The 53,539-nt window shown below is 72.9% G+C and carries 59 protein-coding genes and 4 tRNA genes (1 of these 63 running past the window's edge); 30 read left to right on the top strand and 33 right to left on the bottom strand.

Annotated features, from left to right (window positions below; genetic code table 11):
- The 9 genes from A6A27_RS01100 to A6A27_RS01060 form a co-directional block, all read right to left on the bottom strand.
- Nucleotides 1–926, bottom strand: partial view of an ADP-ribosylglycohydrolase family protein gene (locus A6A27_RS01100; RefSeq protein WP_073832433.1) — the 5' portion only. It extends 88 nt beyond the left edge of the window; 926 of the gene's 1,014 nt are visible here — the first part of the coding sequence; its start codon is at nucleotides 924–926; the stop codon falls past the left edge of the window.
- Between the two features lie 31 nt (nucleotides 927–957).
- The gene (locus A6A27_RS01095; protein ID WP_198940144.1) at nucleotides 958–1,326 is read right to left on the bottom strand and encodes a VOC family protein; all 369 of its coding nucleotides are present in this window, start codon (nucleotides 1,324–1,326) and stop codon (nucleotides 958–960) included.
- Between the two features lie 36 nt (nucleotides 1,327–1,362).
- Nucleotides 1,363–2,367 carry a methionine synthase gene (locus A6A27_RS01090; RefSeq protein WP_073832431.1) on the bottom strand — a complete coding sequence of 335 codons (1,005 nt, stop codon included), beginning with the start codon at nucleotides 2,365–2,367 and terminating at the stop codon, nucleotides 1,363–1,365.
- Nucleotides 2,368–2,965: 598 nt separating this feature from the next.
- Complete coding sequence (gene mnmA, locus A6A27_RS01085) at nucleotides 2,966–4,039, bottom strand: tRNA 2-thiouridine(34) synthase MnmA (protein WP_073832430.1); 1,074 nt, start codon at nucleotides 4,037–4,039, stop codon at nucleotides 2,966–2,968.
- 37 nt (nucleotides 4,040–4,076) lie between these two features.
- Nucleotides 4,077–5,252, bottom strand: coding sequence for a cysteine desulfurase family protein (locus A6A27_RS01080; RefSeq protein ID WP_073832429.1), 1,176 nt, complete (start codon nucleotides 5,250–5,252; stop codon nucleotides 4,077–4,079).
- Between the two features lie 189 nt (nucleotides 5,253–5,441).
- A complete protein-coding gene (locus tag A6A27_RS01075; protein ID WP_073832428.1) occupies nucleotides 5,442–6,401 on the bottom strand; it encodes an electron transfer flavoprotein subunit alpha/FixB family protein in 960 nt (319 codons plus the stop codon).
- Between the two features lie 11 nt (nucleotides 6,402–6,412).
- The gene (locus A6A27_RS01070; protein ID WP_073832427.1) at nucleotides 6,413–7,192 is read right to left on the bottom strand and encodes an electron transfer flavoprotein subunit beta/FixA family protein; all 780 of its coding nucleotides are present in this window, start codon (nucleotides 7,190–7,192) and stop codon (nucleotides 6,413–6,415) included.
- A gap of 389 nt (nucleotides 7,193–7,581) precedes the next feature.
- Nucleotides 7,582–7,986, bottom strand: a complete 405-nt coding sequence (locus A6A27_RS01065) for a hypothetical protein (RefSeq protein ID WP_073832426.1) — start codon at nucleotides 7,984–7,986, stop codon at nucleotides 7,582–7,584.
- 2 nt (nucleotides 7,987–7,988) lie between these two features.
- Entirely contained in the window at nucleotides 7,989–8,786 is a 798-nt protein-coding gene (locus A6A27_RS01060; RefSeq protein ID WP_073832425.1) for a GNAT family N-acetyltransferase, read from the bottom strand.
- A 41-nt stretch (nucleotides 8,787–8,827) separates the two neighbouring features.
- Here A6A27_RS01060 and A6A27_RS01055 point away from each other — a divergent pair, with 41 nt between their 5' ends.
- From A6A27_RS01055 to A6A27_RS01045, 3 genes are read left to right on the top strand one after another with little or no spacing between them, the layout of a single operon-like run.
- Complete coding sequence (locus A6A27_RS01055) at nucleotides 8,828–9,214, top strand: YidH family protein (protein ID WP_073832424.1); 387 nt, start codon at nucleotides 8,828–8,830, stop codon at nucleotides 9,212–9,214.
- Nucleotides 9,211–9,510 carry a DUF202 domain-containing protein gene (locus A6A27_RS01050; protein WP_073832423.1) on the top strand — a complete coding sequence of 100 codons (300 nt, stop codon included), beginning with the start codon at nucleotides 9,211–9,213 and terminating at the stop codon, nucleotides 9,508–9,510. Before A6A27_RS01055 ends, A6A27_RS01050 begins: the two co-directional genes overlap by 4 nt.
- 28 nt (nucleotides 9,511–9,538) lie before the next feature.
- Nucleotides 9,539–9,946, top strand: coding sequence for a PLD nuclease N-terminal domain-containing protein (locus A6A27_RS01045; protein ID WP_073832422.1), 408 nt, complete (start codon nucleotides 9,539–9,541; stop codon nucleotides 9,944–9,946).
- Between the two features lie 79 nt (nucleotides 9,947–10,025).
- Here the strand turns inward: A6A27_RS01045 and A6A27_RS01040 are convergent, their stop codons facing one another.
- The gene (locus A6A27_RS01040) at nucleotides 10,026–11,648 is read right to left on the bottom strand and encodes an acetolactate synthase (protein WP_073832692.1); all 1,623 of its coding nucleotides are present in this window, start codon (nucleotides 11,646–11,648) and stop codon (nucleotides 10,026–10,028) included.
- A gap of 113 nt (nucleotides 11,649–11,761) precedes the next feature.
- Nucleotides 11,762–12,535, bottom strand: coding sequence for an enoyl-CoA hydratase/isomerase family protein (locus tag A6A27_RS01035; RefSeq protein WP_073832421.1), 774 nt, complete (start codon nucleotides 12,533–12,535; stop codon nucleotides 11,762–11,764).
- A gap of 98 nt (nucleotides 12,536–12,633) precedes the next feature.
- Between A6A27_RS01035 and A6A27_RS01030 the strand changes: the two genes are divergently transcribed.
- Entirely contained in the window at nucleotides 12,634–13,152 is a 519-nt protein-coding gene (locus A6A27_RS01030) for a DUF6232 family protein (protein WP_073832420.1), read from the top strand.
- Here A6A27_RS01030 and A6A27_RS01025 read toward each other — a convergent pair.
- Nucleotides 13,098–13,472, bottom strand: a complete 375-nt coding sequence (locus A6A27_RS01025) for a nuclear transport factor 2 family protein (RefSeq protein ID WP_241825020.1) — start codon at nucleotides 13,470–13,472, stop codon at nucleotides 13,098–13,100. The two genes, A6A27_RS01030 and A6A27_RS01025, sit on opposite strands and share 55 nt — an antisense overlap.
- Nucleotides 13,473–13,674: 202 nt before the next feature.
- On the opposite strand from A6A27_RS01025, the gene A6A27_RS01020 reads away from it, so the two are divergent.
- Both A6A27_RS01020 and A6A27_RS01015 read left to right on the top strand, forming a co-directional pair.
- Nucleotides 13,675–14,157 carry a DUF6232 family protein gene (locus A6A27_RS01020; protein ID WP_073832419.1) on the top strand — a complete coding sequence of 161 codons (483 nt, stop codon included), beginning with the start codon at nucleotides 13,675–13,677 and terminating at the stop codon, nucleotides 14,155–14,157.
- Between the two features lie 46 nt (nucleotides 14,158–14,203).
- Nucleotides 14,204–14,785 (top strand): hypothetical protein, encoded by a 582-nt coding sequence (locus A6A27_RS01015; RefSeq protein ID WP_073832418.1) that lies wholly within the window; start codon nucleotides 14,204–14,206, stop codon nucleotides 14,783–14,785.
- A 23-nt stretch (nucleotides 14,786–14,808) separates the two neighbouring features.
- Here the strand turns inward: A6A27_RS01015 and A6A27_RS01010 are convergent, their stop codons facing one another.
- Together A6A27_RS01010 and A6A27_RS01005 are read right to left on the bottom strand one after the other, a co-directional pair.
- Nucleotides 14,809–15,708: a ribokinase gene (locus A6A27_RS01010; RefSeq protein WP_073832691.1), complete on the bottom strand. Its 900-nt coding sequence runs from the start codon at nucleotides 15,706–15,708 to the stop codon at nucleotides 14,809–14,811.
- A 17-nt stretch (nucleotides 15,709–15,725) separates the two neighbouring features.
- Complete coding sequence (locus A6A27_RS01005; protein WP_241825019.1) at nucleotides 15,726–16,625, bottom strand: ABC transporter ATP-binding protein; 900 nt, start codon at nucleotides 16,623–16,625, stop codon at nucleotides 15,726–15,728.
- A 27-nt stretch (nucleotides 16,626–16,652) separates the two neighbouring features.
- Between A6A27_RS01005 and A6A27_RS01000 the strand changes: the two genes are divergently transcribed.
- The gene (locus A6A27_RS01000) at nucleotides 16,653–17,672 is read left to right on the top strand and encodes an ABC transporter ATP-binding protein (protein WP_073832416.1); all 1,020 of its coding nucleotides are present in this window, start codon (nucleotides 16,653–16,655) and stop codon (nucleotides 17,670–17,672) included.
- Nucleotides 17,669–18,679: an ABC transporter permease subunit gene (locus tag A6A27_RS00995; protein WP_073832415.1), complete on the top strand. Its 1,011-nt coding sequence runs from the start codon at nucleotides 17,669–17,671 to the stop codon at nucleotides 18,677–18,679. The genes A6A27_RS01000 and A6A27_RS00995 overlap by 4 nt, the downstream gene beginning before the upstream one ends.
- A 114-nt stretch (nucleotides 18,680–18,793) precedes the next feature.
- Here A6A27_RS00995 and A6A27_RS00990 read toward each other — a convergent pair whose 3' ends face one another.
- Nucleotides 18,794–19,969: an ROK family transcriptional regulator gene (locus A6A27_RS00990; protein WP_073832414.1), complete on the bottom strand. Its 1,176-nt coding sequence runs from the start codon at nucleotides 19,967–19,969 to the stop codon at nucleotides 18,794–18,796.
- A gap of 124 nt (nucleotides 19,970–20,093) precedes the next feature.
- Here A6A27_RS00990 and A6A27_RS00985 point away from each other — a divergent pair, with 124 nt between their 5' ends.
- The 4 genes from A6A27_RS00985 (at nucleotide 20,094) to A6A27_RS00970 (ending at nucleotide 23,752) form a co-directional block, all read left to right on the top strand.
- Nucleotides 20,094–21,545, top strand: a complete 1,452-nt coding sequence (locus A6A27_RS00985; protein ID WP_073832413.1) for a glycoside hydrolase family 3 N-terminal domain-containing protein — start codon at nucleotides 20,094–20,096, stop codon at nucleotides 21,543–21,545.
- A gap of 551 nt (nucleotides 21,546–22,096) precedes the next feature.
- Complete coding sequence (locus tag A6A27_RS00980; protein WP_073832690.1) at nucleotides 22,097–22,615, top strand: hypothetical protein; 519 nt, start codon at nucleotides 22,097–22,099, stop codon at nucleotides 22,613–22,615.
- The gene (locus tag A6A27_RS00975) at nucleotides 22,612–23,112 is read left to right on the top strand and encodes a thiol-disulfide oxidoreductase DCC family protein (RefSeq protein ID WP_073832412.1); all 501 of its coding nucleotides are present in this window, start codon (nucleotides 22,612–22,614) and stop codon (nucleotides 23,110–23,112) included. The genes A6A27_RS00980 and A6A27_RS00975 overlap by 4 nt, the downstream gene beginning before the upstream one ends.
- Nucleotides 23,045–23,752 carry a TetR/AcrR family transcriptional regulator gene (locus tag A6A27_RS00970; RefSeq protein WP_073832411.1) on the top strand — a complete coding sequence of 236 codons (708 nt, stop codon included), beginning with the start codon at nucleotides 23,045–23,047 and terminating at the stop codon, nucleotides 23,750–23,752. The genes A6A27_RS00975 and A6A27_RS00970 overlap by 68 nt, the downstream gene beginning before the upstream one ends.
- A gap of 200 nt (nucleotides 23,753–23,952) precedes the next feature.
- On the opposite strand, the gene A6A27_RS00965 is transcribed toward A6A27_RS00970, so the two are convergent.
- Nucleotides 23,953–24,618, bottom strand: a complete 666-nt coding sequence (locus tag A6A27_RS00965) for a GNAT family N-acetyltransferase (RefSeq protein ID WP_073832410.1) — start codon at nucleotides 24,616–24,618, stop codon at nucleotides 23,953–23,955.
- A 129-nt stretch (nucleotides 24,619–24,747) separates the two neighbouring features.
- Here A6A27_RS00965 and A6A27_RS00960 point away from each other — a divergent pair, with 129 nt between their 5' ends.
- The 4 genes from A6A27_RS00960 to A6A27_RS00945 all read left to right on the top strand — a co-directional run bounded on the left by A6A27_RS00960 (nucleotide 24,748) and on the right by A6A27_RS00945 (nucleotide 27,360).
- The gene (locus A6A27_RS00960) at nucleotides 24,748–25,443 is read left to right on the top strand and encodes a response regulator transcription factor (RefSeq protein WP_073832409.1); all 696 of its coding nucleotides are present in this window, start codon (nucleotides 24,748–24,750) and stop codon (nucleotides 25,441–25,443) included.
- Entirely contained in the window at nucleotides 25,436–26,464 is a 1,029-nt protein-coding gene (locus tag A6A27_RS00955) for a sensor histidine kinase (protein ID WP_073832408.1), read from the top strand. Before A6A27_RS00960 ends, A6A27_RS00955 begins: the two co-directional genes overlap by 8 nt.
- 64 nt (nucleotides 26,465–26,528) lie before the next feature.
- Complete coding sequence (locus tag A6A27_RS00950; protein WP_073832407.1) at nucleotides 26,529–26,717, top strand: DNA repair protein; 189 nt, start codon at nucleotides 26,529–26,531, stop codon at nucleotides 26,715–26,717.
- Between the two features lie 124 nt (nucleotides 26,718–26,841).
- Nucleotides 26,842–27,360 carry a hypothetical protein gene (locus A6A27_RS00945; protein WP_073832406.1) on the top strand — a complete coding sequence of 173 codons (519 nt, stop codon included), beginning with the start codon at nucleotides 26,842–26,844 and terminating at the stop codon, nucleotides 27,358–27,360.
- Between the two features lie 162 nt (nucleotides 27,361–27,522).
- On the opposite strand, the gene A6A27_RS00940 is transcribed toward A6A27_RS00945, so the two are convergent.
- Together A6A27_RS00940 and A6A27_RS00935 are read right to left on the bottom strand one after the other, a co-directional pair.
- Entirely contained in the window at nucleotides 27,523–28,251 is a 729-nt protein-coding gene (locus A6A27_RS00940) for a Clp protease N-terminal domain-containing protein (RefSeq protein ID WP_073832405.1), read from the bottom strand.
- A gap of 182 nt (nucleotides 28,252–28,433) precedes the next feature.
- A tRNA-Lys gene (locus A6A27_RS00935) sits at nucleotides 28,434–28,509 on the bottom strand.
- A gap of 181 nt (nucleotides 28,510–28,690) precedes the next feature.
- On the opposite strand from A6A27_RS00935, the gene A6A27_RS44755 reads away from it, so the two are divergent.
- On the top strand, nucleotides 28,691–29,074 hold the full coding sequence (locus tag A6A27_RS44755) for a hypothetical protein (protein WP_198940143.1): 384 nt from the start codon (nucleotides 28,691–28,693) through the stop codon (nucleotides 29,072–29,074).
- Nucleotides 29,017–30,273 (top strand): multicopper oxidase family protein, encoded by a 1,257-nt coding sequence (locus A6A27_RS00930; protein ID WP_198940142.1) that lies wholly within the window; start codon nucleotides 29,017–29,019, stop codon nucleotides 30,271–30,273. The genes A6A27_RS44755 and A6A27_RS00930 overlap by 58 nt, the downstream gene beginning before the upstream one ends.
- A gap of 73 nt (nucleotides 30,274–30,346) precedes the next feature.
- Here A6A27_RS00930 and A6A27_RS00925 read toward each other — a convergent pair.
- Nucleotides 30,347–30,422 (bottom strand) — tRNA-Lys (locus A6A27_RS00925).
- A 188-nt stretch (nucleotides 30,423–30,610) separates the two neighbouring features.
- Between A6A27_RS00925 and A6A27_RS00920 the strand changes: the two genes are divergently transcribed.
- Together A6A27_RS00920 and A6A27_RS00915 are read left to right on the top strand one after the other, a co-directional pair.
- On the top strand, nucleotides 30,611–31,876 hold the full coding sequence (locus A6A27_RS00920; protein ID WP_073832404.1) for a L,D-transpeptidase: 1,266 nt from the start codon (nucleotides 30,611–30,613) through the stop codon (nucleotides 31,874–31,876).
- Nucleotides 31,877–32,095: 219 nt separating this feature from the next.
- Complete coding sequence (locus tag A6A27_RS00915) at nucleotides 32,096–33,394, top strand: L,D-transpeptidase (RefSeq protein WP_073832403.1); 1,299 nt, start codon at nucleotides 32,096–32,098, stop codon at nucleotides 33,392–33,394.
- 86 nt (nucleotides 33,395–33,480) lie between these two features.
- Here A6A27_RS00915 and A6A27_RS00910 read toward each other — a convergent pair whose 3' ends face one another.
- The 3 genes from A6A27_RS00910 to orn form a co-directional block, all read right to left on the bottom strand.
- On the bottom strand, nucleotides 33,481–34,710 hold the full coding sequence (locus A6A27_RS00910; protein WP_083672362.1) for a Fic family protein: 1,230 nt from the start codon (nucleotides 34,708–34,710) through the stop codon (nucleotides 33,481–33,483).
- 246 nt (nucleotides 34,711–34,956) lie between these two features.
- Nucleotides 34,957–35,032 (bottom strand) — tRNA-His (locus A6A27_RS00905).
- A gap of 102 nt (nucleotides 35,033–35,134) precedes the next feature.
- A complete protein-coding gene (gene orn / locus A6A27_RS00900; RefSeq protein WP_073832402.1) occupies nucleotides 35,135–35,725 on the bottom strand; it encodes an oligoribonuclease in 591 nt (196 codons plus the stop codon).
- A gap of 74 nt (nucleotides 35,726–35,799) precedes the next feature.
- Here orn and A6A27_RS00895 point away from each other — a divergent pair, with 74 nt between their 5' ends.
- Complete coding sequence (locus tag A6A27_RS00895) at nucleotides 35,800–37,059, top strand: glycosyltransferase 87 family protein (RefSeq protein WP_073832401.1); 1,260 nt, start codon at nucleotides 35,800–35,802, stop codon at nucleotides 37,057–37,059.
- 236 nt (nucleotides 37,060–37,295) lie between these two features.
- Here the strand turns inward: A6A27_RS00895 and A6A27_RS47290 are convergent, their stop codons facing one another.
- The 4 genes from A6A27_RS47290 to A6A27_RS00875 form a co-directional block, all read right to left on the bottom strand.
- Nucleotides 37,296–38,297 carry a hypothetical protein gene (locus A6A27_RS47290; protein WP_073832400.1) on the bottom strand — a complete coding sequence of 334 codons (1,002 nt, stop codon included), beginning with the start codon at nucleotides 38,295–38,297 and terminating at the stop codon, nucleotides 37,296–37,298.
- 150 nt (nucleotides 38,298–38,447) lie between these two features.
- The gene (locus A6A27_RS00885; RefSeq protein ID WP_073832399.1) at nucleotides 38,448–39,185 is read right to left on the bottom strand and encodes a YcnI family copper-binding membrane protein; all 738 of its coding nucleotides are present in this window, start codon (nucleotides 39,183–39,185) and stop codon (nucleotides 38,448–38,450) included.
- 15 nt (nucleotides 39,186–39,200) lie between these two features.
- Entirely contained in the window at nucleotides 39,201–40,913 is a 1,713-nt protein-coding gene (locus tag A6A27_RS00880) for a copper resistance CopC/CopD family protein (protein ID WP_083672375.1), read from the bottom strand.
- A gap of 44 nt (nucleotides 40,914–40,957) precedes the next feature.
- Entirely contained in the window at nucleotides 40,958–41,602 is a 645-nt protein-coding gene (locus A6A27_RS00875) for a zf-HC2 domain-containing protein (protein ID WP_073832398.1), read from the bottom strand.
- Nucleotides 41,603–41,710: 108 nt separating this feature from the next.
- Between A6A27_RS00875 and A6A27_RS00870 the strand changes: the two genes are divergently transcribed.
- The 4 genes from A6A27_RS00870 to A6A27_RS00855 are packed head-to-tail and all read left to right on the top strand — an operon-like array spanning nucleotide 41,711 to nucleotide 44,673.
- The gene (locus A6A27_RS00870; RefSeq protein WP_073832397.1) at nucleotides 41,711–42,298 is read left to right on the top strand and encodes a sigma-70 family RNA polymerase sigma factor; all 588 of its coding nucleotides are present in this window, start codon (nucleotides 41,711–41,713) and stop codon (nucleotides 42,296–42,298) included.
- Nucleotides 42,299–42,330: 32 nt separating this feature from the next.
- Nucleotides 42,331–42,855 (top strand): MauE/DoxX family redox-associated membrane protein, encoded by a 525-nt coding sequence (locus A6A27_RS00865; protein ID WP_073832396.1) that lies wholly within the window; start codon nucleotides 42,331–42,333, stop codon nucleotides 42,853–42,855.
- Complete coding sequence (locus tag A6A27_RS00860) at nucleotides 42,848–43,564, top strand: DsbA family protein (RefSeq protein ID WP_073832395.1); 717 nt, start codon at nucleotides 42,848–42,850, stop codon at nucleotides 43,562–43,564. The genes A6A27_RS00865 and A6A27_RS00860 overlap by 8 nt, the downstream gene beginning before the upstream one ends.
- Entirely contained in the window at nucleotides 43,561–44,673 is a 1,113-nt protein-coding gene (locus A6A27_RS00855; RefSeq protein ID WP_073832394.1) for a hypothetical protein, read from the top strand. The genes A6A27_RS00860 and A6A27_RS00855 overlap by 4 nt, the downstream gene beginning before the upstream one ends.
- Before the next feature lie 68 nt (nucleotides 44,674–44,741).
- On the opposite strand, the gene A6A27_RS00850 is transcribed toward A6A27_RS00855, so the two are convergent.
- From A6A27_RS00850 to A6A27_RS00835, 4 genes are read right to left on the bottom strand one after another with little or no spacing between them, the layout of a single operon-like run.
- Entirely contained in the window at nucleotides 44,742–45,566 is an 825-nt protein-coding gene (locus A6A27_RS00850) for an energy-coupling factor ABC transporter ATP-binding protein (protein WP_073832393.1), read from the bottom strand.
- Nucleotides 45,563–46,333, bottom strand: a complete 771-nt coding sequence (gene cbiQ / locus A6A27_RS00845; protein ID WP_073832392.1) for a cobalt ECF transporter T component CbiQ — start codon at nucleotides 46,331–46,333, stop codon at nucleotides 45,563–45,565. Before cbiQ ends, A6A27_RS00850 begins: the two co-directional genes overlap by 4 nt.
- A 12-nt stretch (nucleotides 46,334–46,345) precedes the next feature.
- Nucleotides 46,346–46,810, bottom strand: coding sequence for a PDGLE domain-containing protein (locus A6A27_RS00840; protein ID WP_073832391.1), 465 nt, complete (start codon nucleotides 46,808–46,810; stop codon nucleotides 46,346–46,348).
- Complete coding sequence (locus A6A27_RS00835) at nucleotides 46,807–47,526, bottom strand: energy-coupling factor ABC transporter permease (RefSeq protein ID WP_073832390.1); 720 nt, start codon at nucleotides 47,524–47,526, stop codon at nucleotides 46,807–46,809. Before A6A27_RS00835 ends, A6A27_RS00840 begins: the two co-directional genes overlap by 4 nt.
- Before the next feature lie 159 nt (nucleotides 47,527–47,685).
- On the opposite strand from A6A27_RS00835, the gene bcp reads away from it, so the two are divergent.
- Nucleotides 47,686–48,156, top strand: a complete 471-nt coding sequence (bcp, locus tag A6A27_RS00830) for a thioredoxin-dependent thiol peroxidase (protein WP_073832688.1) — start codon at nucleotides 47,686–47,688, stop codon at nucleotides 48,154–48,156.
- Between the two features lie 131 nt (nucleotides 48,157–48,287).
- Nucleotides 48,288–48,536: a hypothetical protein gene (locus tag A6A27_RS44750; RefSeq protein WP_073832389.1), complete on the top strand. Its 249-nt coding sequence runs from the start codon at nucleotides 48,288–48,290 to the stop codon at nucleotides 48,534–48,536.
- Nucleotides 48,537–48,712: 176 nt separating this feature from the next.
- On the opposite strand, the gene A6A27_RS44740 is transcribed toward A6A27_RS44750, so the two are convergent.
- Nucleotides 48,713–49,000, bottom strand: coding sequence for a hypothetical protein (locus A6A27_RS44740; RefSeq protein ID WP_198940160.1), 288 nt, complete (start codon nucleotides 48,998–49,000; stop codon nucleotides 48,713–48,715).
- Between the two features lie 74 nt (nucleotides 49,001–49,074).
- Here A6A27_RS44740 and A6A27_RS00815 point away from each other — a divergent pair.
- Both A6A27_RS00815 and A6A27_RS00810 read left to right on the top strand, forming a co-directional pair.
- Nucleotides 49,075–49,161, top strand: a tRNA-Leu gene (locus tag A6A27_RS00815).
- A gap of 64 nt (nucleotides 49,162–49,225) precedes the next feature.
- Nucleotides 49,226–49,756, top strand: a complete 531-nt coding sequence (locus tag A6A27_RS00810) for a GNAT family N-acetyltransferase (protein WP_073832387.1) — start codon at nucleotides 49,226–49,228, stop codon at nucleotides 49,754–49,756.
- 97 nt (nucleotides 49,757–49,853) lie between these two features.
- Here the strand turns inward: A6A27_RS00810 and A6A27_RS00805 are convergent, their stop codons facing one another.
- Nucleotides 49,854–50,687 (bottom strand): class I SAM-dependent methyltransferase, encoded by an 834-nt coding sequence (locus tag A6A27_RS00805; RefSeq protein ID WP_073832386.1) that lies wholly within the window; start codon nucleotides 50,685–50,687, stop codon nucleotides 49,854–49,856.
- A gap of 252 nt (nucleotides 50,688–50,939) precedes the next feature.
- Between A6A27_RS00805 and A6A27_RS00800 the strand changes: the two genes are divergently transcribed.
- Nucleotides 50,940–51,869, top strand: coding sequence for an LCP family protein (locus tag A6A27_RS00800; protein WP_241825018.1), 930 nt, complete (start codon nucleotides 50,940–50,942; stop codon nucleotides 51,867–51,869).
- A 71-nt stretch (nucleotides 51,870–51,940) separates the two neighbouring features.
- Here A6A27_RS00800 and A6A27_RS00795 read toward each other — a convergent pair whose 3' ends face one another.
- Nucleotides 51,941–53,437, bottom strand: coding sequence for a sugar transferase (locus A6A27_RS00795; RefSeq protein WP_073832384.1), 1,497 nt, complete (start codon nucleotides 53,435–53,437; stop codon nucleotides 51,941–51,943).
- Between the last annotated feature and the right edge of the window lie 102 nt (nucleotides 53,438–53,539).

Raw genomic sequence — 53,539 nt, 5'->3', positions numbered from 1 at the left:
GCGGCGCCGAGGAAGGCGCCGGCGAGCGCGGCGATGGAGTCGGAGTCGCCGGCGGTGGTGGCCGCCCGGGCCAGCGCACCGACCGGGTCGTCGGCGTGCCGCAGCGCGCAGAGCAGCGCCGTCGCCAGGGCCTCCTCGGCGATCCAGCCCTCCCCGGTGAGCCGGCACGGGTCGCCGCCGTCGTCCGCGCGGGCCAGCGCCGTGTCGAGCCGGCCGAGTACCCGCAGGCACTCGTCCCACCCCCGGGCGATGAACTCCTCGGGCGTCGCCTCGCCGGGGCGCTGCCACAGGTCGCCGAGCCAGTCGGCGCGGTAGACCGTCCGCTGCTCCCGGGCCCGGGCGGCGAGCAGGTCGGGCAGGTCGGTGAGCGCGGCGCCGGCGCGCAGCAGCCGGACCGCGTACGCGGTCAGCTCGCTGGCCGCCAGGCCGGTCGGGTGACCGTGGGTCAGGCCGGCCTGGAGCTGGGCCAGCCCGGCGAGCGTGTCGAGGTCGACGTCGAGCAGCCCGACCGGGGTGACTCGCATGTTCGCCCCGCAGCCCTTCGAGCCGGCGACCGTCGCCTGCTGCCAGCGGACGCCCCGGTCCAGCTCGGCGCAGGCCCGCAGGCAGGTCATTCCCGGCGCGCGGTTGTTGTCCGGGCTGACCGCCCAGGCGCGGAACCGCTGCCGTAGCAGCGGCTCCACCACCTCGGGCGTGTACGCGGGCGCGTCGTGCAGCGCCCAGGCCACCGCGAGCGCCATCTGGGTGTCGTCGGTGACCAGCGCCGGGTCGCCGGTCAGCTCCCGCGGGCCGGCCGGGCCGTAGCGGCGGACGATCTCGGCGACGGTCAGGAACTCGGTGGGCCGGCCCAGCGCGTCGCCGTAGGCGAGACCGAACAGCGAACCGGAGGCGCGGCGCGGCGAAGAGTCGATCACGGTGGCGATCATGCACCGCCGCCGCAAGCCGCGCCGCCCGCGGTCAGTCCCAGCAGAGGCAGAACGGATGCCCGGCCGGGTCGGCGTAGACCCGGAAGCCCTCACCCTCGCCGGGCAGCCGCCGCGCGCCCAGGGCCAGCGCCGCCTTCTCCGCGGTCTCGATGTCGTCCACCGTCACGTCGAGGTGGAACTGCTGCGGCCGGTCCGGGTCGGGCCAGTCCGGCGCGCGCAGGCCGGGCGCCTGCTGGAAGGCGATCCGCGGCTGGTGCCCCGGCGGACCGCCGAGCACCACCCATTCGTCGCCGTCGGAGTTGTCCTCGATCAGCGGGAGGCCGAGCAGCTCCGCGTAGAAGCCGGCCAGCGCGCGCGGATCGGGGCAGTCGATCACCACGGAACGCAGCTGTCCAATCATGCCGGTCATCCTGCCCGGTAGCTACGACAGGAAACCTCACTCCTCGGCCAGCCGTCGGCCGGCGTCCCGGCACGCCGCGAGGACCGCCCGGGTGTACCCCGGGGTGGCCCCGGCCAGGCCGCAGGCGGGGGTGACCACCACCTGCTCGGCGAGCCGGCGGCGGGGGAAGCCGAGCTGGTCCCAGACCCGGCGTACCCGGTCGGCGACCTGGGCCGAGGTGGGGGCGCGACTGCCGGGCGGCGGCAGCGTGGGCGCGGCGCCGGCCAGCAGCCCGAGCCCGGCGTCGATCGCCTCGCCGAGCGGGTCCAGGTCGGTGAGCAGTCCGAGGTCGAGGGCGACGCCGGCGGCCCCGGCGGCCCGGATCAGCTCCAGCGGCACGTCGGGCGCGCAGCAGTGCACCAGGGTCGACACCCCGGTCGCCTCGATCACGTCGCGCAGCAGCGCCCTGGCGACCTCCGGTTCCACCGCGCGGTAGGTGCCGAAGCCGCTCTCGGTGGGCACCCGGCCGGCCAGTACCGCCGGCAGGGACGGCTCGTCGAGCTGGAGCAGCACCGACGCCCGGGGCAGCCGGCGGGCCACCGCCTCGACGTGCCCGCGCAGCCCCTCGGCGAGCGAGCCGGCGAGGTCCCGTACCGCGCCCGGGTCGCGGATCATCCGACCGCCGATCGGCAGCTCCACCGACGCGGCCAGGGTGAACGGGCCGGCCGCCTGGACCTTGACCGGGCCGGCATACTCCTCGGCCTGCTCGGCGAGCTGGTCGAGGTCGCGCTCCATCAGGTCGCGGGCGCGGCGCAGGTCCTTGCCGGGGCGCGGCGCGACCCGCCAGCGGGCCGCGAACAGCTCGACCGGCAGCTCGACGAGCAGCCCAGCGGTCCGGCCGATCAGGTCGGCACCGGGACCCCGGGCGGGCAGCTCCGGCAGGTGCGGCAGGGCGGGCAGCTCGCCGAGCACGATGCGCTGCGCCTCGGCGATGTCGGTGCCGGGCAGCGAACCGATGCCGGTCGCCGCCCCGGCGGGCCAGGGCCAGGGCTGATCACTCACCGCCGCAGACTATCCCGCCGCGGCCCGGCATCGGCGGGAAGCCTGCGGCCGCCGGGGCCTCGATGGCTGGCGACCCCACCGCGCGCCGCCGCGCCGGGTTTCGCCGGTCCGCGCCGATTGGGGCCGGCGATCGCCCACGGTCGCGACTTGCCAAGCGGTCGTCGCGACGTGGCCCACCGGTCGATGTGCGATCCCGCCGCACCCACCGCACCCGCCGAGCCAAGGACCACTCCAGCGGACGCTACGAACTTGATGATCCGAATGACTCAAGGACGCGGCACCGCCACGCGTGTGACCCAGGGACGCGGCACCGCGACGCGGGTGACCAGGGACGCGGGCGCCGCGGGAGCTGGCGGACGTGCCGGGGCCTGGGTTGACCATGCTGGAGCGGACCGGCGAGAGGGCCTATCGCACCCCACCGTCCCGCCACTCGGTGCGGGTCTGAGTCGTTTACGACATCAAGTTTTGTAGCGTCGGACAAGGCCAATTCCAGGTGGCCGGACCGACGATGAGGGTGCCGGAAAGACCTGCAGCCACCGCGGGGACGGCAATGACGCGGTCCGCCTCGCCACAGCCGTTCTCGCGCCGATCGGGCGGCTCAGCCGGTGATGGTGGCGGAGCCGAGCACCACGTCCCCGGCCGGGTCCGGCCGGTATGCCACCACGGCCTGCCCGGCGGCGACCCCGCGTACCGGGCGCCGCAGCTCGGCGTGCAGCCCGTCGGCGTCCAGCGACACGGTCGCCGGCACCACGTCGCCGTGCGCTCGCAACTGCACCTCGCACTCGACCGGGCCGGCAGGCCGCTCGCCACCGGTCCACACCGGGCGGGTGGCCCGCACCTGGGAGACCTCCAGCGCCTCGGCCGGCCCGACCGTCACGGTGTTGGTCTTCGGGGTGATGGAGAGCACGTAGCGGGGGCGGCCGTCCGGGGCGGGCCGGTCCAGGTGCAGGCCGCGCCGCTGCCCGACGGTGTACTGGTAGGCGCCGTTGTGGCTGCCCACCACCGCGCCGGTGAGCGCGTCGACCACCTCGCCGGGGGCTTCCCCGAGCCGCTCGGCCAGGAAGCCCCGGGTGTCGCCGTCGGCGATGAAGCAGATGTCGTGCGAGTCCGGCTTGTCGGCCACCGCGAGGCCGCGTCGGGCGGCCTCCGCGCGTACCTCGGCCTTGGTGGAGTCGCCGAGCGGGAAGATCGACCGGTCGAGCTGTGCGCGGGTCAGCACCGCGAGGACGTACGACTGGTCCTTGGCCAGGTCGACGCTGCGCCGCAGCAGACCGTCCGGGCCGAGCCGCGCGTGGTGGCCGGTCACCACCGCGTCGAAGCCGAGCGCCACCGCCCGGTCCAGCACCGCAGCGAACTTGATCTTCTCGTTGCAGCGCAGGCACGGGTTCGGGGTACGGCCGGCCGCGTACTCGGCGACGAAGTCGTCCACCACGTCCTCGTGGAAGCGGTCGGCCAGGTCCCAGACGTAGAACGGGATGCCGAGCACGTCGGCGGCCCGACGGGCGTCCCGGGAGTCCTCGAGGGTGCAGCAGCCCCGGGCGCCAGTGCGGTAGGTCTGCGGGTTGCGGGCCAGCGCCAGGTGCACTCCGGTCACGTCGTGCCCGGCCTCCACCGCGCGCGCCGCCGCCACGGCGGAGTCCACCCCGCCCGACATCGCCGCCAGAACCCTCACCGGCTCACTCCCCTCGTCCTCACCGAGGGTATCCGGGTCAGCGGGGAGTGCGGAGAGCGGCCGCGCGGCGGGCCCGCTCCACGGCGGCCGGCAGCGCGGCGATCAACGCGTCGACCTCCGCCCGGGTGCTGGTGTGGCCGAGGGTGAACCGCAGCGACGAACGGGCCCGATCGTCGTCGGCGCCCATGGCCAGCAGCACGTGCGAGGGCTGGGCCACCCCGGCCGAGCAGGCCGAGCCGGTCGAGCAGGCGATGCCCTGGGCGTCGAGGAGGAGCAGCAGCGCGTCCCCCTCGCAGCCGGGGAAGGAGAAGTGCGCGTTGCCGGGGAGCCGCTCGACCGGGTCGCCGTTGAAGATCACCTCGGGGACCGCCTGCCGGACCCGTTCCACCAGCTCGTCGCGGAGGGCGGCGACCCGGGCCGCGTACTCCTGCTGGCCCTTCACGGCGGCCTCGACGGCGACCGCGAAGGCCACGATGCCGGCGGTGTCGAGGGTGCCGGAGCGGACATCGCGCTCCTGGCCGCCGCCGTGCAGCACCGGGGTGGCGGCGACGTCCCGGGCGAGCAGCAGGGCGCCGACCCCGGTCGGACCGCCGAGCTTGTGCCCGGTGACGGTGAGGGCGGAAGCGCCGCTCGCGGCGAAGTCGACCGGCACCTGCCCGACCGCCTGGATCGCGTCGGTGTGGAACGGCACCCCGTGCTCGGCGGCGACCGAGGCCAGCTCGGCGACCGGCTGCACGGTGCCCACCTCGTTGTTGGCCCACATGGCGGTGACCAGGGCCACCCGCTCGCCGTGCGCGGCCAGCTCGGCGCGGAGCCGCTCCGGGTCGAGCCGGCCGGCGGCGTCGACCGGCAGCCAGCCGACCTCGGCGCCCTCGTGCCCGGCGAGCCAGTCCACCGCGTCCAGCACGGCGTGGTGCTCGACGGCGCTGGAGACCACCCGGGTCCGCCCGGCGTGGGCGGTGCGGCGGGCCCAGAAGATGCCCTTCACCGCGAGGTTGTCGCTCTCGGTGCCACCCCCGGTGAAGATCACCTCGGAGGGGCGGGCACCGAGGACGGCGGCCACCCGCTCGCGGGACTCCTCCACCCGCCGCCGGGCGCGCCGGCCCGCCGCGTGCAGCGACGACGCGTTGCCCACCTCGCGGGCCGTGGCGACGTACGCCTCGAGTGCCTCGTCGAGCATCGGGGTCGTCGCCGCGTGATCCAGGTATGCCATCCCGCTCAGCCTAACGGCCCAGCGTCGTGCCGCCGGATGCCGGACCGCCCGTCGATCCCGGGCCACGCCGGATGTTCCCAGTCGGTACGCTGAACGGGCCCACGTCGCCGACAACTCGCCGAGGGCATCCCTGACGGGCTGATCGGCGGGCCGGCTCAGCTCCCCGGCCCGCCGATCAGCTCCTTTCGGTCACTTCCGCTTGCGGATCTCCTCCGCGGCCTGCGGGACGACCTTGAACAGGTCGCCGACCACGCCGAAGTCGGCCAGCTCGAAGATCGGCGCCTCGCCGTCCTTGTTCACCGCGACGATGGTCTTCGAGGTCTGCATGCCGGCCCGGTGCTGGATCGCGCCGGAGATGCCCAGCGCGATGTAGAGCTGCGGGGAGACCGTCTTGCCGGTCTGGCCCACCTGGAACTGGTGCGGGTAGAAGCCGGAGTCGACCGCCGCGCGGGACGCGCCGACGGCGCCGCCGAGCAGGTCGGCCAGCTCCTCGACCAGCTTGAAGTTGTCCGCGTTGCCGACACCGCGACCGCCGGAGACGACGACCGAGGCCTCGGTGAGCTCGGGGCGGGAGCCCTTCTGCTCGGCGACCCGCTCCACGACCTTGGCGAGCTTGTCGGCGTCGCCGACCGTGACGGTGAGCTGCTCCACCGCCGGGCTGGCCGGGGCCGGGGCCGGGGTGAGCGAGTTCGGCCGGACGGTGACCAGCGGCAGCCCCTTGGTGACCTTGGACTTGACGATGGTGGAGCCGGCGAACGCGACCTGCGTCGCGGTGCCGTCGGCGGCGAGGGCGACCACGTCGGTCAGGATGCCGTTGTCCAGCTTGACCGCCAGGCGGGCGGCGATCTCCTTGCCCTCCTGCGACGAGGCGAGCAGCACGGCGGCCGGCTGCACCCGCTTGACCAGCTCGGCCACCACGGTGGCCTTCGGAGCCACCAGGTAGCCGTCGATCTCCGCACCCTCGGCGGCGTAGATCTTCTCCGCGCCGTACTCGCCCAGCTTGGCGCTCAGCGCCTCGGCGGCACCGGCGCCACCGAGCACGACCGCGCTCGGGGTGCCCAGCTCGCGGGCGAGGGTGAGCATCTCCAGGGTGACCTTCTTGACGCCGAACTCCCGGGTGGCTTCGACGACGACGAGAACCTCAGACATGTCCAGACCTCTCACACGAACTTCTCGGTGGCGAGGAACTCGACCAGCTTCACGCCGCCCTCGCCCTCGTCGCTGATCTTCTCGCCGCCGGAGCGCGGCGGGCGCTTGGTGTGCTCGAGCACGGCGCTGGTCGCGCCGTCGAAGCCCACCTCGGCGGGGGCGACGCCGAGGTCAGCCAGGGAGAGCGTCTGCACCGGCTTCTTCTTGGCGGCCATGATGCCCTTGAAGGAGGGGTAGCGCGGCTCGTTGATGGTGTCCCAGACGGAGACCACGGCCGGGGTGGCGGCGGTGACCACCTCGTAGCCCTCCTCGGTCTGCCGCTCGACGGTCAGGGTGGAGCCGTCGACGGTGAGCTTGCGCGCGCCGGTCAGGGCGGCGACACCCAGCCGCTCGGCGATCATGTGCGGGAGGACCTGGACCCGGCCGTCGGTCGACTCGGCGCCGCAGATCACGAGGTCCGCGCCAAGCTGACCGAGGGCGGCGGCGAGCACCTTCGAGGTGGCCACGGCGCAGGATCCGTGCAGGGCGTCGTCCACCACGTGCACGGCCTTGTCCGGGCCCATGGAGAGCGCCTTGCGGATCGACTCGGTCGCCCGGTCCGGACCCATGGTCAGGATGGTGACCTCGCCGCCGTGCGCCTCCTTGATCTTCAACGCCTCCTCGATGGCGTACTCGTCCATCTCGTTGATGACGTTGTTCGCCGAACCGCGGTCGACGGTGTTGTCGTCAGAACGCAGGTTGCGGTCCGCGCCCGAATCGGGCACCTGCTTGACGAGTACGACGATGTTCATCGCGCTTCGACGACCCTCCTGTTTGGTGTAGCGATCACTCGCCCGGTCACGGGCGCAGCCTCCCGCGTGACTTAACGATCGGTCAACTGCGGGCTGCTGTGCGGTTGCCCACGGGGCCTATGTTACCCACAAGTAGCATCGCCCCTCCGGGTGCTCAGAGTGACACAGGTCACCGTGCGCCGGAGTGCCGGGTAGGCTCACAAATCGGGAGGTGAGGCATATGCCCGAAAACGGCGTTTCACTGGGTCGGCGCGACCCGGCGGGAGGCGTGCGGACCTCCCGCCGGCCCTGCCGCCGGATGATCCCGGACACCTACCGGTGCGCCTGCGGCCGCGTCCGCGACCGCTGTGTCCGGGCCAGCGTCCGCGCGCTCTGGTCCGCCGAGCCGGTCAGGCGGGCCCGGCCAGCGCACCCCTGATCTTGTCGATCACCGCCGCCTCACTGGTCGACTTCCCCCGGTGGGCCTGCGCCACCCGCTCCGCCGCGGCCAGCACCACCGACCGGTACGTCTCGACGTCCGCCGGCGACTTCGCCCGCAGGATCTCCACCGCCCGGCGCAACGCGGGCAGCACCGTCGCCTCGATCTCCAGCGCGGAGTCCCGGGGCAGTTGCGGCAGCCGGCCCGTGGTGAGCGCCTCCTTCACCACCCCGCTGGCGTCGCCGAGCGCCCCGGACGCCGCGAAGCTCTCCCGCAGCAGGGACAGCATTCCCGGCTCGGCGTTGGAGACCAGGAAGACCGCGCCGAAGGCTCCGGTCCTGAGCGTCAGCCGCTCGTCCTCCGTCAACGGTTCCATGATCACGGAGTGTAGACGTACGGAGTGGTCGTGGTGACCGCGACAAGCCCCAGCCGCTCCAGGATCGGGCGGCTGTCCGGCGAGCAGTCGACCTGCACCAGCGTCTTGCCGCGCTGCTCGGCCAGCCGCGCCCGGTACGCCACCAGCGCCCGGTAGATGCCCTTGCCCCGCCACTCGGCCAGGGTCGAGCCGCCCCAGAGCGTGGCGAAGCTGGTGTCGGGCAGATAGCGCACCCAGCCGGCGCTGACCACCACGCCGCCCGCCTCGACCACCACCACCGTGATCGACTGCGGGTCGGCCTCGATCTCCTTCGCCAACCCGGTGACCAGGTGGCTCCGATCGTCGTTCCAGACCGCCTCCTCCATCGCGGCGATCCGCTCCAGGTCCTCCCGGGCGGTCACCTCACGCAGGCGTACCCCCTCGGGCAGGACCGGGACGGCGGCGGCCAGGGCCGCGACCGGACCGACCACGACGGTCTCCAGATCCTCCGGCACGAAGCCGGCAGCGCTCAGCCGGTCGCCCAGGTCGGTCGGCTCGTCGTGGCCATTCAGCTTCCACTCGACCGCCTCGCCCCGGCCGCGGAAGAACTCGACCTGCCGGGCGATCAGCGCGTCCAGCTCCGCGCCGGCCAGCCCGTCGAGCGTCCGGTACGTGATGAACCCGCGATGGTCCAGGCCGACGATGCGGACCAGCGGGCCGTCCCGCTCGACGGTCACGCCGGCCCGCGGCGGGTTCGGGATCTCCGGGCGGATCTGTGCGTCATAGGCATCGCGCAGGCTTCGCGCGTCAAGATCAGTCATCCCTCCAGGCTAGGCACCGGGTAAAGCGGATAATCGACGACATGTGGGAGGCGATCAGGCGCTGGTTCGACCCGCGCGAGCTGCGATCGGTCGGCACCAAGCCGGACTACCGCTTCTCCCTGGCCAACGAGCGGACCTTCCTGGCCTGGCTGCGTACCGGCCTGGCGCTGATCGCCGGCGGGCTGGCCGCCGCGCAGTTCCTGCCCCCGCTCCCCCTGACCCACCTGCGCGAGGCGATCGCCATCGCCCTGCTGCTGCTCGGCGGCACGGTCGCGGTCCGCGCGGTCGACCACTGGGCGCGTACCGAGCGGGCGATCCGGCTGGGCGAGGAACTGCCCGCGTCCCGCTTCCCGGCGATCCTGGCCCTCGCCGTCGCCGTCGGCGCGCTGCTGCTGGTGGTCGCGGTCCTCGCCCGGGCGATCCGATGACCGGCGACCCCGGACTCCAGCCGGAACGGACCCGGCTGGCCTGGCGGCGTACCCTACTGACCCTCACCGGGGTCACCGTGCTGCTGGTCCGGCTGGCGCTCACCGGCGGCGCCACGGGCGCTGCGCTGGCCGGGCTCGCCGTGCTGGCGTGGCTGGGCGCGCTCGCGGTGAGCTGGCGGCGGGCCACCGGCACCGGGGTATGGCGGCCGCCACGCTGGTCGTTCCCGCTGACCGCGCTGACCGCTGCAGGTCTCGCGCTGCTCGGCGTCGTGCTGGTGGTGGCCGGGCTGCGCTGACCGGCGTCAGTGGTCCATGATGTCCGGCATGTATCGCCTGTACGGGCTCCTCTTCCTGGCCCAGGTCGTGCTCGCCGTCTGCGCACTGATCAGCTGTCTCTCCGCCGAGGAGGGTGAGATCCGGGCGCTGCCCCGCATCGCCTGGGTGCTCATCATCCTGTTCTTCCCGCTGATCGGTTCGGTCGCCTGGTTCGCCGCCGGGCGGGAGCACACCGGTCGCCGACCCCGCACCCCCTGGCCGATGGGGAACGGGTTCTCCGAACAGGACCGCCGCCGGCCGGTGGCGCCGGACGACGACCCGGCGTTCCTGTCCTCCCTGGCCGAGCGGTCCCGCCGCGACGACCAGGAACTCCTCCGGCGCTGGGAGGACGACCTGCGCAAGCGCGAGGAGGAGCTGCGCCGCCGGGAGGGCGACCGGGACCGGCCGGAGGTCTGAGCCCGCTGGCAGTCCGCTCACCCCGACGACCCGACCGCCGTCGCCGGTCACTCCGGCGACGGCGATCGCCGGCCGCGGATCAGGCCAGGTTGGACGAGCGGGGGTACGCGTCGGACGGGTCGGTCAGCACGTTGACCAGGTACGGTACGCCGGCGTCGAAGGCGCGGGTCAGAGCCGGGCCGAGGTCGGCGGCCTTCTCCACCGTCTCGCCCGCGCCACCGAGCGCCTCGACCACCTTGTCGTAGCGCAGCCCGGGCTGGAGGTCGGCGGCCACGTCGTAGCCGTACATGGCCCGCATCGGGTGCTTCTCCAGCCCCCAGATGCCGTTGTTGCCGACCACGATGACCACCGGAAGCTGCTGCCGGACCAGGGACTCCACGTCCATCAGCGAGAAGCCGGCGGCGCCGTCGCCCATCAGCACGCAGATCTGCCGGTCGGGGTAGCTGACCCGGGCTCCTATGGCGTAGCCCATGCCGGTGCCGAGGCAGCCGTACGGGCCGGGGTCGAGCCAGGTGCCGGGTTGCGCCGGCTCCAGGTACTTCCCGGCGTACGACACGAAGTCGCCGCCGTCGCCGATGGTGATCGCGTCGGCGGCGAGCACCCGGCGCAGCTCGCCGTAGACCCGGGCCGGGCGGATCGGGTCCGTCTCGGCGGCCATCTCCTCGGCGTCGCGGGCCTTCGCGGCGTCCTCCGCGGTGCGCAGCTGGGCGATCCAGTCGGCGTGGTCGGCCCGGTCGCCTGAGTGCTCGGCGAGCGCGGTGAGGATGAGCCGCAGGTCGCCGGCGGGGCTGACGGCCGGCCGGACGTGCCCGGCGCGCTGGCTCGGCGCGTCCACGATGTGGACGACCTGCGCGTCGCCGAAGTCACCGAAGCTCAGCCGGAAGTCCAACGGGGTGCCGACGACCACGACCACGTCGGCGCCCTTGAGGGCGACCCGACGGGCCTTGGCGAAGGCCAGCGGGTGCTCCGGCGGCAGCGCGCCCCGCCCCATGCCGTTGGTGAAGACCGGCACCTGGAGGGACTCGGCGGCGGCCCGCAGGGCCTCGGTCGCGTCGCCCGCGTACACGTCGGAACCGGCGATGATCACCGGGCGGGCGGCGCCGGCGATCAGGCCGGCGGCCCTGGCGACCTCGTCCGGGTCCGCGTCCAGCGGGGCGACCGGGCTGACGGCCGGCAGGTCGGCGTCGCCGACCGAGAAGACCGCTTCGAGGGGGAAGTCGAGAAACACCGGGCCGCGGTGCGGGGCGAGCGCCGCGGTGAGGGCGGCGGTGACCGCGCGCGGGATGTCGTCGGCGCTGAACACCGTCTCGGCGTACTTGGTCACCGGGGCGACCAGGGGCAGGTGATCCATCTCCTGCAGGCTGCCGGAGCCCCAGCGGAACTGCGGGGCCCGCCCGCCCAGCACCAGCACCGGGGAGGCGTTGAAGAAGGCGCTGGTCAGCCCGGAGACACCGTTGGTCACGCCGGGGCCCGCGGTGAGCACGGCCAGGCCGGGGCGGCGCTGGAGCTTCGCCACGGCCTCGGCGGCGAAGACGGCGGACTGCTCGTGCCGGACGTCGTAGATCGGGAAGCCGGTCCGGTGCGCGGCGTCGTAGAGTGGAAAGACGTGTCCGCCGGAGAGGGTGAACATCTCCCGTACGCCGTGCGCGCGCAGCGCCGCCAGCGCCAGTTCCCCGCCGTGCCCCTCGACCCGTTCCGTCATCGCCACTCCCCTTCGTCCCAGGACCGGAGGCACACGTTACTGGCCGGTAGGCGGAATGTGAACCGGCCTCGGGCCGGCGACGGAGGTGCGCCGCCGACCCGGGGGCAGGCGGCTCAGCGGCCGGTGAAGCCTGGCTTGCGCTTCTCGACGAACGCGGCCATACCCTCGCGCCGGTCGTCGGTGGCGAAGAGCGCCGCGAAGAGCTGGCTCTCCCAGGCCAGGCCCGAGTTGAGGTCCATGTCCAGGCCACCGTCGACGGCCAGCTTGGCGGCCCGCAGGGCCTGCACCGGGCCGGTCAGGAACGGCTTCACGTAGGCGACGGCGGCGTCGTAGACCTCGGCGGCCGGGACCACCTGGTCGGCCAGGCCGATCCGCAGCGCCTCCTGCGCGTCGACCATCCGGCCCGTCATGATCAGGTCCTTGGCCCGGGCCGGGCCGACCAGCCGGGCCAGCCGCTGGGTGCCGCCGGCGCCCGGGATGATGCCGAGCTTGATCTCCGGCTGGCCGAGCTTCGCGTCCTCGGCCACCACCCGCCAGTCACAGGCCAGGGCCAGCTCGCAACCGCCGCCGAGAGCGTACCCGGTGATCGCGGCGACCACCGGCTTCGGGATCCGGGCGATGGCGCCCAGCGCGCTGGAGAGGTCGGCGGCGCGGGCGGCCATGTCCACGTAGGACATGTCGGCCATCTCCTTGATGTCCGCGCCGGCGGCGAAGACCTTCTCCCCGCCGTACACGATGACGGCGCGGACCTCGGCGTCCGCGGTGGCCTCGGTCGCGGCGGCGCGCAACTCCTCCTGCACCTGGGTGTTGAGCGCGTTCATCGGCGGCCGCTCCAGCCGGATGGTGCCGATGCCGTCCTTCACTTCCAGCCTGACGAACTCGCCCACGCTGCCCTCACTTCCTCGTCGAAGTCGCGTGCCAACCTTACGGCCCGGGTCGTTGGGGCAAGTAGTCTGGTAGCTGCCCTGCCACCGGGAGTAAGGCCATGATCACCTATTACGACGACAGGTCCGTGCAGGTCACCTCGACCGCCGTGCGCGTCGACGGCCGGACGTTCCCGCTCGCCGAGATCAGCGTGGTGTGGCACCGCCGAGGCAGCCGCTCCTGGCGGGTACTGGCCGGCCGGGGCGCCATCGGGGCGGCCCTCGCCGGGCCGGTGGCGGCCGCCGTGCTCGGGGTCGCGCTGGCCATCTGGCTGCGGCCCGCGCCGGTGGTGACGATCGCCATCGTGGGCGCCTCCGTGCTCGTCGGCCTCGGGGTCGGGCCGCTCGCCGACGTCCTCTTCGAACACCTCGACCGGTCGTACGACCGGGGCAGCCGGGAACTGGAGATGTGGGCGCGCTGGCGGGGCCAGCCGGTGCGGCTGCTGCGCAGCGGCGACGCGCTGCGCTTCGGCCAGATCTACCGGGCGGTGCAGCGCGCCATGGAGAGCGGGCAGGTGCCCCGCCGTCAGAAGGCGATCGGCTCGTCCGGCAGCAGCCCCAGGCCGCGCAGCAGGCCATAGGTGTCCTGCTCGCCCCAGAACTGGACGATCCGCCCGCCGGCCAGCCGGTACATCTTGCAGGCGCTCTGCACGGTCGTCGCCCCCGTGGCGTCCCGCCGGTACGTCTGCGCCAGCGAGACGACCACCCGGTCCTCCGCCGCGAAGATCTCCAGGATCTCCTGGTCGACGACGGTCAACCCGGGCGAGGAGACGGCGACCTCGGGGTAGTGCCGGCCGCGCACCGCCGTGCCCGAGCCGTAGATCTCCACGTCCTCGGCGACCACCTCGGCCAACTCGGCCAGGTCCTTGCTGACGAACGTCCGCAGGTACCGACGGACCACCTCGACGTTGCGCTCCTGCTCGCTGGGGCCGCCGGGGCACCGGCGCCGTTCGGGCCCGTCATGCGCCCGGACGCTACCCGGCCGGTCGTGTTTCCGTTGTCCCCGCGGCCGGTCGGGGTTTGGAGCCGGAACCCCGAGCCCGGACCGCCAACGCGGCTCTCGCCAGCACCCGGGGCTTGAAACCGGGTGGTTAATCTGAGTGATGACCCTCTATTACCGGGACGACGCGGTACAGGTCACCTCCGAGGCCATCCACGCGGGCGGGCACGTCGTCACCCTCGCCGACGTCACGTACGTCTGGCACGCGCGCGGACCGACCACCCTGGCCGTGCGGTCCCGGGTCCTCGGCCGCGGCGTCCTGGTCCTGCTCCTGTCGCTGCCGCCGCTGGTGGCCGTGGTCTGCGTACTGTCCCTCGCCTGGGCCGCACAGGACCGGGGCAACTGGCAGCTCGCCCTGGTCGTCCTGGCCGGCTGCGCGGTCGCCGCGCTCGCGCTCACCCCCTTTCTGGAGGCGCCGCTCGGCTGGCTGGACCGCTCCTACGACCGCGGCAACCGGGTGCACGAGCTGTGGGTGCAGCACCACGGGCGGGAGGTGATGCTGCTGCGGACACCGGACGCGCTGCGGTTCGGGCAGATCTACCGGGCGGTGCAGCGCGCCGTCGAGCAGCAGGGCGAGCGCCGCTGACCGCTCCACCCGGCGACGCTGGTCGGGGCAACGCACACTGGTGGGCATGGCGATTTCCCTCCCCCGCCCCGGCGCCGTCGTCGGGCTCACCCGTTCCGCCCTGGACCAGGCGCTCGGCTCGGCCGCCGCGTTCGCCGCCGTGCCGGCCCGTGCCTTCGCGGTGCTCGACGACGTGGAGGCGCTGCTGCGCCGGATCAACGGGGTGGTCGACCGGATCGAGGGCACGCTCGACCGCACCGACCGGGTGCTCACCGACGCGGAGGCCGCGGTCCGGGAGGTCGGGGTGATCAGCGCCGCCGCCACCGGCGCCATTGAGACGGCCACCGAGGTCGCCACGGCCGCCGCCGCAGTGGTCGGCGAGGCCGACGCGGTGGCCCTCAGCCCGGAGGAGGTGACCGCCGCGATCCGGCTGGTCGACGAACTACCGAAGCTGAAGGAGCACCTGACCTCGGACGTGCTGCCGATCCTGGCCACCCTGGACCGGGTCGGCCCCGACCTGCACGACCTGCTCGCCGTCACCCGCGACCTCAAGCTCGCCGTCGCCGGCATCCCGGGCCTCGGCATGCTCCGCCGCCGCGGCGAACGCCTTGTCGACGACCCGACCGACCGGGACGCCGCAGCCAACTGACCGGGCCGGCGCGGCGTAGCCGGTCAGGCCGGCGGGGTGTACAGCTCGTCGATCTCCACCCGGCGGGGCATCGCCACCGACGCGCCGAGCCGGCGTGCGCAGGCCGCGCCGGCCGCCGCCGCCCAGTGCACCGCGTCGACGAGGTCCCGGCCCTCGCCCCAGCCGACGGCGAGCGCGGCGGTGAAGGCGTCCCCGGCGGCGGTCTCGTCGACCACGTCGACCTTCACGGCCGGGACGTGCACGGACGTGCCGTCCCGGTCGCCGTACCAGGCACCGTCGGCGCCGAGGGTCAGCACCGCCCGGGGCGCCAGGTCGAGCAGTGCGTCCGGCTCGTCCCGGCGCCGTCCGGTGAGGGCGTGCGCTTCGGTCTCGTTGACCACCAGCAGGTCCGCTGCGGCGAGCAGTTCCGCCGGCACCGGTCGGGCCGGCGCCGCGTTGAGCACCACCCGGGTGCCCGCCGCCCGGGCCGCGACCGCCGCCTCGGTCACCGTCTCGACCGGCACCTCCAGCTGCGCGACCAGCACATCCGCTGCGCGTACGGCGTCCAGCTCGCCCTGGGTGAGGCCGGTGAACGCGCCGTTGGCGCCGGGCGTGACCAGGATGGCGTTCTCCCCCGCACCACCCACCATGACCAGGGCGACGCCCGAGGCCCCGTACACCACCCGGAGCTGGCTGGTGTCCACGCCGGCCGCGGTGATCCGGGCCTTGAGGGTGACCCCGAAGGCGTCCGAGCCGATGGCGCCGAGAAAGACGCAGGAGGCGCCGGCGCGCACGGCGGCGATGGCCTGGTTGGCGCCCTTGCCGCCGGGCAGCATCACGAAGTCGCTGCCGAGCACGGTCTCGCCGGGGCGGGGCAGCGCGGCGGCGGTGCCGACCAGGTCCATGTTGGCACTGCCCACCACGGCGACCCGGGTCTGCGGCACGGTGGCCCCTACTCCGGTCACGCGGCCCGGGCGGTCCACCGGTCGCCGGTGCGCTGCACGACCAGCGGCAGGCCGAAGGTCTTCGACAGGTTGTCGGCGGTGAGCGTGTCGGCGAGCAGACCCTGGGCCACCACGCCGCCCTCGCGCAGCAGCAGGGCGTGGGTGAAGCCGGGAGGGATCTCCTCGACGTGGTGGGTCACCAGCACCAGCGCCGGGGCGTCCGGGTCGTACGCCAGCTCGGCGAGCCGGGCGACCAGGTCCTCGCGCCCACCCAGGTCGAGCCCGGCGGCCGGCTCGTCGAGGAGCAGCAACTCCGGGTCGGTCATCAGGGCGCGGGCGATCTGCACCCGCTTGCGCTCCCCCTCCGACAGCGTGCCGTACGCCCGCTCGGCGAGGTGGCCGACGCCGAGCTGGCGCAGCAGCGACTGGGCGCGCAGCTCGTCGGTGCGGTCGTAGTTCTCCCGCCAGCGGCCCACCACCGACCAGGCCGCGGTGACCACGACGTCGGCGACCCGCTCGTCGCCGGGAATCCGCTCGGCCAGCGTGGCAGTGGAGAGGCCGATGCGGGTCCGCAGCTCGTTGACGTCGGTGCGGCCGATCCGCTCGCCGAGGACGTGCGCGGTGCCGGTGGTCGGGTGCAGCCGGCCGGCGGCCAGGTTGAGCAGGGTGGTCTTGCCGGCGCCGTTCGCGCCGAGCACCACCCAGCGTTCGTCCAGCTCGACCCGCCAGTCGAGGTCGTGCAGCAGCGCGGTGCCGGAGCGCTTGACGCCGACCCCGTCGAGGCTGACCACCACATCCAGGTCATGAGTCACCGGTCCATCCAACCACGCAGCCCGTGCGGCGCCCCCCACGGGCGGGGCCGCCGCCATAGGGTGGGGCACCGTGTCGTTGGTCACCACACCCGGAGGATGGTTCATGCCCGGCACCAGCCAGGAGCCGCGGGGATGAGCGCGGTCATCGAGATCGCCGGTCTCCGCAAGACGTTCCACACCCTGCGCCAGGGGCGCCGGGTCGCCGTCGACAGTTTCGACCTGCTGGTCGAGTCGGGGCAGATCCACGGCTTCCTCGGGCCGAACGGCTCGGGCAAGACCACCACGCTGCGCGCCCTGCTCGGGCTGGTGCGGGCCGACGCCGGCCGGATGAGCGTGCTCGGGGCCAGTTCCCCGGAGCGGCTGCCGGAGGTGGCCGGGCGGGTCGGCGCGATCGTCGAGAGCCCGCAGTTCTTCGGCAACTTCACCGCCCGCCGTACGCTGCGGCTGCTCGCGGTGGCCGGGGGCGTGCCCACCGGCCGGGTGGACGAGGTGCTGGAGCAGGTCGGCCTGCGGGATCGGAGCGAGGAGCGGGTCAAGGGCTACTCGCTGGGCATGAAACAGCGGCTGGCCGTCGCGTCGGCGCTGCTCAAGAGCCCGGAGCTGCTGATCCTCGACGAGCCGGCCAACGGGCTGGACCCGGCCGGTATCCGGGAGATGCGGGACCTGATGCGCTCCCTCGCGGCGTCCGGGGTGACCGTGCTGCTGTCCAGCCACATCCTGGCCGAGATCCAGCTGATCTGCGACCACGTGACGATCATCAGCCGGGGCCGGCGGGTGGCGTACGGGCGGGTGGAGGAGGTGCTGGACGGCTTCGACCAGCACGAGTGGCAGGTCCGGGTGGCCGAGCCGGAGCGGGCCGTGGAGCTGCTGGCCCAGGCCGGCATGTCGGTCACCGCCCATCCCGAGCACCTGTTGGTCGCCGGGGTCGACGACCCGGAGCTGATCAGCCGCACGCTGGGCGAGCAGGGTCTCTGGGTGCGCGAGCTGATCCCGCTCCGCCCGGACCTGGAGAGCGTCTTCCTGGAGCTGACCGGCACCACCCCGCACCCCACGGTGCCCCGGCAGGTGGACGGGTCGATACGCCCACCGGCCGGTTCGGACGACGTGGTGATCGACCTCGACGCGCGCGAGAGCCAGGAGGTGGACGCGTGAACCTGGTCCGTGCCGAGTTGGAGCGGCTGACCGCCCGCCGCTTCGTGCAACTGATGGTGGTGCTGCTGCTGGTCGCCTTCGCGGTGACCGCGGGGACCACGCTGGCCGGCTCACACCAGCCCTCGGCCGAGGAGTTGAGCCGGGCCCGGGCGCAGGCCGCGGAGCAGATCGCGCAGCTGGAGGCGGCGCACGATCGCTGTCTGGCCATCAAGGCCGGGACCGTGGAGCCGCAGGAGCACGACTACGTGCCCAAGGACTGCGCCGAGGTGGACCCGGGGCGGATGGAGCGGTTGCCGACCACCTCGGACTACCTCAGCGGAGTGTTCGTCTTCGCCACCGAGGCCAAGCCGCTGCTCTACTTCCTGATCGCGTTCCTGGTGCTGTTCGGCTTCCTGGTCGGAGCCTCCTACATCGGCGCCGATCTGAACTCGGGCGGCGTGGTCAACCTGCTGCTGTGGCGACCCCGCCGGTGGGCGGTGCTCGGCGCCAAGCTCGGCACGCTGCTCGCCGGGCTGCTGGTGTTCTCCGCGGTGGCGTCGGCGGCGTATCTGACGGTGTTCTGGCTGATCGGCCAGACGGTCGGGTACCCCGGCCCGATGGACGGGTCGTTCTGGGCGTCGCTGGGCGTCCAGCACGGGCGGGGGATGGCGCTGGTGCTGATCGCCGCGGCGGTCGGCTTCGCCATCGCGACGCTGGGCCGGCACACCGCCGCGGCGCTCGGCACGGTGGCCGCGTACCTGGTGGTGTGGGAGCTGGGGGCGCGACTGGTGCTGCAGATCCTCGACGTGGCCCGTCCGGACCAGTGGATGCTCTCCAGCTACCTGGGGGCCTGGCTCAGCGGTGAGGTCGAGTTCTGGGACCGCAGCGCCTGCCAGGGCGACATCTCCGGCTTCTGCCAGGGCCTGTACACCCTGACCTGGCGACCCGGGCTGGCGGTGCTGCTCGGGTTGACCGTGGTGCTGGTCGGGGCCGCGTTCGCCGCGTTCCGCCGTCGCGACCTGATCTGAGCCGGGCCGGTGCGGCCCTCGGCGCCGGGGGCCGCACCGGCAACTCCTTGCAGACGATCGCCAGCTCGTGAAGAATTCCTTCACATGGCGGCGTGGGCGACGACGGGCGGACGGTCAACCGACCGTCGAGCCGAACACCTCGTCGCGCACCGCGTCGAGCGCGGTGCGCAGCGCGCCGCGCAGGATCGGCTCCTCGGTGAGCCCGGTGGTGACCACCCGCGGCCGGACCAGGGTGATCGCCGCTACCTCATGCTGCACCCGCTCGGCCAGCGCCGCCCCGCCCGCCTGCCCCACCTCGCCGGCGAGCACCACCAGCGGCGGGTCGAGCACCACGCAGGTGCTGGCCACCCCGAGGGCCAGCCGGCGGGCCAACTCGTCCAGCATCGGTCCGCCGGCCGTGCCGGCGGCGATGGCGGCCCGCACCGCGTCGGCCGCACTCTCCGCGGCGAAGCTGTGCTCGGCGGCCACCGCACGGACCGCGTCGGCACCCGCGAGCTGCTGGAACGCCGGCTTGGCCCGCTTCGAGACGTCCCGCGGGATGGGTACGCCGGGCACCGGCAGGTAGCCGATCTCGCCGGCCGCACCGCTGCTGCCGTGGTGCAGCCGGCCACCGAGCATGATCGCCAGGCCGACGCCGGCGCCCACCCAGACCAGGACGAAGTCCGAGACGCCCTGCGCCGCGCCGGACTGCGCCTCGGCGACGGCGGCCAGGTTGACGTCGTTCTCGAAGACCACCGGGGTGTGCAGGTCCTCGCGGAGCGCGGCGAGCAGGCCGCGGTGCCAGCGCGGCAGGTTGAACGCGAAGGTGATGTCGCCGGTGCCCGGGTCCACCAGGCCGGGGGTACCGAGCACGATCCGCCGTACGCTCGACAGCTCCGCGCCGGCGCTGCTCGCCGCCTCGACCACCGCGTTGTGCACCACGCCCACCGGGTCGTCGGTGTCCTTCGTCGACTGCTCGACCCGGCCGATCACCGCCCCAGTGATGTCGGCGCAGGCCGCCACCACGCGCTCGGCGTCGACGTCCACGCCGACCACGTACGCGCTGCCGGGCCGGACCGCGTAGAGCTGGGCGTTCGGGCCCCGCCCGCCGGCCTGCTCGCCGACCCGGGTGACCAGGCCGCGCTCTTCCAGCCGCTCGACGAGCTGGGACGCGGTCACCTTGGAGAGCCCGGTCAGCTCGCCGAGCCGGGCCCGGGTGAGCGGCCCGCGTTCGAGGAGCAGTTCCAGCGCCGCGCGGTCGTTGAGCGCCCGCAACAGGCGGGGGGTGCCGGGCAGCCGGGTCGCACTCATGCCAGGTCCTCTATTTTCAGTAAAGTTTGCTAACCACAAAAAGTCCTGCCGAGGGGTGTCCGCTAGCGTATCGGCCGCTCCGATCCGGAGTCGTCGGACGACCCGGCAGGGAAAGGGGAGACTCGTGGGCCTGGATCCAGGACTCCGTCGGCTGGCGCTGGGCACGTTGCTGGCCGCGTACCCCGGCCCGGTCCCGCCCGACTGGGCGGTGGACCTGCTCGCCGAAGGGCTCGCCGGGCACACCCTGTTCGGCACCAACATCCACGACCCGGCCCAGGTGGCGGCGACCACCGCCGAGCTGCGCGCCGGCCGCCCGGACGCCATCATCGCGATCGACGAGGAGGGCGGCGACGTCACCCGGCTGGCCCACGCCACCGGCAGCCCGTACCCGGGCAACGCGGCGCTCGGCGCGGTCGACGACGTGACGCTGACCCGCCAGGTGTACGCGGCGATCGGCGCCGAACTGGCCGCGCTCGGCATCACCCTCGACCTGGCGCCGACGGTCGACGTGAACACCGCCGACGAGAACCCGGTGATCGGCACCCGCTCCTTCGGGGCCGACCCGCTCCGGGTGGCCGCCCACTCGGCTGCCGCGGTGGCCGGCCTCCAGTCCGCCGGCGTCGCCGCCTGCGCCAAGCACTTCCCCGGCCACGGCGCGACCGTCGCCGACTCGCACTACGAACTACCCACCGTCGACGTGCCCCCGGCGGTGCTGCGCGCGCGGGACCTGCCGCCCTTCGCGGCGGTGGTCGACGCCGGGGTACGCGCCGTCATGACCGCGCACATCCGGGTGCCGGCGCTGACCGGCGACGGTCCGGCCACGTTCAGCCGGGCGGTCCTGGTCGACCTGCTGCGCGGCGAGTACGGCTTCACCGGCGCCGTGATCACCGACGCGCTGGAGATGAAGGGGGCCGCATTGGCCGCGGGCGGGGTCGGTCCGGCCGCCGTACGCGCGCTGGCCGCCGGCGCGGACCTGCTCTGCATCGGCGCCAAGGTGGACGCCGATCTGGTGGAGTTGGTGGTCGAGGAGATCGTCGGCGCGCTCGGCGACGGCCGGCTGGACCGGGCGCGGGTCGAGGAGGCGGCGGGCCGTGCCGCCGAACTGGCCGCCTGGACCGGGACGGCGGGCACGCCGACCAGCGGCCCGGACGGCCTCGGCTACGCCGCCGCCCTGCGCGCGGTACGCGTCGAGGGCGACGTCACCGGCCTGGCCGCGCCGCTGGTGGTGCAGGTGCACGCCACCTCGACCATCGCCGAGGGCCGGGTACCGTGGGGGCTCGGGCCGCACCTGGCCCGGGCCGAGGAGGTCCGCGCCGTCGCGGGCGAGACCGACCCGGACGAGCTGCGCCGTTGGGCCGGGGACCGGCCCATCGTGCTGGTCGGCCGCCACCTGCACCGGCTGCCCGGGGCGCGGGAACTGGTCGAGGCGCTGGCTGCCGCGCACCCGGTGACCGTGGTGGAGATGGGTTGGCCGGGTGCCTGGCGGCCCGCCGGCGCCCGCGCCTTCGTCACCACGTACGGCGCCAGCCACGCCAACGGCCGGGCCGCGGCGGAGGTGCTCGGCCTGACCGGCTGAGCCGCCCCACCGCGGCCGTCGCCCGCCGAGCGCGGGCCGGGCCCTCCGGTCGGCGTCGTGGTGTGTCGGGCCCGGGCCGGGCCCCTCCGCTCGGCGTCGTCGTGTCGCGCGCCCCCACCGGCCGTGGCCACTGCCCACGCAAGTGCCCGCCCGGTGAGCGTTCGTGGGCGACGGACCGCTTCCTGCGCGGCCCCTACAGAGCTGATGGCGCAAACGATTCAGCCCGGGCGCCGTGGCCGAGTCGTTCATGCCATCAGCTCGAAAGGGCCCGACGAGGACCACCTCCGCCGGACCGATCCGTTCACGTCATCAAGTTCGTAGCGCCGCAGCAGGAAACTCCGACGGGCTGGTTTCCGACTTCGCCGGCCGCCGCCTCCCCTTCGTAGCGTCGCGGCAGGGCGCTCCGACGGGATCGGCTGCCGCCTCCCCGGCGCGGCCGGTGACCCGGCCGCGCGGTCGCGTGCCGGCGTCGCCCCTCTCTTGAACGCGTTCAAATCCTGTCGTACGCTGAGCGCGACCTCGATTTGAACGCGTTCAAGAAGGGCGACGAGATGGACGTGAAGGTCTGGATGTACCTGGCCTACCTCGCGGTCAGCATTGGTCTGACCGTCTGGGTGGCCCGGGCGCTGTCCCGCAACGGGCTGGTCTTCCTGGAGGACGTCTTCGCCGACAAGCGGCTGGCGGACGCGGTCAACAGCCTGCTGGTCGTCGGCTTCTACCTGCTCAACCTCGGCTACGTGACGGTGGCGATGAAGGAGGCCGACGCGGTGGGCACCACCAGCCAGGCGCTGGAGGAGCTGTCCATGAAGGTGGGGTGGGTGCTGCTGGTCCTCGGCGCGCTGCACTTCTTCAACGTCTTCGCGCTCGGCCGGTACCGGCGCGGTCGGCTCCGCCAGCAGGCGGCCGCCCACCCACCGCTCGCCCCGGTGGGCTACCTGCCCGCGCAGCCCGGCGCTCGGCCGGTCAACCCCGCCGGCCCGACGCCCCAGACCGGCCCGGCGACCCAGGCCGGTCCGACACCGCCCACCGGGCCCACGCCACCGGCCGGCCCGACGCCACCGGTGCGATGACGCTCGTACCCGGCGGGCAGCCGGCGGATCCCACCGGGCACGGGGCCGGTGGGATCCGCTGGTTCACCGTCCTCTACGACGCGCACTGCCCGCTGTGCCGGGCCGCCCGGCAGTGGCTCGCGTCGCGCGCCCAGCTCGTACCCCTGGAGTTCGTGCCGGCCGGCTCGGCGGAGGCCCGGCGGCGCTTCCCCGGGCTGGACCACGACGCGACCCTGCGGGACCTGACCGTGGTGGCCGACACCGGCGCGGTGTACGCGGGCGACGGTGCCTGGTTCGCCTGCCTCTGGGCGCTGGCCGACCACCGCCGGACCGCGGACCGGCTGGCCCGCCGCGACCTGCTGCCGCTGGCGCGGCGGGTGGTGGCGACCGCCTCCTCGGTACGCGAACTGGTCCGCCAGCCCTGGCCGGACCCGGGATACGGTGACCACGATGACCGAGCAGACTGCGTCGACGACCGGTGCGGATGGCCCGAGCACCGGGGCGACGGCCCGGGGTGAGCAGACCCGGCAGCTGATCCTGGACACCGCGATGCGGCTGTTCCGCGAGCGGGGCTACGCCCGCACCACCATGCGGGCGATCGCCCAGGAGGCCGGCGTGGCGGTGGGCAACGCCTACTACTACTTCGGCTCGAAGGAACACCTGATCCAGGAGTTCTACGCGGGCACCCAGCACGAGCACCGGGCGGCGGCCGCGCCGACGCTGGCCCGGGAGCGGGACTTCGCCGCCCGGCTGGCCGGGGTGCTGCACGCCGGGGTGGACGTGCTGACGCCGTACCACTCGTTCGCGGCCACCTTCTTCAAGACGGCGGCGGAGCCGACCTCGCCGCTCAGCCCGTTCTCGTCGGAGTCGTCGGAGCCACGGGAGGCGTCGATCGCGCTCTTCCGCGAGGTGCTGGAAGGCTCCACCGCCCGGGTGGACGCCGAACTGCGGCCGGCGCTGCCGGAGCTGCTCTGGCTGGCGTACATGGGCGTGGTGCTCTACTGGGTGCACGACCGCTCGCCGGCGCAGGTGAAGACGCGGCAGTTGATCGACGGTGCGGTGCCGCTGGTCGACCGGCTGGTGGGGCTGTCCCGGCTGCGGGTGCTGCGCCCCGTGACCCGCCAGGTGATCACCCTCATCCACACGCTGCGTCACTGACCAACGAAGGCCGCCAGCCCGACTAAACCGCAGGTCAAGTCCATTACCGGACAGCACCAAACCGCCGATCACCCCTTGCTCCGGCAGCACGCCAACACTTAGCGTTACCCGTGACGGGACCTGGGAGGAGAGGCTGCGGACCGTGGATCCGGCCCGGGATCCACGGTCCGCGCCCACCCGCGATCCGCACCCACCCGCGATCAGCGGGGGAAGACGCCGTACGAGGTCCAGCCCCGGTCCGGGAAGCCGGCCGCCTCGGCCACCCGGGCTGAGGCGTGGTTGTCGAAGTTGTGCAGATAGGTGGGCACCGCTCCCTCGTCGAGCACCCGCCGGGCCGCCTGCGCGACCAGCCGCCGGGCCAGCCCCCGTCCCCGGACGCCCGGCACCGTGCCGACGGCCAGCTCGTGCCCGTACGCGTCGTGCCGCTTGATCCCCGCGCCGGCCAGGTACCGCCCGTCGGCGTCGCGTACCACCAGCACCTCCCTGTCGAAGAGCCGCAGCCAGGGCGGCAGACCGGGCGCGGTCGGCGGGATCCACTCGCCGGCGTCGGGCAGCGGTGCCGGGGCGGTGCTCCACCGGAACCTGCCGGCGTGGGTGGTGAACTCCGGCAGCCCGACCGCCGCCGGCAGGGCGGGCAGCAGCTCGTCGAGCGGCCGCGCGGACCCGAGGGCCCGGACCGCGGGCACCCGGTCGGGTGGCACCGAGAGGATCGCGCAGTCGGGCGACGCGACAGCGAGGGCGGGCCGCAGCCGGCCGTCCCACGCCGGCCGGGCCCGGCGGTGCGAGCGGACCACGTGCAGCCCGGGCCCGGCCGGCCACTGCCCCAGCCAGGTCGCCAGGTGCAGGAACAACCGCCGGTCCAGCACGCGGCACACCTCCTCGCCCGGCCGCCACGCTTGTCGTGATCACGGTACGCCCACCCCGCCCGTAAGGAACTCGCAATAGATCCACTACCCGGTCCGTCGATACGCTGACCCCACGACGGGAGGTACGCGGTGGCGCAGCGGGTACTGGTGGTCGACGACGACCGGACGGTCGCCGACGTGGTCTGCCGCTACCTGGAGCACGCGGGCTACGAGGTGAGCCACGTCGGGGACGGGGCCGCCGCGCTCGCCGCCGTGGCCCGGCACCCGCCCCAGCTGGTGGTGCTCGACCTGATGCTGCCAGTGCTGGACGGGCTGGAGGTGTGCCGACGGTTGCGCGAGCGGCCGGACGGCGTACCCATCGTCATGTTGACCGCGCGCGGCGACGAGGCCGACCGGATCCTCGGCCTGCAACTGGGCGCGGACGACTACCTGAGCAAGCCGTTCTCCCCCCGGGAACTGGTGCTGCGGGTCCGCTCCGTGCTGCGCCGGGTCGGCGGCGAGCCGCCCGGCGTACCCGCCGAGGTGCTGACCGACGACGGCCTGGCGGTGGAGACCGGGCCCCGGGTGGCCCGGCTGCACGGCCGGGAGCTGACCCTGACGCTGCGCGAGTTCGACCTGCTGGCGCACCTGATGCGGCACCCGACGCGGGCGTTCCGAAGGGCCGAACTGCTGGAGCGGGTGTGGGGCTGGAGCTTCGGCGACCAGTCCACCGTGACGGTCCACGTGCGACGGCTGCGGGAGAAGATCGAGGCGGACCCGGCGAACCCGCGCCGGATCGTCACCGTCTGGGGCGTCGGCTACCGCTACGAGCCGGGCGATGCGTGACCTGGCGCTGATCTTCGGGGTGGCGCTGGTCGCGGCGCTCGGCGTCGGGCTGGTCGGCGCGATCGCCCTGCGGCTGTTGCGTGGGCGGTCGATCACCGGACACATCGTCGTGCTGCTGACCGTCACGGTGAGCGCGGTGGTGGCCGGGGTGGCGGTGGTCGCCGAGGCGATGTTCCTCTCCCCGCACGACCTGGAGGTGGTGCTGATCACCGTCTCGGCCGCCGCGGTGGTGAGCCTCGCGGTCGGCTGGCTCTTCGGCCGCCGGCTGGCCGCCGCCGCAGTCTGGGCGGACCAGGCGCGGGAGCGGGAGCGGCGGATCGAGAAGGGCCGCCGGGACCTGGTCGCCTGGGTCTCGCACGACCTGCGCACCCCGCTCGCGGGCCTGCGGGCGATGGCCGAGGCGCTGGAGGACGCGGTGGTCCACGACCCGGGGACGGTGGCCGAGTACCACCGCCGGATCCGGTTGGAGACCGACCGGATGGCCCGGCTGGTGGACGACCTGTTCGAGCTCTCCCGGATCAACGCGGGCGCGTTGCGGCTGTCGCTGTCCGCGGTGCCGCTCGGCGACGTGGTCTCGGACGCCCTGGCCAGCACCGCGCCGCTGGCCGCCGCTCGGCGGATCCGGCTGGTGGCTGCCGAGTCGGGCTGGCCGACGGTGGCCGCGAGCGAGCCGGAGCTGGCTCGGGTGGTGGGCAACCTGCTGCTCAATGCGGTCCGCTACACCCCGGAGGACGGCACCGTACGGGTGGATGCCGGCCGCGACTCCGACATCGCGTGGCTGGCCGTGACGGACACCTGCGGTGGTATCCCCGAGGGGGACCTGCCCCGCCTGTTCGACGTGGCGTTCCGGGGTGAGCCGGCGCGGACTCCGCGCTCCGGCAACGGCGGCGTCGAGGGATCGGGCGGGCTGGGGCTCGCCATCGTCCACGGTCTGATTGACGCGCACGGCGGGCGGGTAGACGTACAGAACGTCGCCGGCGGCTGCCGATTCGTCGTCCGGTTACCGGCGACGGGAACCTGACGCATCGACGCTGCGTCATATCCATTTCCATACATGGACAAATTTCTTTGGGACGGTAAGGGTCATGCCGAATCAGCCGAATGACCGGTACCAGCAGGAAATTGAGCGCAGCTGGCCGGCTGCCGGGCCGGCCGAAGGGTTTCCGGCGCAGCCGGCCCACCGGGAGGCCCGGAGCGCCGGCCAGCTCTCCTGGGCGGAGCTGAACGCGCTGCCGGCCGGCACCTCGACCCGGCACGGCCTCAACAGCCGCTGACGTCCGGCCCGACGGACGGGTCAAGGCGGCGACACACCCGGGCGCTCCACCCGGGGTCTTCGCACATGTGTGCGGTAGCGTCTTGTGGTCCGAATCCCGGTCTACGACAGGAGAAGCTCCGCGCATGGGCAAGAAGACGATCCACGTCTCTGACTTCAGTGGCACGGTGCTGCGCGCCGACGACGAGGTGGTCAAGGTCGTCGTGCTGGAGCACCCTGACCTGGTCGCCGGGCCCGTGCAACTGGACGCCACCCCCGTCGAGGTGGAGAGCATCGACGACGCGGCGCTGGACGTGGCGGTGGTGGAGATCCACGACAAGCACGGCGGCGGCGAGCCGCGCCGGGTGGTGCTGACCGCCAGCGAGTTCGACGCGATGGCGACCGACGTGCCGATGGCGCAGCTCCTGCGTACCGCCGAGCGGGTCAAGCCGCCGAAGGCACGGCGGAGCGCGGAGAAGGTCGACTACGGCACCATCGAGCACGCCGGGAAGCCGCATCGCGGCCGGGTCACCGAGGAGGAGGCCCGGCTGGTGCGCGAGCGCCTCGACGAGGTCAACAAGCGACTCGCCGACGCCGGCATCCGCCAGATCGACCCAGCCGACCCGGAGCACGCCGAACGGTACGGCTTCCCCACCGCCGACTGACGTCCCCGCCAGCCGGGTACGCGCCCCGAGCCGCGTACCCGGCTGGCGGTACCGGGTGCCGTCGGTGCCCGCCATGGGCACCGACGTGCCAGCTCCGACTCTGCCGGCCGGGAATCGTCCGGGGCTCCCCCGCGCGGGGGATCCGGATCCCCCGCAGGCGGGTCAGCGCCGCCGCGCGATCTCGGCGAGGGCGCCGCTGACTGCGGCCTCCATGGTGGCCTTCTCCAGCCCCAGGCCGGCCAGCACCCCGTCGCCGCCCTCCTCCTCGATGAGGGCGAGCAGGATGTGCTCGGTACCGATGTAGTTGTGGCCGAGCCGCAGCGCCTCCCGGAAGGTGAGCTCCAGGACCTTCTTGCCGCGCGCGTCATAGGGGATCAGATCCGGGAGCTGGTCGGCCTTGGCCGGCAGGGCCGCGGTGAGGACCTCCCGCAGCCGCTCCTGGGGTACGCCCTGCGCCTCGATCAGCCGGGCGGCGAGCCCGTCCGGCTCGGCGAGCAGGCCGAGGGCGAGATGTTCCGGACCGATCTCGGCGTTGCCGGCGGTACGCGCCTCCTCCTGCGAGGCCAGCACCACGTTGCGCGCCCGGGTGGTGAAGCGGCCGAACCCGGCGTTCGGGTCGAGCGCTGCGGCCGTCTCGGCCTTCGCGGCGGACCGCTTCTGGGCGGCCTGCTTGCTGACCCCCATGCTGCGGCCGATCTCCGTCCAGGAGGCGCCCGAGCGCCGGGCCTGGTCGACGAAGTGACCGATCAGGTGGTCGGCGACGTCTCCCAGGTGGTCGGCCACCAGCACGGCGTCGGCGAGCTGGTCCAGCGCATCGGTGTGCGCCTGCTTGATGCCTTCGATCAGGTCGTCAAGGCGTACGGGATGGGTCATCTTCAAGGGCTCCGTCATGCGTCAACCATAAGTTGACGCATGGCCAACGTCAACCACTGGTTGACGAGTGCGAGCGCAGGATCTCGCAGTCCTGCGGGTCCCGCCACTCCAACCGTCGCCTGGCCCGCCGTCGGACCCGTGGGGCGGAGAAAAGCAGTCAGGCCCGGTCCACGGTGGACCGGGCCTGACTGTGTTACTGCTGGTGCGCCGCCAGGGACTCGAACCCCGAACCCGCGGATTAAGAGTCCGCTGCTCTGCCAGTTGAGCTAGCGGCGCTCGCTGGCAACGGGGAGAAACGGTAACACGCCCCGCGACCGGAACCGGCGGGAGTACCCGCACCCGCTACGGGCGGATCACCCGTGGGTGCAAAGCCAGGAAACCGACCTTGCGGCGTTCCTATGCTGGTCCCGGCCGGCGCGTGCGGGTCAGGCGACCGACGCTGGGGAAGGACGATGTCATGGCCATGCTGAGCCGCCGGGACATGCTCAAGCTCGGCGTCCTGGGGACCGCCGCGGCGACGTTGCCGTTCGAACGCGGCGCCACGGCAGCCAACGGCGTGAGCCGCATCGCGGAGAGCAGGCTGCCCGCGCCCTTCACCGTTCCGTTCGCGTCGCCGCCGGTGGTGAGGCCGGTCTGGCGGGCCGCCGACGACGGCTACGACTTCTACGAGATCAAGCAGCAGGCCACCCAGGTGGAGGTCCTGCCCGGGTACAAGAGCGACCTCTGGGCCTACAACGGGATCCCGGCCGGCCCGACGATAAGGTGCGGCGCGGGCGGCCCGCGGTGGTCCGCCAGATCAACAACCTGCCCGGCCGGCACCCGACGCTCGGCTACCAGGTGATGACGTCGACCCACCTGCACGGCTCGGGCTCGTTTCCGCAGTACGACGGATACGCCAACGACGTCACCGGGCCGGGCCAGTGGAAGGACTACCACTACCCGAACCACCAGGATGCTCGGACGCTGTGGTACCACGACCACGGCCTCCACCACACCGCGGAGAACGCCTACATGGGCCTCGCGGCGATGTACATCATGACCGACGAGTTGGAGCAGAGCCTGCCGATCCCGCACGGCGACTACGACGTGCCGCTGATCATCCAGGACGCGATGTTCGACGAACGCGGCAACATGATCTACGACGACCACAGCCACTCCGGGCTCTACGGCGACGTGATCCTGGTCAACGGCAGGCCCTGGCCCGTGATGAAGGTGGAGCGGCGCAAGTACCGCTTCCGTTTCTTGAACGCCTCGCTGTCCCGCGGGTACGCCTTCCGGCTCAGCACCGGTGACCCGTTCTGGATCATCGGCACGGACGGCGGCCTGAGGCAGTTCCCTCAGCGGACCACGACGTTCCGGCAGAGCATGGCCGAGCGGTACGAGGTCGTCATCGACTTCGCCACGTACCGCACTGGTCAGCGGATCGTCCTGGAGAACCTCGGGGTGCAGAACGCCGTCGACTACGACGGCACCCGGAACGTGATGGCCTTCGACGTGGTCGGCGATGCGACCGATCTGCGCGGCAACGCGATCCCGGACCTGCTCAACCCGAAGCCGCCGGCGATGGACCTGGTCGAGACGCCGAACCTGAGGACCCGCCGGTTCGAGTTCATGCGGGCCGACGGCCAGTGGGCGATCAACGGCAAGACCTGGCACGACGCGGCGGACTCCGGGTACGAGTACGTGTGGGCGGACCCGGGCCTGAACGACACCGAGATCTGGGAGTTCGTCAACACCTCGCGCGGCTGGTTCCACCCGGTGCACGTCCATCTGATCGACTTCAAGATCCTGGACCGCAACGGCAAGCCGCCGTTCGACTACGAGCTCGGTCCCAAGGACACCGTGTACGTGGGCGAGAACGAGACGGTACGGGTCATCGCAAGGTTCGGGCCGCACCAGGGCAAGTACATGATCCACTGCCACAACCTGGTGCACGAGGATCACGACATGATGGCCCAGTTCCGGGTGGGGCGTCCCGGCGGGGGCGATGACCCGGTCAAGGCCGCCCCCTGCCGTGACCTGCCCTCTCCGGAGTTGTGACGGCCGAAACCTTCACGTCCCCGAAATGACGTCTGGGCACCCATCCGTTAAGGATGAATGCCCAGATGAGTGCTGGTGCGCCGCCAGGGACTCGAACCCCGAACCCGCGGATTAAGAGTCCGCTGCTCTGCCAGTTGAGCTAGCGGCGCTCGCTGGCAACGGGGAGAACACTAGCACGGCCCCCGACCCGGGTTCCAATCCGATCCCCGGCTCCCCCCTTCGGTCGAGCTTAACGGGCAAGACCGTACAAAATCTCCCACCCGCAGGCGCAAGGGGCCCAACGCCAAGGCAGCGATACGGCACGATGTGCGCCAGGCACGCGAGAACAGAGGTGGGGATGGGCAGGTTCGGGCGGGCCGGGGCGATGCTGGGCGCTCTGGTTCTCACGGCGTCGCTGGCATTGACCGGCTGCGGGGGCGACGAGAAGAAGCCGGCATCCGGGGCTGCCAGCCAGCAGCAGGTCGTACCGGGCGCCGTAGCGGGCAGCCCGACCAGCGAACCGGCGGGCACAGCTGCGGCACCGTTGAAGGTGAACCCGACCGACGGGTCGGACAAGCGCCCGGTCAGCACCGAGATCAGCGCGACCGTTCCCGGCGGCGGGAAGGTGTCGGAGGTCGTGCTCACCGCGGCGAACGGCACCACCGTGGCGGGCCGGCTGCGGCGCGACGGCTCTTCCTGGGTGCCCTCCGCCCCGCTGAAGTACGCCACCCGGTACACCGCCACGGTCACCGGCACCGGCACCGACGGCCAGACCCACCAGGGCACCAGCACCTTCACCACGATGGCCAAGCCGAAGTCGATGATCGGCTCCGGGCTCTACCTGTTCAGCGGCAAGACGTACGGCGTGGCGATGCCGGTGGTCGCCGAGTTCTCGCCGGGCATCCCGAAGAAGGACCGGGCCGCGGTGCAGAAGCGGATGTTCGTGCAGACCGATCCGCCGCAGCCGGGCGCGTGGCACTGGGTCGACAACGGCACGCAGGCGTACTACCGGGCGCCGGAGTACTGGAAGCCGGGCACCACGATCACCGTACGGCTGGCGCTGGCCGGGATCCCGCTGAGCAACGGCCGCTACGGCAACGTCGACCGGAGCGCGACCGCGAAGATCGGGCGCGCCTTCGAGATGAAGGTCGACAACGCGACCAAGAAGATGAGCGTGTACGAGAACGGCGCCCTGGTCCGCACCCTGCCGGTGAGCCTCGGCAAGAAGAGCACCCCCTCCTCCAGCGGCACCATGGTGGTGATGGAGAAGAAGGAGTCGACGGTCTTCGACACCCGGGACGACCCGGACCCGCAGAACCGGTACGTCACGAAGATCGACTTCGCTCAGCGGATCACCTGGGGTGGCGAGTACATCCACGCCGCGCCCTGGTCCGAGGGCGTGCAGGGGCGGCAGAACGTGTCGCACGGCTGCGTGAACGTCTCGATGGCGAGCGGACGGTGGCTGTTCGGCCAGACCCTGGTCGGCGACCCGATCACCGTCCGGGGCACCGAGCGGAAGCTGGCGCCGGGCAACGGCTGGACGGCGTGGAGCATGAACTGGTCGCAGTTCGTCGCGGGCAGCGCGCTGCCGGTGCCCGACGGGGGTGCGGGACCGGCCTTCTGATTGATCGGCGGCGGCGCGGTGGCACCCGCCGGGCCACCGCCGGCGGCCGTCGGGCGGCGCCGGACCGAGGCAGAGACGAGCCCGGTTCATGAAGCGCCGTAACATACCAGAATCGTTACGTCGCGCCCGGCGTGTTTCGGTTCACTTCCGGCAACGGGTATGGGTACCCGCGCGTCTGTAGAGGACGATGGGACCGGGGATGACGACTGTGGGGGAACCATGCGAGCTAGCCAGGATGAGTTGATCCGGCGCGGCACCGCCCGGCGCGGCACTGGGCGCCGGATGTTCGCGGCCGCGGTGCTCGCCGCCGCGATGGCGCTGACCTCCGCCTGCACCGGCGGCGGTGGCGGCGGCGACAAGCCGTCGAGCTGGCATGGCGGGGAGGAGGGCCCGAAGGCGGCCGCCACCATCAGCGAGCCCGTGGCCGACGCCAAGGACGTGCCCGCCTCGACCGCCATCACCTTCACCACGAAGGAGGCGAATGAGACCGCCGTCGAGCTCAAGGACTCCGCCGGCACGGTCGTCGAGGGCTCGCTCGCGGAGGACGGGAAGAGCTGGCTCCCCGCCGGTGCCCTGAAGTACGGCGAGACGTACACCGCGACGGTGACCGCGACCGGCGACGACGGCAAGCCGGCGACGGCGACCAGCACCTTCACCACCATGGCCAAGCCGGGCAAGCAGGTCCGGGTCAGCAGTTTCCTCGCCGACAACCAGGTCGTCGGCGTGGGCATGCCGCTGATCGTCAGGTTCAGCCGGGCCATCCCGCAGGACTACCGGGACGACGTGCAACGCCGGATGACGGTCACCGCGAAGCCGGCCCAGGAGGGCATCTGGCACTGGGCGAGCCCCACCGAGGTGCGCTACCGGCCGAAGACGTTCTGGCGGGCCAACAGCACGGTGTCGTACCGGGTGCAGGCGGGCGGCCTCCCGCTCGGCGACGGCTGGTACGGCCGAGCCGACCTGACCGTCGACATCAAGATCGGCCCGTCGTTCGTCATGACCGTCGAGAACCGCACCAAGCGGATGACGGTCACCAAGGACGGCAAGGTGATCCGGACGATCCCGGTGAGTCTCGGCAAGAAGACCACCCCGTCGTCCAGCGGCACCATGGTGGTGATCGAGAAGCTCCGCAAGACGGTCTTCGACACCCGCGAGGAGCTGGGTCCGGAGGAGGGCTACCGCACCGACATCGACTTCGCCCAGCGGCTCACCTGGGGCGGCGAGTTCATCCACGCCGCGCCCTGGTCCGAGGGGGTGCAGGGCCGGGTCAACGTCTCGCACGGCTGCGTGAACGTCTCGATGAAGGAGGGCGCCTGGCTCTTCGCCAACACCCGGATCGGCGATCCGATCACGGTGAAGGGCACCGAGCGCAAGCTCCAGAACGGCAACGGCTGGACCGACTGGAACATGAGCTGGGACGAGTACGTCAAGGGCAGCGCCCTGCCGTACGAGCCGCCGGCGCAGCCGGGTGACGACACCAGCCCGAGCGCGGACCCGAGCGCCACGCCGAACGCCTGACCAACGCGTACCCGGAGCCCCTTCCCAGCGGAGGGGGTTCCGGCGCGTCCCCGGCCGGCATGACGGAGGCGCCCCGGAGATGAGGGCTAGGCATGCGGAGGTGAGTTGCCCCTGGCCGCCGCCGCACTCCATCTGCCGTCCGGGCGTGCCGTCCCGGTGAGAGCTGCCGCTTCGGTGGCAAGAACCACCGGCATCCCCAGGTAGGGATCCTCGATAGGCCGGCGCTGCTCGCGGATCCGCCGCCGGACCTGGTCAAGGGCGGCACCGGCGACGTAGTGACGGCCACGCCTCTCGCCGCGCGCCTCGAGCAGACCATGATCTACGAGACGGACAAGATCACGGGTGGCGGTTCGATCCTCGACCTCGGCGAGTTTCACGTAGAGGGGACGCCGGACCCGGTATCCGAGGACGGCCTCATAGAGCAGACCCGTAACCCTGTCCGGAAGCTTGTCAGCGGCGACCAGGGCGTCAAGCTCCGCCCAGATCGCGGATGCCTCCTGGAATCGCCGGGCCACAGTTTGCGCCTGCATGTGGTGGGCGCGGAGATTGAATGACACCCATAGCTGGGCGGACTCCTGCGGGTTCCAGCTTCCTTTGCCGGTGATCGCCAACACCCGGTAGTAGTCCTCGGTGTTGCTCCCGAGCCACTCCTCGATGCTGGAGAACGCCGGCTCGACGATCGCGTCCCGGGACAGCACCAACGTCTGGAGAGCGCGAGCCATGCGCCCGTTGCCGTCCCGGAACGGATGGATCATCACCAGGTTCAGATGCGCCATCGCTGCTCTCACCAGCGGATCGACAGACCCGTCGGAGCGCAGACGCTCTGCCAACACCTCCATGAGTAGCGGCACCTCGGTCAGGTCCGCACCCTCATACACGCGCCGGTCAGTTCGCTCGTCGTGCACGTAGATCGGCCCCTGGCGGTACTGCCCCGGGCTCTTCGAAAGGTCGTGCGACAGCATCATGTAGTGCATGCTGCGGATGATTGAGGTGTCGTAGCGGAAGTGGGGATCGCCGGCGCACTGCAGGACGTAGCCCAGCGCTTGCCGGTAGCCGCGGATCTCCGCGAAGGTTCGCTGGTCCGCGCTCAGCGGCTCCTCGTCCTCAAGCGCCGCAACGGCATCGTCCTCGGCGACGACATACCCCTCAATGCTGTTCGAGCCGAGGATGGCCCGGGCGAGCATCGTCCTACGCAGCCCGCCGGTCCAACGGCGAGGAGTGCGGAGGACGTCTGCCAGGCTCGTTCGCATCTCGTATATCTCGGACAGGACAGACCGATCTTTGTCGGTCAGCTCGGGTGTCTCGTAGATCGACATGCTTGTCCTTGTGTCTTTTTGAATGAGACAACCGTAGCCCCAGCCTGGCTTTGTCGCAAAGAAAAAGACAAAGAGACAGGATGGAGAGCACCCCGTACCGCCGTCCCGGGATGGGAGTTTGTTTCGGCACGGGCGATTCGCCCTCGGGCTCGGGGACCGGCCCACAATCTCCCTACTACGTCCCCAAGACGACTCAGGCCCCCTCGTCAGAGGGGGCCTGAGGTCAGGTGGATCTGATCCACTTGCTGGGGTGACTGATGGGAATTGAACCCACGACAACCGGGACCACAACCCGGTGCTCTGCCAACTGAGCTACAGCCACCATGCTCTCCGCGCCGGTCGAGCCGGGCGGGGCGCGGACTAATAATAGCCACACCCCTGCCGTCCCCGTCCACCGGGTTCCGGCCGGCCGCCGGGCGGAGGCTCAGAGCTGGGCGGCGATCGCCTTGGCGCTCTCCACGTCCGGGCCGGGCAGCGGGACGAAGATGGTCCGCCGGTAGTACTCCAGCTCCCGGATGCTCTCCCGGATGTCCGCCAGGGCCCGGTGGGCCAGCCCCTTCTGCGGCTGGCCGAAGTACACCCGTGGGTACCAGCGCCGGCAGAGCTCCTTGATCGAGGAGACGTCGATCATCCGGTAGTGCAGGTGCGCGTCGAGGCGGGGCATGTCCCGGGCGATGAACCCGCGGTCGGTGGCGATCGAGTTGCCGCACAGCGGCGCGCTGCCGGAGTCCTTGACGTACGTGGTGATGTAGTCGAGCACCATGTCCTCGGCCTCGGCGAGGGTGACCGTGGAGCGGCGGGCGGCCTCGGTGAGCCCGGACTTGGCGTGCATGGTCTGCACGATCTCCGGCATCCCGTCCAGCGCCGCGTCGTCGGCGTGGATGACCACGTCCACGCCCTCCCCCAGCACGTTCAGGTCGCGGTCGGTGACGAGCGCGGCGACCTCGATCAGCGCGTCCCGGCCGAGGTCCAACCCGGTCATCTCACAGTCGATCCAGACGAGAAGATCAGCCACCGGATCAGACTACGCGCCACCGATCCGCCCGCGCCTCGGCACCATGGCAGAGGTGGACCAGTAGGGTTTGCCCCGTGCCAGCCGAACCTGTCGCACCACCCGCCGTCACCGAGGACGATCCGGGCGGCCGTACGGCCCGTCGGCTCGTCACGGTGGTGGCGCTCGCGGCGGTGCTGCCGGCGCTCTACCTGCCCGGCACGGTCCACGACTTCTTCGACCTGAAGATCTACATGCGGGCGATGGACTGGTGGGCGGCCGGCCACCCGCTCTACGACTACGTCCAGCCGGACCGGGTGCAGGGGGCGCTCTACTTCACCTACCCTCCGTTCGCCGCGCTGCTGCTGCGGCCGTTCGCGCTGTTACCGCTCGGCGCCACCGTGACCATCTTCACGGTGCTGACCGTGCTGGGCGTGGTGGTGACGACCCGCTGGCTGGTGGTCCCGGTCATCAAGCGGCACGACCTGCCCCGGCTGTTCACCCTCACGGTGGCCGTGCTGCTGGTGTTCGCGGTGGAGAGCACCCGGGAGACGCTCACCTTCGGGCAGATCAACATGCTGCTGGTGGTGCTGATCCTGGCCGACCTGCTCTTCGCCGTACCCGGGGGGCGGTCCTGGGCCGGGGTGGGTGTGGGGTTGGCGGCGGCGCTCAAGCTCTTTCCCGGCATCTTCGTGCTCTACCTGCTGGCCACCCGGCGCTGGCGGGCGGCGGTGGTCGCCTCGGCGACCGCGGCGCTGGCCACCCTGCTGGCCGCGGCGGTGGCGCCGAGCGACTCGTGGCGGTTCTGGACCCACGAGCTGTGGGCGACCGACCGGGTGGGTCGCACCGACTACACCGGGAACCAGTCGCTGTTCGGCCTGCTCAGCCGGATCACCGCCCCGGAGAAGCCGGCTCAGCTGCCCTGGCTGCTGCTGGTCATCGTGGTCGCCGGGTACGGGCTGTGGCGGGCCGCCCGCGCCGCCCGGGCCGGGGACGCGTTGGTCGGGGTCACCCTGACCGGCCTGGTCGGCGGCCTGGTCAGCCCGATCACCTGGACGCACCACCTGTACTGGTTCATCCCGGCGGTGGTGGTGCTGGTCGACTCGGCGCTGGACGCCGACCGGGGCACGGTGGCGGGTGCCCGGCGGCGCCGCTGGCAGCTCAGCCTCGCGATCGGCGGCGCCTTCGTGATCATCTACGGGGTGGTCACCTTCCTGGACTGGGGGGTTGCGCCGGCGCGTACCGACAGCTTCGGCGAGTTCGTCGCGCGTAACGCGTACGTGCTGCTCAGCCTGGTGCTGCTGGCGGCGCTGCCGACCCGGCGGCCGGGTGGACGGGACCGCACCGGGGCAAGCTGAAACTTGCACCAAATGGACAGACATCGCGGCGGGCGCCGTTCGGCGCTAATCTGGTCACAACTACCTCAAGTTTCTCCCAGGTAGCACCGATTCCCCCGGTGACGGTGGCCCTCCGCGTCGGCAGCGCGGAGGGCCACCCGCCGTTGTCGGCCTGACACAGGGCCGGTTTCCCGAGACCACGCCCCAGGGAAGCCGGCCCGAGGGGGGTGGCGATACCATGCCGTAGGAAGCCGGCGCTATCCGTCGGCGGGCTCCGGCGCGTCCGGCCCGGCGTCCAGCGGCGACGCCACCCGTGGCGGGACCTCCACCGGTCGGGGGGTCGCCGGCATGGTCGCCGGGGGCCAGGACCACGCCGGATCGGCGGGCAGGTCCGTCAGGGTCTCCGGGCGCCGGCTCGGCACCGGGCCGATCGCGGCCCGGGACCGCGCGGTGGGCGCCGAGCCGACGGCGACCAGCTGCCGCTCCGGCCAGGCCGGCCGCTCCCCCACCCCGTCGGGCGTGCCCAGCCCGCTGAGCGAGCTGACCCCGAGCCGTCCGGCGAGCAGCGGGACCTGGTCAGGCTCGACGACGAAGACCACCTCGCGCGGGCGGACCGGGCGCAGCAGGAGCAGCACGGCGAGGACCACCAGCAGCACCCCACCGGCGAGCAGCGCCCACGCCAGCCCGGGGAACCAGCCGGCGCGCAGCTCGGCACGCAGGTCCAGGGCGAGGTCGGCCCGCGCGTCCGGCCGCATCACCACCAGGCTCAGCGACCGGCCGGCCAGCTCGGCGGGGCTCCACTCCAGCGCGCCGATCCCCTCGCGTACCCAGAAGCCCTGCTCGGCGGGGACGGTGGCGGCGGCGCCGGCGGTGGCCGGGCCGGCGGGCTCCAGGCGGATCGGCAGCGGGCCGCGGGCCAGCGCGACCCGGCTGACGGTGGCGTGCGGGGCGGCCGCCAGCCAGCGGGCCACCTGGTCGGTCGGGGCCAGGCCGAGGAAGGCCGGCCCGTCGGCGGTCCGCGCGATCAGCCGTAGGCGGGCCTGTGCGGTCCGGGCGAAGGGCGCCTCGGCGCGGAGCAGGTCGTCCACGTCGGTGACCACGACGGCCTGCCCGGGCGTGCGGATCGTCTCGAAGCGGGCGCCGAAGCCGCCGTCCGGGTTCGCGTGCCGGGCCGCGGTCCAGAGCCCGGCCCCCACGAGGAGCGCCGGGATTCCCACGGCCAACAGCAGCATGCCGGCGATCGTTCGCACGAACCGCATTCGGGTCCTCTCCCTCGGTAGCCAACCACCCGGCCGACCTTACCGACGTGAACCGCACAATCGCCGGATATCCACGGCAAGCATCCCAAGGACCGCAGAAAGCACGCCGGCCCGCCGGAAGATCCGACGGGCCGGCGGCACCTGCGCAGGTCAGGACTTCGGCGTGGGCTCCCGACGGGTACGCAGGAAGGCGAGCCCACCGAGGACCAGACCGGCGAGGCCGGCGACCAGACCGGCCACGCCGAGGGCCGTGCCGGCGCTCCCGTCGGAGTCGTCGTCACCGCCGGACGCGGCCGGCGAGGCGTTCGCGGCCCCGTTCGCCGCCGGCGAGGCGGACGGCGACGCGGCGGTCAGCTTGAGGACCGGGGCAGGGTTCTCCGGCTCCTCCTTGCCCGGCGTCGGCACCTCGATCCAGCGGGACACATTGCCGTCCGAGTAGGTCTGGATCACCTTGAACACCATCTGGTCGACCTGCGGCAGCGGCCCCATCGACACCGGGAACTCCTGGAACTCGCCCGGCTTGACCCCGCCGCCCGACGCCGCGGTGAAGGTCAGCTTGGCCACCGCCTCGGTGAGCTGGCTGCCGTGCACGTCGATCGGCGGGTCGACCTTGCGCTTCTCCGCCTGCACCGTCCACCCCGGCACCGGCATGGTGGACACCGAGCCGACCGGTGCCTCCTCCGGCAGGAAGACCTCCACCTTGGTGGTCGAGGCCGTGTCGCTCTCGTTCGGCACCCGGAAGGCGAAGCGGCCGTAGCCGCCCTGGGTCGCCTCCTTCGGGTTGACCGTGACGTGCGCCGAGGCCGGGCCGGCGAGGCCGAGCACGGCGGTGGCGACGGCGGCGAGGGCGAGCGCGGCCGCGGTGGCGGGACGCCGAAGACGGAACATGGGCGGAAGCCTCTCCTACTTGATCGGCACGGTGGCGGTCACCGTGGCCTGGTCGATGTCGGACGTGCGGACGGTGAAGCGAAACACCCACTGCCCCGCCGCCGGCAGGTTGATCTCACCGGTGGCGTGGTTGTCGGTCAGCGACAACAGCGGGATCTCGATCGGCTCGATCCCGGCCGACGGCAGCGCGGCGGTGGCCTTCCACTCCTGCACCGGCTGCGGTCGGTTGTCGCTGGTGTACGCGTACAGGTGCATCGAGTTGTTGCCGCGCTGGGCCGGGTCCAGCTCCACCTGCAGTGAGTAGAGCGGGCTGGTCAGCGTGGTGGAGAAGTAGCCGGTGGACGTACCGGCCACGTTGGCGGCCTCGGTGCGGGCCGGCGTGGTCTGCACCAGGTTGGCCGTGACGCCGAGCACCACCGCGGTGATCGCCAGCTCGGCCACCACCGCCCGGCGCATCGAACCGGGCCGGCCCGCCGCGGTGCGCCGCACCAGCGACCGGGAGTACGCGGCCACCCCGATCACCAGCACGAACAGACCGATCTTGGCGAGCAGCAACTGCCCGTACGTGGTGTCGAACAGCGCCCGCGGGGTGGCCACCTCGATCAGCCCCTGCACGGTGCCGGCGAGCAGCAGCGCCGCGACCGCCAGGGCCGCCCAGCGGGACCAGATCGGCAGGATCGCGTCCAGCTCCCGCTCGTCGGCCCGGCGCAGCAGAAAGACCGCGAGCATCACCAGGCCGCCCAGCCAGACCGCCATGCTGCCCAGGTGCACCGCGTCCACCACCACCGAGACCGCCGGCACCGGCGAGGCGGCCGGGTGGCCGGCCAGCGGCCAGGTGAACAGCGCCGCCCCGCCGAGGATGGCCAGGATGATCCCGTCGGTCCGGCCGACCGGCGAGGCGAAGAGCGGCCGCAGCAGGAACGCCGCTGCGGCGAGCAGGCCGAGCCGGACCAGGTGCGCGGTGCCGTACGCGCTGCCCAACACGTCGCCGAAACCGGACCCGGTCACGGCGAACAGGCCACCACCGGCCGTGTAGGGCACCTGCAACCAGAGCTCGGCCAGGGTCGCGACGGCCAGCAGGCCCAGGCCCGACCAGGCCAGCCGGGCCGGCCCGCGCCGGGACAGCCGGCGCGGCCAGAGCAGGGCCAGCACCAGGGCCGGGCCGACCAGCAGCAGCAGACCCAGGTAGCCGACGTACTTCGCCACCTTCACCGCGTTCTCCACCACCGGATTCGCGCGGCTGTCCGTACCGGTGTCGGTCGGCGGCGTCGACGGGGCGCCCACCGAGTAGGTGAAGGCGCCGGAGACCGGGTGGCTGTCGGCGGAGATCACCCGGTAGCTGACCAGATAGGTGCCGCGCGCGCCGGACGGGTCGACCGGGATGGTCACCACCGTGTCCTTGAACGTCGGCTCGCCCCGGTCGGCCCGGGAGCCGTCGGGGGCGATCACCCGGATCTTGCCCGGGACCTTGCGGACCCCCTCGCTGAAGGTCAGCACCACCTCGGCCGGCGCGCCGGGCACCACGGCGGAGGCGGTCGGGCTGGTGCTCACCAGCACCGCGTGGGCGCTGGCCGGGGTGGCCGGGGCGAGGAGCAGGGCGGCCAGGGCGACCAGCAGGCCGGCGGCGGCCCCCAGCCGGGCGGCCCAGCGGCGGTCGGCGGCGGCCGGTCGGTCGGCCCCGCGGCGGTCGGCGGCGGGGCGGCGCCGGCGGCGTACGGCAGCAGTCATGACCATCATGCTTCCCGACGCGGCCCGGGATCGGCGACCCCTGATCATCCGCGTCCGGCGGCGAGCGCGGCGGGTCGGGGCCGCTCCGGCTCGTCGCTGACCCGGCCGAGCGCCCAGAGCAGGCCGGCCTGCACCACGGCCGCCAGGTGGCCCAACTCGTGCACGGCGGCGGTGGTCGAGGCGGCGATGTCCACCAGGCTGGTGCCGGCCAGGCAGACCGCCAGCACCAGGGCCACCGGCAGGAACGCCCGGGCCCGCTCCGGCCGCCAGGCGGCGAGCGCGAAGCCGACCGCGAGGGCCGCGTCGAAGGAGGCCATCTCCCGGCTGGTGTGCGGGTCCGCGTCGACGCCCAGCCCGGCCAGCAGGATCGGCAGCGCGACAGCGAACTGCGCCGCCGCGGCCACCGCCACGGCCACCCGGAGCACCTGCCGCCGGGCCCGCCCGGCGGCCGCGGCACCGGCCCGCGCCGCCGCCCGGTCCGCGGCGACGGCGGCCAGCACCGGGGCGGTCAGATCGGGTACGTCCACCGGCTGCAGCCGGGTGAGCCGGGTCACCCGCTCGGCGTGGGCCAGCCAGGAGCGGCAGCCCGGGCAGGACCCGGTGTGCGCCTCCAGGGCCGCCGCCGGGGCCTGCGGGTCCTCCCCGTCCAGGCGCGCCGACAGCGCCAGGCGAACCTCGTCGCACGTCATGAGCGGGTAGTCGGCGGGCGGGTGGGAAAAGTTCCCGACGTGGGCCGGACCACGGAAAGGGCCGAAGGACCCTGCCCGACCCCCGTACGCCGCGTAACCTCGTCTGTCGTGATCCCCGCCCCGCGCGACAGCTCCGCCAGCCACCGTGCGGCGGGGCCCGACGCTGCGCCGGACCCGGCCACGCACTGGGCGCTGGCCGCTGGCGACGGGGACCCGGTCGCCCAGGCCGCCTTCGTCCGCGCCACCCAGGCCGAGGTGTGGCGCTTCGCCGCCGCCCTGGTCGACGTGGACAGCGCCGACGATCTGACCCAGGAGACCTACCTGCGCGCGTTCCGGGCGCTGCCCGGGTTCGAGGGGCGGTCCACCGCGCGTACCTGGCTGCTCGGCATCGCCCGGCGGGCCTGCGCCGACCACCTGCGCACGGTGGTCCGCCGGCGGCGGCTCGACGAGCGGCTCACCGCGCACGCGGCCACCGAGCGGCCGTACCCCGACCCCGCCGGGCAGCTCGGCGCCACCGACCTGATCCGCCGGCTGCCCGCCGAACGGCGCGGCGCGTTCGTGCTCACCCAGCTGCTCGGCCTGTCATACACCGAGGCCGCCGCCGTGGAGGGGGTGCCGGTGGGCACCATCCGGTCCCGCGTCGCCCGGGCCCGCAGCGAGCTGGTCGACGCCGTCGGCGACGCGCTGGCCGGATGACGGCGGAACTTTTCTCGGATCCGAGGCGACCAATGACCGTGACTGCACCGAGCACCCGGGCCATCCAGTGGCCCGCCGTCCGGCCCTGGCTCGGCGCCGCCGTCCGGCTCGGGCTGGCCGCCGTCTGGTTGTTCGCCGGCGCCACCAAGGTCGGCGACCTGGCCGCCTCCGGCCGCGCGGTCAACGCCTACCAGGTCATGCCGTACGAGGTGGCCACCGTGATCGGCGCCGCGCTGCCCTTCGTGGAGCTGGCGCTCGGCGTACTCCTGCTCGTCGGGCTGGCCAGCCGCCTGGTCGCCAGCGTCTCCACGGCGCTGCTGGTGGTCTTCATCACCGGCATCGCCTCGGCCTGGGCGCGCGGCCTCGCCATCGACTGCGGGTGCTTCGGCAGCGGCGGCCAACTCGCCGCCGGGCAGGCCCCGAGCTACCTCCCGGAGATCCTCCGGGACCTGGGATTCCTGGTCATGGCCGGATTCCTGCTGATCTGGCCCCGCACCCCGTTCTCCGTGGACGGCTGGCTGGCGGGCGCGGCACCCGAGGAGGGCGAGGATGAGTAGTCGGAAGGGTCAGAAGAAGGCGGCCCAGGTGGTCCGCGCGCAGATCGCCCGGGAGAAGCGGCGCACCCGCACGATCATCACGTCGATCGCCGCGGTGGTGGTGCTGGTGATCGCCGGGCTGATCGGCTGGGCCGTCTACTCCAGCCAGCAGTCGAAGACCTTCACCGCCCCGCCCGGCGCCAACGCCGGCGGCACCGGCATCCTCGACGGAAACGGCCCCGTCACCATCGACCTGTACGAGGACTACCTCTGCCCGGTCTGCAAGCAGTTCCAGCAGGTCAACGGGGCGACCATCGACGAGTTGGTCAGAGACCACAAGGTGCGGGTGATCTTCCACCCGGTGGCCTTCCTGAACCGCTTCTCCACCACCCAGTACTCCACCCGCGCCTCGGCCGCCGCCGGCTGCGCCGCCAAGGGCTCGAGGTTCAAGGAGTTCACCAACGAGCTCTTCGCCAAGCAGCCGCCGGAGGGCAGCGCCGGGCTGAGCGACGCCGAGCTGATCGACATCGGCGCGGGCGTCGGGCTGGACCGGGACGACTTCGGGGCCTGCGTCAACAACGGCACGTTCAAGGCGTGGACCGCGCACGTCACGGACGACGCCAGCAAGTCGGGCGTCACCGGCACCCCGACCATCAAGGTCAACGGCAAGGAGCTCACAGACAAGAGCCCCGAGGGGATCAAGGCAGCGGTGGCGGCGGCCGGAAAGTGAGCCTCCTACCGCTGCGCCGGGCGGCGGTGGTGCTCACCGCCGCCCTCGCCGCACTCCTCGCCCTCGCCGCCCCGGCCGCCGCGCACGGGGCGGACGCCCCCGACGGCACCAACTACCGGGCCGCGGTGATCGAGTTCAGCCCGGCCCCGCCCGGACTCACCGCCCGGATGGTCGAGGCGGGCGCCCGGCTCGAGCTGACCAACCACACCGGGCGGGACGTCGAGGTGATCGGCTACTCCGGCGAGCCGTACCTGCGGATCGGGCCGGGCGGGGTGTACGAGAACACCCGCTCCCCCGCCACCTACCTGAACCGGACCATCGCCGGCGACACCCAGCTGCCCCCGCAGGCCGACCCGGCGGCGCCGCCGACCTGGCAGCGGATCTCCGCCGGGCCGACCGCCCGCTGGCACGACCAGCGCACGCTCTGGCTGGAGTCGGCGCCACCGTCGCAGGTCACCGCCGACCCGGCTCGGGAGCAGCAGGTCCGCGCCTGGGTGGTGCCGCTGCGCACCGGCGACCAGCCCGTCGAGGTACGCGGCACGCTGGACTGGGTGCCGCCGCCGGACGCCTACCCGTGGTGGGTGGCCGCCACGCTCGGCTTCCTGCTGATCGGCGCGGCCGGGCTGGTTCCCGCCGGCTCGACGGCCGGTACGCGCGCGTTGCGCGCGGCGGGCGCGCTGCTCGCCGCCGGCGGGCTGGCCACGGTGGCGCTCACCGTCGGCCGGGCGCTGGACGCCGGGGCCGCCGGCGTCGGCGGGGTGCTGCTCGAGCTGGTCAGCGGGCAGGTGTGGACGCTGCTCACCGGGCTCGGCGCGCTCGCCGCCGGCGGATACGCGCTGGCTCGCCGGGAGGCCGCCGACTTCGCGCTCGCCCTGGCCGGGGCCTGCCTGGCCCTCTTCGCCGGGGTGGCGAACCTGGCCGTGCTGTCCCGCTCGGTGGTGCCGGTGCTGTGGCCGGCGGGCCTGGCCCGGGTGCTGGTGACGCTGATCCTGGCCACCGGGGCGGGTGCGGTCGCCGCCGGCGTCCTGCGCCTGCACGCCGCCTCCCGCGCCGCGCGGCACGCACCGGGCGACCCACGCCCCACCGCCGCGACGCCTGCCCGCCGCTGACGAACGCCCCGCGTGGGCCCATCCATGATCACGCTCGATCCTGGGGCCTCGTGACGACCGGAAGGCCACTACGTCCGGGATTGAGCACGACCTTGGAACGCTGCCCCGGTGAGGTGGGTCAGGCGGGGCGGGGGGGCGGTGCGGGGGTCGAAGCCGTAGGGCAGCTCGAGGCGGTGGGCCGCCAGCAGGGCGTCGTCGGTGAGGATCTCGGGCGTGGGGGCGTCGGCGACGATCCGGCCGGCGTCCAGGATCACCGAACGGTCGCAGAGTTCCGCCGCGTACGGCAGGTCGTGGGTGACCATCAGCAGGGTCACCGGCAGCGCACGCAGGATTTCCGCCAGCTCCCGCCGGGCGGCCGGGTCGAGGTTGGACGACGGCTCGTCGAGGACCAGGATCTCCGGGTGCATGGCGAGCACGGTGGCCACCGCCACCCGGCGGCGCTGCCCGAACGAGAGGTGGTGCGGCGCCCGGTCCCGGTGCTCGCTCATCCCCACGGCGGCCAGGGCCTCGTCGACCCGGGCAGCGAGCTCCGCCCCGCGCAGCCCCAGGTTGGCCGGCCCGAACGCGACGTCCTCGGCGACGGTGGGCAGGAACAGCTGATCGTCCGGGTCCTGGAAGACGATGCCCACCCGGCGGCGGATCTCGGCGAGGGTGTCCCGGTCCCGGCCCACGGTCAGGCCGCCGACGCTGACCGTCCCCTCCGTCGCGGTGAGGATGCCGTTGAGGTGCAGCACCAGCGTGGTCTTCCCGGCGCCGTTCGGCCCGAGCAGGGCCACCCGCTCCCCGCGCGGCACGGTCAGATCCACCCCGTGCAGGGCGACGTGGCCGTCCGGGTACGCGTACCGGACGCCGCGTACGTCCAGCGAGGGAGGTGTCTGCACGTGCCCGATCATCTCAGGACGACCGCGACGGCGGCGATGGTGGCCGCGGCCAGCGGCACCGTCGCGGCGGCCATCCACTGCCCGGCGGTGGCCGCGCCGGCGCCCTGCCACACCGCCGGCATCCGCCCCGTGTAGCCGCGGGAGAGCATCGCCAGGTAGACCCGCTCGCCGCGTTCGAAGGCACGCAGGAAGAGCGCGCCCACCCCGGCGGCGAAACCCCGGAGCTGCCAGAGGAACCGCGGGTCGTCGCCCCGGGACACCCGGGCCACCCGCATCCGCCGTGCCTCGCCCACCAGCACGTCCAGGTAGCGCAGCATGAACGTGGCGATCTGGGTGAGGATCTGCGGGCAGCGCAGCCGGTCCAGGCCGACGATCAGGTCACGCGTCGTCGTGGTCGCCGCCAGCAACAGCGACGCGAGTACGCCGAGCGTGCCCTTGGCCAGGATGTTCCAGGCGCCGTGCAGCCCGTCGACGGACAGGCTCAACCCGGCCACCTCGACCCGCTCCCCGGTGCCGAGGAACGGCAGCGCGAACGCGAAGAGCACGAACGGCAGCTCGATCAGCGCCCGGCTGAGCAGCCAGCGCGGCCCGACCCGGGCCAACGCCGCCACGGCGGCGACCAGCAGGGCGTAGGCGCCGAAAGCCCAGTACGCCTCCCGGGGCGTGGCGACCACCGCGACGGTGAAGAGCACCATCGCGGCGATCTTCACCTCCGGCGCGAGGCGGTGCACCGGTGAGGCGGACTCGCGGTAGAGCACGTGCACGTGCCCGGCACCCATGACGGCGGTCCTTCAGCGGGTGCCGGCGGGGCGCGCGCCGGCGTCCCGTGCCGCCGACCCGGTCGGGGCGCCAGCGCCAGGATCGGTCGGGGCGCCGTTGGCCGGGCCGGTCGGGGCGCCGTCGGTGGGGGCGCCGGTGGCCGGGCCGCGGCGGCGGGCCAGCCAGAACAGGCCGCCGCCCAGGGCGAAGGTGAGCAGCACGCCGATCACGCCGGAGATCCCGGTCGAGAGGAACCCGTTGCCGACGCCCCGGACGCCGTAGTCGGCCAACGGGCTGTCGGCCAGCTCGTGGTCCTTGGCCTGCTGGGCCGGGCAGCTCCCGCCGGTGATCTCGTCCTCGGCGTTCACCGTGCAGCCCTTCAGCAGCGACGAGTCGAGCCCGTCCGGGTGCGACGAGGCGTAGTTGCTGACGACGCCGGCGAGCAGCAGGGCGACCAGCAGGCCGCCGAGGATGAGGGGCCAAGGGCGCTTGCTCATCGGAGACCTCCGGCGGTCGGGACGGCGGGAGCCGGCACAGCCGGCTTGCGGGCGCGCAGCGCGTACACCAGATCGGGACGGACCTTCGCGACGGTGACCACCGTGGTCGCGGTGATCAGGCCCTCGCCGATGCCAATCAGCAGGTGGACGCCGGCCATCGTGCCGGCCAGGCCGGCGAGGTTGCCGCCCAGGTCGGCGGTGCCGCCCAGCCAGTACTGCAGGACGAAGCCCTGGCTGGCGACCACCACGCTGACCAGCGCGGCGACGAAGGCGGTGACGCCGAGACCGGCCGTGGTGCGCGGCAGCACCCGCAGCAGCAGCGCGATCAGCAGGTACGCGGCGGCGGTGCCGAGGATCGCCATGTTGGTGATGTTGAGGCCGAGCATGGCCACCCCGCCGTCGCCGAAGACCAGCGCCTGCACGACAAGGACCACGGCCACGCAGAGCGCCCCGACCCACGGCCCGACCAGCAGCGCGGCGAGGGCGCCACCGAGCAGGTGGCCACTGACGCCGGCGGTGAAGATCGGGAAGTTGAGCATCTGCACGGCGAAGATGAACGCGGCCACCAGGCCCGCCATCGGGGCCAGCCGGTCGTCGAGGTCGCGGCGCCCGCGCAGCACGCAGAAGGCGAGCACGGCGAGCGCGAACGCGGCGAAGATCGCGGCGACGGGACCGTCGATGATCCCGTTCGAGATGTGCATCGCCAGTGTGTCCACTCGACCTCCCCGGACGCGGCGGGAGGATCCACGCCGACACGGGCAGCTTATTTGCGACGGCCCGTTGTTGCCACTCCCTTGCAACAAGCCATGGTGATCATCACGCCGCCGCGCGTCGCCACCGTCCCGGTCCGGCCATGCGGCGGTATCGTCAGCGCCATGACCGACCGCCTCAGCACCGGCGACCCCGCCCCCGAATTCACCCTCCCCACCGACAGCGGCGGGAGCCTCTCCCTGGCCGACCTGCGCGGCCGCAAGGTCATCCTGTACGCGTACCCGGCCGCCATGACGCCCGGCTGCACCAAGCAGGCGTGCGACTTCCGCGACTCGCTCGCCTCGCTCCAGGCCGCCGGCTTCGAGGTCGTGGGCATCTCCCCGGACAAGCCCGAGAAGCTGGCGAAGTTCCGCGACCGGGACGCCATCACCTTCCCGCTGGTCGCCGACACCGACAAGGCCGTGCTGACCGCGTACGGCGCGTACGGCGAGAAGCAGCTGTACGGCAAGACGGTGACCGGGGTGATCCGCTCGACCTTCGTCATCGACGAGGACGGGAAGATCGAGCGGGCGCTCTACAACGTCAAGGCCACCGGGCACGTCGCCAAGCTCCGCCGGGACCTCGGCCTGGACTGAGCCTGCCGTAGGCCGCCGCTACCGTGCGCACATGCCTCGGTACAAGTACAGCCCGGAGATGCTGGCGGCAGCGGCGGCACCGGCCCGGAGCATCGCGGAGGTGCTGCGGCTGCTCGGCGTACGGCTGAGCGGTGGGTCGCACGCACATCAGCCGGCAGCTCAAGCGCTTCGGCATCGACACGTCGCACTTCACCGGGCAGGTGCACAACAAGGGGCAACGCGGCGCACGGCGCACCACCTCGTCCCAGTTGTTGCTACGGCTGCCGGCCGGCTCCCGCCGCACACCGGGCACCCGGTTGAAGTGGGCGCTGCGGGACATCGGCGTCCCCGAGGAGTGTGAGAGTGCGGCGTCGGCCCACGCTGGCGGGGCCGGCCGCTGACGCTGCACGTGGACCACATGAACGGCGACTTCCTGGACAACCGGCCACCGAACCTGCGGATGCTCTGTCCGAACTGTCACAGCCAGACCGACACCTACGCTGGCCGGAACAAGCGCGGTCCGTCGCCAGAGGCCCCGTCCCCCGCCGCCGCACCCACGCCAGCAGTTCGTCCTCAGTTACCGCTGGCTCAGGTGGAAGACCTGATCAGGCAAGTGGCAGTCGGCATCCTCGGTCCGAGCGAGGCCGCGCGGCGAATCGACTGCCACCGCAACCACGTCGCCCGGCTCCGACAACGTCTCGCCGACCGAGGCGGCCTCGCCGCCGCGCCCGCACGCCGGGCAACTCGGTATCCCGCACTCGAAGCTGTCGTCGTTCGCCACGCGCTGGCACACCCCGATCTCGGCCCACGAAGGCTGGCCGACCTCATCAAGTCGTCGTCCGCCGGCACGTGCGTGGTCAGCCATGGAACGGTGTCGAACATTCTGCGGCGGGCGGGACTGCACACCGTCTCGGCCCGACGCACTAGACTCATCGAGTCGCGGGAGTGGCGTAACAGGCAGGCGCGCGGGCCTTAGGAGCCCGTGTCCGAAAGGACGTGGGGGTTCGACTCCCCTCTCCCGCACCAGCAGCGGTGTCGTGAAGGTCACGAAGGTGGGTTCACGCCGCGCCATTCCCGCAGGATGGCGGGCGTGAACCTGCGTTTCGTCCTCGACCCCGAACTCACCCCCGAGCTGCACGAGCAGATCGTCGCACTCTGGGTGGACGTCACCAACGCCGGCGGCGCGGTCGGCTTCGTCGCCCCGGTGACGGCGGCCGAAGTCCGGCCCCTCGCCGAGGAGACCTTCGCGGGTCTGGCCGACGGGCCGGACCGGCTGCTGGTGGGCTACGCGGGGGACCGCCTCGTCGGCATCCTGATCATCTCCGACAACCGGTTCCACCTGAAGACGCACTGGCGGGTGCTCAAGCGGGTGATGGTGCATCCCGATACCCAGGGCCGGGGGTACGGCGCGGCGCTGATGCGCGAGGCCGAGCGGATCGGCCGGGAGCTGGGCCTGGCGGCGCTGCACGTGACGGTGCGGGACGGCCTAGGTTTGGGCGCGTTCTACGGCCGGCTCGGCTACCGGGAGGTGGGCCGGCTCCCCGCCGCGCTGCGCCTCGTCCCCGGCGACGACCGGGACGAGGTCTTGATGTGGCTCGACCTGGGCACCGCCGCGGCCTGACCATTCCGGCAGTGTCGGCAGCCGCAGCGGGCGGTCGATGGCGCCGGAGCTCTGGCGGCCCGGACAAGCGACCTGACCGAGAGCTGAGACGCGACCGTCACCAGGCGACGCCGATCCCGTCGCCGGGGTACCAGTGCCGGGCCGGGGTCTCCCGGTATGCGAGGAACCGGCGGCCGGTGCGTTCGGCGTGCTGGGCGAGGACGTTGGTGATCGTGGCGTTGTCGGTGAGCAGCATCGCCGCGGGGGCGAGTTGCGGCTCGATCGCGGCGAACTCGCGCTGCTCGTGCCCCCGGCTGTGGTCGCTGTCGTGCAGGAAGAGGTCGACCGGCCGGTGCAGTGCGTTGATGGAGGCGATGGAGTCGCCGATGACGAGGTCGACCACGTCGGCCCACGGGGTGGTTTTGGCGAGGTAGCCGGCCTCGGGGTTGATGTCGAGCGAGGTGAGCCGGCCGGGGTGTCCTTCGGCGGTGTTGCGTAGCAGGGCGGCGGCCAGGACGCAGCTGCCGAGGCCCTTGTCCACGCCGGTCTCGACGACATGGGCGGGTTTGCGGGCGCGGACGATGGCGTACCAGCCGATCCGGCGGGCGTAGCGGACCTGCCGGTCGGCCAGGCCGCGCCGGGACGCGGTGGCGGTGGCGGTCTCGATGTGCCCGCGCAGCTTGTCGTCGCCTTCGAGTTCGGCGAACCAGCCGCGCACCTGCCCGACGGGGACGTCGCACACGACGCTGACGAACCAGGCGAGGTGGTGCTGGCTCAGGGTGGTCAGGTCGTACGTGTAGTTGTGATGCTCGCGGGAGGTGAGCAGCCAGCGGGCGGAGGCGCGCAGCACCTTGCCGTCGTGCCGGGCGACCTTGGCCAGGCGGGTCGGGAAGGCGGCGACCGGGGCCAGCCGGGTGCGGGCGATGGCCCGACGGAGCTTCGTTGCGTCCACGGAAGGGTTTCTACCAGGCGAAGGGGGTCGCTGACGATGAAAAGTTCCGGGTCGGCGTAACCATCCGGTGGGTACGCGGGCGACAGGGCCGGTCAGTAACATCGCGGCATGTCGTATCCCCATCAGTATGCCGATCCTCAACCTTTCCAGCCGCCGGTGGATCCAATCGGCGGTCCTTCCGATGTGGAGGCGGGTGAGCCACCACGACCGCGGCGCCGGTGGAGGCGGATAGTTCTGATCAGTCTGCTGGTGGTGGCGCTGCTGGGTGGCGTTGGCCTGATCGCTGGTGGGATCTACCTGAAGTCCGTCGAGTCCGGTATCGAGCGGGTCGACGCCTTTGCCGGGATGCCTGAGGAGGGTCGCCCGACGGCAGGGGCCAAGGGCGCGCAGAACCTGCTGCTTCTCGGCAGCGACTCCCGTGACCCGGAGAAGACCGAGGGGTCGCGTACGGACACGATCATCGTGGCCCACCTTCCGGCCGACCGGTCAAGCGCCCAGCTGATCTCCATTCCACGAGACACGTGGGTGTCGGTGCCGCGATCGGCGGACGGTCAGCACGGCGGCCGGGAGGCGAAGATCAACGCTGCCTTCGCCTGGGGCGGTGTGCCGCTGATGGTGCAGACGGTGGAGAAGTTCACCGGGGTGCGGATCGACCACGTGGCGATCATCGACTTCGCCGGCTTTAAGGACATCATCGACGCGCTCGGCGGCGTGGACGTCAACGTGGAGAAGTCCTTCAAGTCGATCCACCCGCCGTACCGCGCCTTCCAGGCCGGCCCGCAGCAGCTCGACGGCGAGGCGGCGCTCGACTACTCCCGCCAGCGCAAGCAGTTCGCAGACGGGGACTTCGCCCGCATCCGCCACCAGCAGCAGGTCATCAAGGCCATCCTCGACAAGGCCGCCTCCGGTGGCATCCTCGCCAACCCCGCCAAGCTGAACTCGTTCCTCAAGGCGACGTCGAGCTCGGTGTCGGTGGACAAGGGCATGTCGTTGCTCGACATGGGGACGCAGATGCGCGGGGTGCGGGGCAGCAACCTGTCGTTCCTCACCAGCCCGACCAAGGGCACTGGCCGGAAGGGCACCGAGAGTGTGGTGCTCGCCGACACCGACCGGGCGAAGGCCTGCTACGACGCGGTGCGCCGGGACGCGGTGGACGAGATCAAGCAGTACGCCCGGAAGTGACCGCCCCGGCGGGCGGGACGACGACGTGACGGGGCGGCGGGGTCGAGTGATCCTGCCGCCCCTTGTCGTCGTCAGTAGGCGCCGCGCCGGGCCAGGACCACGCTCACGGTCCGCCACAGGATCCCGAGGTCGTACGCCAGGGACCAGTTGTCCACGTAGTGCAGGTCCAGGCGGACCGCGTCGTCCCAGGTAAGGTCCGACCGGCCGGAGATCTGCCAGAGCCCGGTGATGCCGGGCCGGACCAGCAGCCGGCGGCGGACGTCGCCCTGGTAGTCGTCGTCCTCGGTGGGCAGCGGCCGCGGACCCACCAGCGACATCTGGCCCATCAGCACGTTGATGAGCTGGGGGAGTTCGTCCAGCGACAGCGCGCGGAGGTGGCGGCCGATCGGCGTGATCCGCGGATCGTCCTTCATCTTGAACAGCAGACCGTCGCTCTCGTTCTGGTCCCGCAGCGCCTCGAGGCGCTGCTCCGCGTTCGTGTACATGGTGCGGAACTTCCACACCTTGAAGGCGTTTCCCCGGTGGCCGATCCGGGTCTGCCGGAACATGACGGGCCCGGGGTCGGTCAGCTTAATGGCCAGTGCGGTCGTAAGCAGCACTGGGCTCAGCAGAATCAGGCCGACCAGCGCGGCGAGCCGGTCGAGGACCGACTTGGCCAGCAGGGAGAGTCCGGACAGGGTCGGCTCCTCGACGTTGAGCAGTGGCAGCCCCTCGACGGGCCGTACGTGAATGCGTGGTCCCGTGACATCGGTGACCTGTGGCACCACGACCAGGTCGAGGCCGGTGCCCTCCAACTGCCAGGCGAGCCGGCGCAGCTCGTACGATTCCAGGCTCGCCGGCCCGCACACCGCGATGGTGTCCGCCTCGATCTCCTCGACGAGAGGCACCAGATCCCACCCGACGTAGACCGGGACCGGCGCCGTCACCTGCTCGCCGGGCAGCGGGTGATGGGGCAGGTGAATGGCGATCGGCCGCAGCCCCGCCCCCGGGTTCCGGGTGACCACGTCGTAGAGCGCCAGCGCGTCGGAGAGCTTGCCCACCAGCAGCACCTTCTGCGACGACCGCCCGCCGTCCCGCCGGACGTAGCGCAGCACGCTCCGGGCCAGGAATCGACCCGACAGGGTGTAGAGCAGCGCCGCCAGGATGACGACCACCACCGTCATCCGGGACAGGTCCTTCTTGAAGCCGAGCGCCAGCAGCGACACGGTGGCGGCCATGGCGATGCTGGCCCTTCCCACCCGCTTGAGTTCCTCGGTGCCGGTCCCGAGCGCGCGGCGGTCATACGCGCCGCAGGCCGCCAGCAGGGCGGTCCAGCCCAACGGCACCCCCAGGTTGGCCACCAGGACGAACATCCCGTCGACCCCGTTTGGAGCGGCGGTGTCTCGGAATCCGGCGTCGGCCACGTCGAGCAGGGCGATAGCCGTCCGGCTGGCCGCCAGCGCCCCCAGAAAGTCGAGCAGCACCAGCCACGCCACGTACGGGCGGTGCCAGGTGGCCCGCCGGGCGACCGGACGGGCGAAGGCCGACCGGGCAATACCGTTCGACGGCGGCGTGATCACGCCGAACATCGGATCCGGACTCGACGCCGGCGGAGCGGCCGGACCGATCTGGGTATGGCTGGACACAATGGGCCCTTCTCCATCATTCCTTGCGGGGGGGGGGGGGGGGGG

Origin of the sequence: Micromonospora sp. CB01531, assembly GCF_001905095.1 — a bacterium.
In the GTDB taxonomy this organism is placed as follows: domain Bacteria; phylum Actinomycetota; class Actinomycetes; order Mycobacteriales; family Micromonosporaceae; genus Micromonospora.
This window is presented reverse-complemented; position numbering and strand designations above follow the sequence as displayed.

Excerpts from the sequence above, each read along its gene's own strand:
- A6A27_RS01020 (WP_073832419.1), top strand. The coding sequence starts at position 13,675 with ATGACCCTCTATTACCGGGACGACGCGGTACAGGTCACCTCCGAGGCC.
- A6A27_RS00850 (WP_073832393.1), bottom strand. The coding sequence starts at position 45,566 with ATGATCGGGCACGTGCAGACACCTCCCTCGCTGGACGTACGCGGCGTC.
- A6A27_RS00795 (WP_073832384.1), bottom strand. The coding sequence starts at position 53,437 with ATGTTCGGCGTGATCACGCCGCCGTCGAACGGTATTGCCCGGTCGGCC.
- A6A27_RS00875 (WP_073832398.1), bottom strand. The coding sequence starts at position 41,602 with ATGACGTGCGACGAGGTTCGCCTGGCGCTGTCGGCGCGCCTGGACGGG.
- A6A27_RS00915 (WP_073832403.1), top strand. The coding sequence starts at position 32,096 with ATGCGAGCTAGCCAGGATGAGTTGATCCGGCGCGGCACCGCCCGGCGC.
- A6A27_RS00950 (WP_073832407.1), top strand. The coding sequence starts at position 26,529 with ATGCCGAATCAGCCGAATGACCGGTACCAGCAGGAAATTGAGCGCAGC.
- A6A27_RS00980 (WP_073832690.1), top strand. The coding sequence starts at position 22,097 with ATGGACGTGAAGGTCTGGATGTACCTGGCCTACCTCGCGGTCAGCATT.
- bcp (WP_073832688.1), top strand. The coding sequence starts at position 47,686 with ATGACCGACCGCCTCAGCACCGGCGACCCCGCCCCCGAATTCACCCTC.
- A6A27_RS44755 (WP_198940143.1), top strand. The coding sequence starts at position 28,691 with ATGGCCATGCTGAGCCGCCGGGACATGCTCAAGCTCGGCGTCCTGGGG.
- A6A27_RS01015 (WP_073832418.1), top strand. The coding sequence starts at position 14,204 with ATGGCGATTTCCCTCCCCCGCCCCGGCGCCGTCGTCGGGCTCACCCGT.
- A6A27_RS00970 (WP_073832411.1), top strand. The coding sequence starts at position 23,045 with ATGACCGAGCAGACTGCGTCGACGACCGGTGCGGATGGCCCGAGCACC.
- A6A27_RS00940 (WP_073832405.1), bottom strand. The coding sequence starts at position 28,251 with ATGACGGAGCCCTTGAAGATGACCCATCCCGTACGCCTTGACGACCTG.
- A6A27_RS00880 (WP_083672375.1), bottom strand. The coding sequence starts at position 40,913 with ATGACTGCTGCCGTACGCCGCCGGCGCCGCCCCGCCGCCGACCGCCGC.
- A6A27_RS44740 (WP_198940160.1), bottom strand. The coding sequence starts at position 49,000 with ATGGCTGACCACGCACGTGCCGGCGGACGACGACTTGATGAGGTCGGC.
- A6A27_RS01055 (WP_073832424.1), top strand. The coding sequence starts at position 8,828 with ATGTGGGAGGCGATCAGGCGCTGGTTCGACCCGCGCGAGCTGCGATCG.
- A6A27_RS01095 (WP_198940144.1), bottom strand. The coding sequence starts at position 1,326 with ATGATTGGACAGCTGCGTTCCGTGGTGATCGACTGCCCCGATCCGCGC.
- A6A27_RS00975 (WP_073832412.1), top strand. The coding sequence starts at position 22,612 with ATGACGCTCGTACCCGGCGGGCAGCCGGCGGATCCCACCGGGCACGGG.
- A6A27_RS01040 (WP_073832692.1), bottom strand. The coding sequence starts at position 11,648 with ATGACGGAACGGGTCGAGGGGCACGGCGGGGAACTGGCGCTGGCGGCG.
- A6A27_RS00910 (WP_083672362.1), bottom strand. The coding sequence starts at position 34,710 with ATGTCGATCTACGAGACACCCGAGCTGACCGACAAAGATCGGTCTGTC.
- A6A27_RS00860 (WP_073832395.1), top strand. The coding sequence starts at position 42,848 with ATGAGTAGTCGGAAGGGTCAGAAGAAGGCGGCCCAGGTGGTCCGCGCG.
- A6A27_RS01005 (WP_241825019.1), bottom strand. The coding sequence starts at position 16,625 with ATGAACCATCCTCCGGGTGTGGTGACCAACGACACGGTGCCCCACCCT.
- A6A27_RS01000 (WP_073832416.1), top strand. The coding sequence starts at position 16,653 with ATGAGCGCGGTCATCGAGATCGCCGGTCTCCGCAAGACGTTCCACACC.
- A6A27_RS00955 (WP_073832408.1), top strand. The coding sequence starts at position 25,436 with ATGCGTGACCTGGCGCTGATCTTCGGGGTGGCGCTGGTCGCGGCGCTC.
- A6A27_RS01075 (WP_073832428.1), bottom strand. The coding sequence starts at position 6,401 with ATGTCTGAGGTTCTCGTCGTCGTCGAAGCCACCCGGGAGTTCGGCGTC.
- A6A27_RS01050 (WP_073832423.1), top strand. The coding sequence starts at position 9,211 with ATGACCGGCGACCCCGGACTCCAGCCGGAACGGACCCGGCTGGCCTGG.
- A6A27_RS01070 (WP_073832427.1), bottom strand. The coding sequence starts at position 7,192 with ATGAACATCGTCGTACTCGTCAAGCAGGTGCCCGATTCGGGCGCGGAC.
- A6A27_RS01080 (WP_073832429.1), bottom strand. The coding sequence starts at position 5,252 with ATGGCATACCTGGATCACGCGGCGACGACCCCGATGCTCGACGAGGCA.
- A6A27_RS00885 (WP_073832399.1), bottom strand. The coding sequence starts at position 39,185 with ATGTTCCGTCTTCGGCGTCCCGCCACCGCGGCCGCGCTCGCCCTCGCC.
- A6A27_RS01060 (WP_073832425.1), bottom strand. The coding sequence starts at position 8,786 with ATGACTGATCTTGACGCGCGAAGCCTGCGCGATGCCTATGACGCACAG.
- A6A27_RS01030 (WP_073832420.1), top strand. The coding sequence starts at position 12,634 with ATGATCACCTATTACGACGACAGGTCCGTGCAGGTCACCTCGACCGCC.
- A6A27_RS00840 (WP_073832391.1), bottom strand. The coding sequence starts at position 46,810 with ATGAGCAAGCGCCCTTGGCCCCTCATCCTCGGCGGCCTGCTGGTCGCC.
- A6A27_RS47290 (WP_073832400.1), bottom strand. The coding sequence starts at position 38,297 with ATGCGGTTCGTGCGAACGATCGCCGGCATGCTGCTGTTGGCCGTGGGA.
- A6A27_RS00865 (WP_073832396.1), top strand. The coding sequence starts at position 42,331 with ATGACCGTGACTGCACCGAGCACCCGGGCCATCCAGTGGCCCGCCGTC.
- A6A27_RS00945 (WP_073832406.1), top strand. The coding sequence starts at position 26,842 with ATGGGCAAGAAGACGATCCACGTCTCTGACTTCAGTGGCACGGTGCTG.
- A6A27_RS01065 (WP_073832426.1), bottom strand. The coding sequence starts at position 7,986 with ATGGAACCGTTGACGGAGGACGAGCGGCTGACGCTCAGGACCGGAGCC.
- A6A27_RS01045 (WP_073832422.1), top strand. The coding sequence starts at position 9,539 with ATGTATCGCCTGTACGGGCTCCTCTTCCTGGCCCAGGTCGTGCTCGCC.
- A6A27_RS00920 (WP_073832404.1), top strand. The coding sequence starts at position 30,611 with ATGGGCAGGTTCGGGCGGGCCGGGGCGATGCTGGGCGCTCTGGTTCTC.
- cbiQ (WP_073832392.1), bottom strand. The coding sequence starts at position 46,333 with ATGGGTGCCGGGCACGTGCACGTGCTCTACCGCGAGTCCGCCTCACCG.
- A6A27_RS00990 (WP_073832414.1), bottom strand. The coding sequence starts at position 19,969 with ATGAGTGCGACCCGGCTGCCCGGCACCCCCCGCCTGTTGCGGGCGCTC.